Raw genomic sequence first — 55411 nt, 5'->3', positions numbered from 1 at the left:
TTTAGATCGACAGGGTCCAGTTCTCCGATACGGATAGACGCGTTCGGCATCGTCACCATTCCGGCAATTTTGGATATTTCCCAAAGCGACCAGATTACCCCTCGCTTACCCAGGCTCGTCCCCCAGATATAAATAAAACGACTGTTCTTCAGTGCCTCCCTCATAGAGCCCAAGTGCCGACGACTCAGATAAAGACTAAAAGTAATGCCAGCAACAGCTAGCAAAATTGGTCCTCCTGTAACCATCATTGCGATCCAGAGAGGCCAAGTATCAATACTGGTCATGGTTGTCTGGCCCCATAAATTTTTTCACCTATGTACTCACCCGTTTTACCACCGTAAGTCGTGCCCACCCACGTGCCCGCGCCTACAACAGCGGCGATACATATAACACCACCGGTCCCTGTTGTGACGCCAAGCGCAATGCAGATCGCAGTACTGGCATAACTCGCTGCCAACCCGCTTGCAGCACCTACTGCAGTAGACCCCGCGAATTTTCCTCCTTCGGTAAACTTAACCTTTTCACACGCTGCCCCAGTATCTCCATTACACACCTGCTGAATAGCCAAAAGTGAAGATATCCCGCCAAGAGCAATCCCGATGTACCCCCCAGCCTTCATATACTTCGTGGCACGACTGACCGCCTCAACATGAGCGGCATACCCCCGAATCTGCCCCGGCCCACCCGCCTTGTCCCAGTGATGCACCAGGCTACGGCTGGAAATACCCAGGGCTGCTTTCAACTTCGGGTGATCGCCCAGGGTTGTCTGGCCGCGCAGGCGCGTGGAGTTGAGCAAATGAGCATCCAACTGACTCATCAACCGCTGGCGATCAGCAAAGAACTGCGGCGACCTAAGGTGGCCGTGCTGCCGATAGTTTTCCTGATGCAACCGCTCCATGGCTTGGAGAGTATCGCGCAGATTGCTCAGATGCTTTTCCATCACCACAGCACTGACGCCAAGCCAGGTTGAGGTATGGCCGATGAAACCTGCGATCTCGGCACCGTGGCGATACAGAAAGTCGGCCTCGTCCGGCGTCAGTGAATCCAGAGATGCGCTGACTTGTTGTGCAGCATGCATCAGTTGCGCTTCCTGATAGGTGCAGGAGGTGTTGTTCGGATCGCTGAGCACGATCATCGAGCCGGCTTTGACGTTGCCGGTATTGGGATTCAGTGATTGAAACTTGCGCATTACAGCCGGGTCGAGCGTCGAAAAAAGTGTCGCCTCCAGCGCCTCGCGGGTCATGCTTTTGGGGACGATATAGAAACCTGGCTCCTCGCCTGAGAGAGCTTTAAATGCGCCAAATGCGGACCGGGGCGAATAACTTGGCGCGGTGGCAGTGCGTTGAGAAGGGGCTGACCATTGGGGCGCTGGCTGGACCGGCTCAACGGTTTGTCCGTTGGCGCGCGCAACGGAGCCACCTCTGCCGTGGTACTTGCCGAGTAACACCGAAGGAATCAGCTCGGCTTTACAGGGACAGCCGCTGTAGCTGTCCAACGTACCGGCAATAAGCCGGCCATTGCTTTGCATGAAGGAAATACCGCCAAGGATCTTATACGTTTGCCCATCCTTGCCACAGGTGACTGGGTCACCTTCGCACGCACGAAGACTGCCATGCATATGGGTCCTGTGATCTCCGTCCAGTACTTGGCCGCCGCAACTGGTTTTGTCACCTTGGCGGATGAAATAACCTACGCTCATTGTTTTGCCTCTTGCCCCTGCTTTTTGGCCGTACTTCCCTGCTCGTTTCGATAAGAAAACTGACGCGTGACGCATTTCAATCGAGATCAACGAGTAAGGGAAAGCCAGTAGAAAGCCAAACTTTGGAGAGGGATTTCCTTAGGGTAAAGTCAGACGATTCCGAGGTTTTCGTCGTATAAATCCGATAGATCGCTGACAGCCTCACTCAGTAACCACTTCCCATATCGGCATCGCCTGCTCGACATGCATTGTTAAAGGCCAGCAATCCATATCCCTTTAATTTGCAGGACGTTTCCTAGACAATCTTTCGGCCTTGCGCCTGCTCAACCCGCTGGCTAGCCTTCGCTTCGTCGCTGCCTATCAGCGATCGGGTGTGAGATCCCGTGTATCAGCAGGCGTCATGCGCTACAACCGTCTATGGCGGCTATGTGCGGGCAGACTTCGGTCTGGCCGGGTCCTGCTTTCCGGTATCTCACCCCGCACATAGCTGCCACCTTTTGACGTGTGAGATCGGCAAAAGAATGGCTCCCAATCCAAGCAGGAGCTTCACCCATGAGCAAAATCGTCCCTGATCCACCCTATCCCGTGTTTGTTGCCCACGAAGACCTGAGCTTCGAAGACGCCATCGCCAGCATTTCTTCGCTGCTGCGCTGCGCCGCCACCACCGCCACCGAAACCGCCGAGGGCCTCGAAGGCAGCCAACGTGACATGGCCTGCTCCACCGCCCACTTGATCGATATGGCCCGCACCCTCGCCGACCGCGCACTGGATTGCCTGCAACCCAAACCCACCAACACCCCATAACTCCTGCGAGAGAGCGCTCCCGATAGCGTTGGGTCAGTCAATCCATATCTGACCCACCGTCATCAAGGCATGGGTATCCACACAACTTTTGTAGCCACTGCCAACCGTAACCACGATGCGAAGCGAGCCGCTCTTGCTCTTGATCTGTTTTTGATCTTGATCTTAGGCGCCCCGTCAAACCACGCTGGCCGGAATTCGACAGGGATTTGGGGGGTAAACCGGCAGGGATGCCGGTTTAGCCGCCCCGCGCCATGGATGGCGCGTGGCGGCGGCCCCCCAAATCCATGGCGGATTACGGGCACACCGAGCCCAGGCGAGGTGCCGAGTGGTGGGGCAAGAGCGTTTTGCTTACTTTTGCGCTTTTCAAAAGTGACCCGCTGTAAAAGCGGAACCAATATCAGCCGCTACCTAAATAACGGATATGCACTCGATCAAAGTCCAGCATCCTGGTCGGCTGTCAGGCCGCCATCGGGGGCAAGCCCCCTCCCACAGGCCGATGCATTTGCTGCCCAAGTCGCTACAGACCTGGCAACCCAGGTAAACAAGACGGGCGGGAAGTGGTACAAAAGCAGTCCTTGCCACTTTCCTGGAGGCCGCCGCTCATGACATCCAAGCTCGAACAACTCAAGCAATTCACCACCGTGGTCTGCGACACCGGCGACCTCGACGCCATCAGCCGCCTGCGCCCGGTGGACGCCACCACCAACCCGTCGCTGCTGCTCAAGGCCGCCGCCATCCCGGAATACGCCGAGCTGCTGCGCAATGCCGTGTCCTTGTCCAAAGGGGATGTGGACCTGGCCTGCGACCACTTCGCTGTGGCGGTGGGTGCGGGCATTCTCAAGGTGATCCCGGGGCGTATTTCCACTGAAGTCGATGCGCGCCTGTCCTTCGACGAAGACGCGTTGTGGGCCAAGGCCAATCAGTTGATCGCCCTGTACGACCAGGCCGGTGTCAGCCGCGACCGCGTGCTGATCAAACTGGCCTCGACCTGGGAAGGCATCCGCACTGCCGAACGCCTGGAAAAATCCGGTATCCAGACCAACCTCACGCTGCTGTTCTCCTTCGCCCAGGCCGTGGCCTGCGCCGATGCCGGGGTGTTTTTGATCTCGCCCTTCGTGGGCCGCATTTACGACTGGTATCGCAAAAATACCGGCCTGGACTACACCGGCGTGGATGACCCGGGCGTGCAGTCGGTGACGCGAATCTACAACTACTACAAGACCAACCAGATCCCCACCGTGGTCATGGGCGCCAGCTTTCGCACCTTGAGCCAGATCGAACAACTGGCCGGCTGTGACCGCCTGACCATCAGCCCCGACCTCCTGCAAAAGCTCGCCGAAGACAACGGCCCGCTGGAGCGCAAGCTGGTGCCGGGCACCCATGGCGAAGCGCGCCAAAGCTTGACCGAAGCGCAATTTCGCTGGGCCTCGAACGAAGATGCGATGGCAACCGAAAAGCTGGCGGAAGGGATTCGGCAGTTCGCGCGGGATCAGGAAAAACTGGAAAAACTGCTGGCCGGCGCATGACCGCTATCAAACCGCTGGGCCAACCCCGCACGCTGGTGTTTCTGGCTTACCCACAAATGGGCTTGCTCGATCTGACCGGTGCGCAAACGGTGTTCTGGGCCGCGACCAAGGCCATGGCCGAACGCGGTTTACAAGGCTACGTGGTGCACAATGCCAGCCTGGCGGGTGGCCTGATGCCGACCGCTGAAGGCTTGAGCGTCGACACGGTGGCGCTGGCACAATTAGACCCTGGCGCCATCGATACGCTGGTGGTACCCGGCGCGCCCGCCATTGAGCAAGCCATGGCGGATAATACTGCGCTGGTGGCCTGGCTGCGCAACGCCTCCGGCCAGGCTCGACGTACCGCCTCGGTATGCAGCGGTACCTTTTTACTGGCGCAGGCAGGCTTGCTTGAGGGGCGCCGCGCGGCGACGCATTGGGCCATGTGCGAGCTGCTCAGACAACGCTTCCCGACCATCGAAGTGGATGTGGACGCGATATTCGTGCAGCAAGGCACGGTGTGGACCTCCGCCGGCGTGAGTGCCGGGATAGACCTGGCCCTCGCACTGGTGGAAGCCGATTGCGGCCGCGAGGTAGCGCTGCAAGTGGCGCGCGAATTGGTGGTGTTCCTCAAGCGACCCGGCGGCCAGGCGCAGTTCAGCCAGGTGCTGCAAGCGCAAACCGCCGACAGCGCCGGCTTCGATGCCCTGCACGTGTGGATCAGCGACAACCTGCGCGACAGCGACCTCAGCGTGGAACGCCTGGCCGCGCAGAGCCATATGAGCCCACGCAACTTTGCGCGGGTCTATAAACAAAAAACCGGTCGCACCCCGGCCAAGGCCATCGAATTGTTTCGCATGGAAGCGGCGCGGCGGATGCTTGAAGACTCCCAACGCAGCATCGACCAGATCGCCCGTCTGTGCGGGTTTGGCGACGAAGAGCGTATGCGCGGCACCTTCCACCGGCATCTGGCCATCGCACCACGCGACTACCGCGAGCGCTTTTCTCGCTAGGCCGATGAGAAGTGGCAGTGATTCAGGGTTTTCTGTCCTTTCTGACAAACAACAGTGCTTTTACAGTGATCCGGCAATGCCTTGCGGCTTATCTGGTCTCTGGAGCAACCCCATGAAACAACACATTCTGATCATTGGCGCCGGGTTCGGTGGCGTGTGGAGCGCCTTGAGCGCGGCTCGGCTACTGGATAAACACGACCGCAACGATGTGCGCATCAGCCTGCTCGCCCCCCAAGCGGAGCTGCGTATCCGCCCGCGGTTCTACGAGCCCGATGTGCATACCATGCTGGCCCCGCTTGATGCGCTGTTCGACGCAGTGGGCGTAACCTTTGTACAAGGCGCTGCCGACAGCATCGACACCAACGCCAGGCAAGTGACCTACCGCAACGCGGCGGGCACTCCGGCGACCCTCACCTACGACCGCTTGGTGCTTGCTGCCGGCAGCCGCTTGAATCGCCCAAGCATGGACGGTATCCAGCACGTATTCGACGTGGACCAGATCGAAGACGCCACGCGACTTGAAGCGCATATCAAGGCCCTGAAAAACCTGCCCGACAGCCCGGCGCGCAACACCGTGGTGGTTGCCGGCGGTGGTTTTACCGGGATCGAGACCGCCACCGAAATGCCCGCGCGACTGCGTGCGGCGCTGGGGGGTTCTGCCAATATCCGCGTGATTGTGGTGGACCGCGGCCCGCAGATAGCGGCGTCGATGGGGGATGGCATTCGCCCGGCGATCATCGAAGCCAGCCAGGCGCTCGGGCTTGAATGGGTACTGAACACCTCGGTTGCCTCAGTGGATGCCGGCGGTGTGACCCTGGCGGATGGGCAGCGGATTGAGTCCAGCACCGTGATCTGGACCATTGGTTTTCGCGCCAACCCGTTGACCGAGCAAGTCGATGGCACCCGCGATCCTCAGGGCCGCCTGCATGTGGACGCCAGCCTCAGAGTCAAAGGCCAACCTGCCGTTTACGCCGCCGGGGACGTGGCCTACGCCGCCACCGACGAGCTGGGCAACTTCGCTGCCATGTCCTGCCAGCACGCCATCGCCCTGGGCCGCTACGCTGGTAACAACGTCGCCGCCGATCTGATCGGCGTGGCCCCCATGACCTACAGCCAACCCAAATACGTCACCTGCCTCGACCTCGGCGCTTGGGGCGCGGTGTACACCGAAGGCTGGGACCGTCAGCTTAAGCTGGTGGGCCAGGAAGCCAAGGAACTCAAACAGCAGATCAATAGCGTGTGGATCTACCCACCGGCTGCGGATAGAAAGGTGGCGTTGGCGGCGGCGGATCCGTTGATCCCGGTGGCGTAGAACTTCGCGTTGCTCACTACAATGACAGGATGTGAACGATCCATTTTTTTGATGTCATCCACTTCCCGGTTGCGATGGAGCATCGCGCAGGCTACTCTTTCAACTCGCAGCAAGTGCTGCGATTGGACTTGGCGGTCCGACCAGATATAGGCGCAACGGCGCCCCCAACACGATTGCAGGCGCTTTTTTTGCGCCCGTGATTTCGTGCAATGGCGGGTTGCGCAGGGACTTCTTCGGAAGTGCCGGGTCCTATATCCCCGGTCCGCCAACCTTGCGTAATCCGCCACCCTAATTCTGCTTGGCGGCAGAAGGTGACGGCTCACTTAGATATAGGAGCAAGAACCATGACCTCATCTGATCGGTATATGCCCATAACGGGCCCCGATTGCACCATACCTACACTGCTAATCGATACTCAGGCGCCGCTTGATGCTTTGCATGACGCAGCAGTTTTTCGTATTCGGGCAGTCACTCAAGTTCTGGAAAACCTGGCACTTCGCGATGAAATCAGCAGCGATACCGTGGTGCTGCAGGACTTCGCGTTGCTGTTGAGTATTCCATTGCGGGACGGCTGCGATTTACTGGATGTGATCGGGCGTAGGCTAAGGGCAAGGATGTCGTAACCGAAAACAGGCGACCTTTGGTCGCCCTCTATAAACTCAGCAAATCAGCAAAGCCGCATTTATTCAGCGTACCTTGTGATAGTTGGCCAAAGCATTCATATATGCTGCTTTAACTGTCAGGCCTACAGTATCCAATACCTGCGCGTTAAGGGCAGCAAGCTTGTCACCTATCAAGCTTTGCCCCGCCTGCTTCAATTTGAGCCGGGAATGCCCGGCATATTTCGTGCCGGCAATATCCACCGTCAGGCTAACCTCACAGGCGTAATAGTCAGGAGAGTTCCAAGTCTTGACGAAGACTCTGTCGATCTCGACGCTGGTTTTGAGTGTCGAAGAGGGAGAAACGCCCACCGCACGCTTGGTGAAATCGGTCCAGTCGTCAACAGGAACGTTGGCGAACCCCTCGTAAAGGCCGACTTTGTAATTGGCAGCATGCCAAACAAGCTTGCTCGACTCCTTGCAGCGCGTACACTTTTCAGCGCCAGTCACTTGCACGATGTCGGCCTGTACAACACTACTTTTGATTGCCGCCAACTCGGCCTCCGTCGAGTACGCCGCGAAGTGCAACTGGTTGGTAACGCAACCACTGAGCCCTAACAGAACACATGCAACGATCAAGTACTTCATCAATCACCAATCCCTGTGAAATTCATTTGTTAAGCGGCACACCCTGCCCAAACCGCCGAATCGCCAGGCAATACCCCACCAAGGCCAACCCTGCCAGCAACCCACCCGCCGCGCCGATCCAGGCGAAGCCGAAGTGGCTGCCGACCCAACTGCCCATCAACGCACCACCGCCGATGCCGATGTTGTAGATCCCGGAAAACATCGCCATGGCCACATCGGTGGCGTCCGGTGCCAGCACCAGCACCTTGGACTGCATGGCCAGGCCAAAGCCCATGATCGCCATGCCCCAGAAAATGCTCAACACCACCAGGTAGGATTCGGCGCCGCTCAACGGCAGCATCAGCGCCAGGCACGCGGCGAGGATGAACACGGCGCCGATTACGAACAGGTGCGGGTTGAAGCGGTGCACCAGGCTGAACAACAGCGAGCCGATGATGCCGGCACCGCCGAACACCAACAGGATCAGGGTCACGGCACTGCCGCCCAGCCCGGCGACGCCTTCGACGAAGGGTTCGATGTAGCTGTAGGCGGTGAACTGCGCAGTGACGGTCATTGCGGTCAGCACGTAGAGCGCCACCAGCGCCGGGCGCTTGAACAGCAACGGCAGGCTGCGCAGGGAGCCGGAGTTCTGGCTGGGCAGCAGCGGCAAGGTGCGCCCCAGCCAGAACACCAGGGCGGCGGCGAAGGCGGCGATCACCAGAAAGGTGGTACGCCAGCCCATGGCCTCGCCCAACAGACGGCCCAAGGGAATGCCCAACACCATCGCCAGGGACGTGCCGGTGGCCAGCAAGCCAAGGGCCTGCACTTGCTTGCCCTCTGGCGCCAGGCGCACAGCCAGTGAAGCCGTGATCGACCAGAACAACGCATGGGCCAGGGCGATGCCGACCCGACTGACCATCAGCAGGCCGAAGCTGGTGGCGACGCTGGAGAGGATATGGCTGGCGATAAACAGACCGAACAATACGATCAGCAGCTTGCGGCGCTCGACGTTGCGGGTCAGCAGCATCACCGGCAGAGAGGTCAGCGACACGATCCACGCATAGATGGTGAGCATCAGGCCGACGCTGGCCACGGGCATGTCGAAGCTGGCGCCAATGGCGCTGAGCAGCCCGACGGGGACAAATTCGGTGGTATTGAACACAAACGCGGCCAGCGCAAGAGCGATGACCGGTTGCCAATTGGCTTGGGGGGTTGCGGCTGAAAGGCTCATTGACGGGCGCGGTACTCTGACGGTGATCAAACGGCCACCCAGGACAAGCGCCGCCGCCGAGCATTCTATAGGTTTCTCGGCCGGCTGTTGATGCGGATCGTCGGCTGAAGGTTTATGGCGACGTCATGGTAATGATGTAGTTGCCGGACTGAATAGCCTTGCCGGCGTTGTCTACCAGCAGATAGCGCTGGTCGTAATAGCGCCCCTCGCCGCTGTCTGCCACCAGCCGCACATGGGCCGCATTGACGCTGGCCACCGGCGCCACATTGCGCACCTCGAAGCGGCTGCCGCGACTGACGTTGGCACAGCCGCGCAGTTCCATCACCGAACCGCTGTGCGCATTTGTCGCACAGCCTGACTCGACAATGGCACCACTGAACCGGATGGTGCCCTGCCCCGCGGTCTCTGCAGCGCCGCAGGCGCTTGCCCATAGGCACAGGAGGCCAGTCATTACCGAAACACGACGAACGTTCATGCCGACACTCCTTCTTGGGTTAGTAAGAAGTGAATCGTCGGCGTGGTCGTTAACTTGAGTTTATTTGCCTGGGAATGAGAGGTGGATCACGGATCCACCTGCCCCATCAACTCGGGGATGGTTTCCGGGCGCTGGGCATAGCGCTGCGCCAATGCCGCGCACACCATCAACTGGATCTGATGAAACAGCATCAACGGCAAAATCAACACGCCCATGCTCGCCCCGGCGAACAGCACCTGCGCCATCGGCACGCCGGTGGCCAGGCTTTTCTTCGAGCCGCAGAACAGAATGGTGATGCGATCTTCCTGGTTAAAACCAAACGCCTTGCCCAGCAGCGTAGACGCCACCAACACCAGGGCCAGCAACACGCAGCACGCCACCACCAACCCGCCCAATTCCCACAGCGGGATTTGATGCCAGATGCCCTCATTGACCGCTTCGCTGAATGCGCCGTAGACCACCAGTAGAATCGAGCCCTGGTCGACAAATTTCAGCCAGGCTTTATTGCGTCCGACCCAGTCGCCGATCCAGCGCCGCGCAATTTGCCCGGCGATGAATGGCAGCAGCAACTGCACGCTGATCTTCAGGATCGCATCGACGGTGGAACCGCCCTCCCCATGTACGTTCAGCAGCAGCGTTACCAGCAGCGGGGTCAGGAAGATACCGAACAAGCTGGACGCCGCCGCACTGCAAATCGCCGCAGGAATATTGCCGCGAGCCAGGGACGTGAAGGCAATCGCCGATTGCACAGTGGCCGGCAACGCGCAGAGATAGAGCATGCCCATGTAAAGCTCTGTACCGATCAGCGGCGACAGCACCGGCTTGAGCGCCAGGCCCAACAATGGAAACAGTACGAAGGTCAGGCTGAATACCAGCAAGTGCAAACGCCAGTGGCCGGCGCCGGCGACGATAGCCTGGCGCGACAGCTTGGCGCCGTGCAGAAAAAACAGCAGCGCGATGGCCAGGTTGGTGACCCAACCAAAGGCCACGGCGGTCTGGCCGCTGGCCGGCAGCAATGAGGCGAGGATCACCGTGGCGATAAGGGTCAGGGTGAAGTTGTCGGGCAGAAAGCGCGGGCGGGTCATAAGCAAATCTTCCAGGGGTTGCCAAGAGCGTTCCGGCGACTCTAACGTAACGATCCTTTACCGACTAACGCCAATGAGCCACTAAATGCCGCCAAAAGGACATGAAAAAACCGTTCGGCGCAGTGTACCCGGGCTTTCCAGCCTGCCACGGCCGGTGTATGGGCGCACCGAATCCTTGCCCAATCGTGCGCTGACGCGACGCCACAGCCACCCTTGGGTGCAGTTGTCCTACGCGATTTCCGGGGTGCTGGAGATCCATACCAGCGTAGGGCGTTTCGTCGCGCCACCGCAGCGCGCTGTCTGGATTCCGGCAGGCATGCCCCATCGGGTATTCAGCTCGCCGCATACCGAAATGCGCAGCTTGTACCTTGATTGCAGCGTCACCGCCTGGGCGGCCGAGCGTTGCCAGGTGCTGGAGGTGAGCAGTTTGTTGCGTGAGTTGATCCGCAATTTCAGCCAGGTGCCGGTGGAATATGCAGAGGATGGCCCGGACGGGCGCCTGGCCCAGGTGTTGCTCGATCAACTCGCCGCAGCGCCCCAGGTGGATTTGATGTTGCCGTTACCCCATGAGCCACGGCTGCGGCAGATCTACCGCAGCCTGAACCTGCGCCCCGAGCAGCAGACCACCCTGGGAGAGTGGAGCACCAGGCTGGGCGTCAGCGAAAAGACCCTCAGCCGCTTGTTCCTCAAGGACACCGGGCTGACGTTCCGCGCATGGCGCCAGCGCCTGCGACTGCTCAGCGCCCTGCCCGCCCTGGAACGCGGCGAGCGGGTGACGGATGTGGCGTTGGGGTGTGGATATGAATCAACGTCGGCGTTCATTGTTGCGTTCCGTCAGCAGTTCGATGCAACGCCCGGTGAGTTCTTCCGCTGATATTCAGGCGCAACAAGAATCAACAGCCGGGAGGGAGCTTGCCGCAAATTGCCTTCTGTAGGAGCGAGCTTGCTCGCGAAAAACCTCAACGATAATGCGTGCGCCCTGAATGAACGCGGCGCCTGTGAGTTTTTCGCGAGCAAGCTCGCTCCTACAGGCAATAGAGCAAGCTCCCTCCCAGAGTTGACTGTATTTCATAGCCGCAGAGGGTTTAGCTACCCGCACCGCCGTGGGCTTCTTCGAAGAAATACTCTTTCCAGCTCGCCGCCTTGTTTTTCAACACCCCCAACTCCTGCAACTTCTCGGCATAGATAAAGGTGCGCTGGGGCACGATGGTGAAGTCGATTTCCGGGTCCTGGACGATTTTCTCCACCAGGTCCAACGGCAGCTTGGACTGTTCGACGCGGATATATGCCTTGGCGGCCGCAGGCTTGTCGGCTTTGATGATCTGCTCGGCCTCGGCCAGCGCGGCGTAGAACGCCTTGTAGGTCCGGGGGTTTTCGTCGTGGAATTTCTGAGTGGTGTACAGCACGTTGAACGTCGCCTGCCCGCCCAGGATGTCGTAGGAGCTGAGCACCTTGTGTACGTTGGGATTCAACAGTTCCTGATACTGGAACGGCGGGCTGGAGAAGTGCGAGTTGATCTCCGAACCACCGGCAATCAGCGCGGCGGTGGCATCAGGGTGCGCGAGGCTGATGGAGATGTTGTCGAATTTCTTGTAGTTGGCGTCGCCGAACTGCTTGGCGGTCTCGATCTGCAAGGTTCGGGACTGGAACCCCACACCGGCGGCGGGCACGGCAATGCGGTCGGTCTCGCTGAAGTCCTTGAGGCTCTTCACATTGGGGTTGTTGGTGAGCAGGTAATTGGGCATCGAGCCGAGGGAGGCAATGGCCTTGACGTTCTGCTTGCCCTTGGTGCGGTCCCACAGAGTCAGCATCGGCGGTACACCGGCCGAGACCACATCCAGCGCGCCGGCCAGCAACGATTCGTTCATGGCGGTAGCGCCGGAGATGCTGTTCCATTCCACCTGGATATCCAGGCCTTGCGCCTTGCCGTGCTTTTCGATCAGATGCTGGTCGCGCACCACGTCGAGGATCAGGTAACCAATGCCGAACTGCTGGGCGATGCTTATCTTGCCTTCGGCCTGGGCACCGGGGCTGAGCAAGGCGCTCGCGGCGGCCAGCGAGGCGGCCAGGAGGGGCAACGAGGAACGCTTGAAGGTCATGAAAGAGTCCGCTGCGATATCGAAAAGGTGATGGAGCGTAGCGACGTTTTTTAAGACACGAAAAGAATATCGGGATCTATTGTTATGCAAATAATCCCCAAACTGGCGCTCGGCTGGTATTGTGCCGCGCTTTGAAATACCGCCACCGATTGCGAGGAAATGGACGTTGAACACTGACGAAAAAATGACTGGAGACCTGTTTGAGGTTGATAAACGCCTGTCACTCAAGCCCGTGGTGGACTTCAACGCCTACCTGCGCAGCGCCTTCGGCGATGGCCCTTGCACCTGCGTACGTTGCGCTGCCAGTGGCGGTGATGAAACCGGCTATGAGTTCCAGCACACCTTTTCCTTTGATGCCAAGCCGATGCATCGGCGTTTCGCTTCGACGGCGGGCAGCGATGTGTTGATGGCGTTGAAGAAGGCATGGTTGTCGTACACCAAGGCCGAGTTGCCGCTCAGTGGTGTGCTGGTGCTGGACACGGTCAAGGAGTTTGTCGAGCCGCAGTTGCACAAGCGCCTGGCGCCGTTGTTTGTGGCCAGTGGGTTGGTCAAGGATGTGGACGGTGAGTTGCGCATTCAACCCCAAGCCATGGCCTGACAGCGTCTAATGGTGTATGCCGATCTTTAAAGGCTTTGTGTAGGAACGAGCTTGCTCGCGAAAAACTCACAGGCGCCATGTTTAATCAGGAAACACGCGTTATCGTTGACGTTTTTCGCGAGCGAGCTCGCTCCTACGGGTCTAGAAACCGGGGACACCCTGCACGCGCAGCTCTGGGGTCAGTTCCTCTTCAAGCGGCTCGGTCAGTGGCCGATCACTGATCCCCGGCAGCAGGATCACCTTGCGTCGCATCAATCACTCCGTCGACGCCACGCATACCGGCGGTCTGGCGGATGATGGTGTCGGCAGGGTCGTCATCTTCTTCGAAGTTGATCGGGATCACGCCGTACATCTGCTGTGCGTAAGCCAGCCGGTACGGATGGTCGTCGACCATGAAGATCTGCTCGGCCCCCAGCATCTGCGCGCACGCCGCACTCAGCAGCCCCACCGGGCCGGCGCCATAGATCGCCACGCTGGAACCCTGGCCGATGCCGGCATTGGTCACTGCCTGCCAGGCGGTGGGCAAAATATCCGAGAGGAACAGCACCTTTTCATCCGCCAGGGTACCGGGCACCTTGAACGGACCAGTGTTGGCCTTGGGCACCCGCACTAATTCCGCCTGGCCGCCCGGCACGCCACCATACAAGCGGCTGTAGCCGAACAGCGCCGCCCCCGGTGGGATCGCTTTTTTATTCAGAATGGCGCCGCGCCCGTCGTTGGTGGTTTCGCAGGCGGCGAACTGCTGCAACTGGCAGAAAAAGCAGTCACCGCAGGCAATCACAAATGGAATCACCACGCGGTCGCCACGTTGCACAGCCGTAACCGCTGGACCTGTGTCTTCGACGATACCCATGAACTCATGGCCGAAGATATCGCCGTGTTCCACGGTTGGGATTTTACCGCGGTACAAGTGCAGGTCCGAGCCGCAGATTGCGGTCGCGGTGACACGCAGAATGATGTCATCGGGTTGTTCAATGATCGGATCGGGCACCGTATCGACCTGCACCTTGTGTGCGCCCTGGTAAGTCATCGCTCGCATGATCTGCGCTCCTGCCGTTGAGGGGTTACTAGATAAGGGCCGCGCAGCACGCCGGTGTTCCCTCTACGAGGGGCGGCACCCGATCAATGGTCGCCGCGACTTTGGGCCAGCAGATGGTCGACTACGCTGCGCAGGCTGGCCACCTCATCGACACCCTCGGCGCGCGCCAGGGCGTACCAACGCAACTGCTCGGCCGCACTGTTGCCGCGCCGCAGCAGCGCTTGCAGCGTATCGAACAGACGCGGCTCGCCCATGGCATCCGCGGTCGCGCCGAATGTCTGGCGCGCGCAGTGCAACCATTGTTCGGCGCTGCCCATGGCGCCGGTGTCATCCAATGCAAAGTGGCCTCCCGCGCCGTAGCGTTTAGCCTGCCAGCGATTTTCCTTGAGCAGCCAGCGCGTCTGGGCAGTGAACCCGGCGCCGGGCCGCTCAAGGCCGCAGGCGTGGGTGACCATGACGCGAAACAGCGCGGCCAGGGCCAGGGCATCCGCCAGCCGCGGGCAGGCATCGGTCATGCGCAGTTCGAGGGTTGGGTAACGCGCCGCCGGGCGAATGCCCCACCAGCCATTGCCATCGGCCTTGATCGCGCCCATGCGTTGCAGCACCGCGAGGTAGTGCAGGTACTCGTTCCAGTCGGCGAAATGTTCCGGCACGCCCATGCGCGGCCATTCATCGCACGCGGCCTGGCGGTAGCTCATAAACCCGCTGGGTGCGCCGTCCCACAATGGCGAGGAGCAACTGAGCAGCAATAACAGGGGCAGCCAGGGTGATACCTGATTCATCACGGCGATGCGGTCATGGGTTTGCGGCACCTGCACGTGCACATGCAGCCCGCACAATAGGCTGCGCCGGGCTACGTATTGAATATCGTCGAACAACTGCTGGAAATGGGCCTGGTCGGTGGGCCGCTGTTCGCGCCAGTCGGCCAACGGATGGCTGCCGGCACATACCACGCCGAGGCCAAACTCACCCAGGCGCTGCGCCAGATTGCGGCGCACTGTAGCCAGGTAGTCCGCGGCTTCAGCGCTGGCACTGAATACCGGTGACGCAACTTCGATCTGGCCCTGGAACATCTCATAGGAGAAGCCCGCGCCGATCGCCTCGCGACACGCCGCCAGCACCGCTGCCGAAGGCTCGCCGAGCATCCGGCGCGTGTGCAGGTCGGTGATGAAGTATTCCTCTTCGATACCGAAAGTAAGCATCAAGGGTCAACGCAGTCGGGTGACCGTGAGCGCAACCACCGCGATGCGCTCCACGCGTTCATAACCAGGTTTCTCCAGTTCCTCACCGAAGACATCAGGGTCCAGTTCGCGGTAGGTCCAGCCATAGGCATCACTGCCCAGCAACGGTTTGACCGCATCAAGGAAAGGATCGCCACCCGCCACCATGGCTACCCCGGTGTACAGCAGCAGGCTGCCACCCAGGGCCAGACGCCCCAGGGATTCGCTGACGATGCGCACCGACAACTGCTCGCCCAACGCTCCCCCGCCATGGCGATAGGTACGCTGGCGGTCGTCGTTCATGTACGGCGGGTTGGCAACGATCAGGCCGAATTGCCCCTCAACGCTGGCCAGCACGTCACTGTGGTACACACTGACGTTACTCAACCCGGCCAGTTCGGCGTTCACAGCAGTCAGGCGCAGGGCGCGGGGGTTGATGTCCACCGCCAGCACCTGGGCGTCATGCCGGGCACGGGCAACCACCAATGCGCCCACACCGGCGCCGCAGCCAATATCTACAGCGCGCTTGAGCGGTTCAAAACGCTGCTGCAAATGGGCTTCGATCACCTGGGCAAAACGGTAGCTGTCGGGGCCGAAGAACACCGCGTCCGCTTGCACCGTAGGGTAAGGTGAATGGGCGAACAGCAGGTCGTCGAGGCTCGACCAACGTACCGTGCTGCGCCATAAGGCGTCGTGCTTTTCGATCACATCGGCTTGCTGCAACTCTTCGCGAAACGCCTCGGGCAACAGGTCGTGGTCGAACGGCATCGACCAGCCGAATACGTCGCGCAGGGTCATCGCCAACGGCGTCGCCAAACGCCGGTAGACACGCTCGTGGGTCAAGGGCGTCGGCGTAATGAAGCGGTAACCGCTTTCCTTCAACCCTCGGCCCAGGTTCAGCAAGGCGCGATCAGCGAGTTGTTGGGCAGACATAGATACATTCCTTAGCGCAAACGCGCGCGCAGTTGGATAAAGCGGCGAGTGGCATACAAGCCTGCGGGGCTGCTGTGGCGGCGTGCCGACAGCCATGGAATCAGCGCGTTGAGCTGCTGCTCGTCAGGCAGGTTCCACAGCGAATCGGCCAGGGCCTGGGTGTCGGGGTCTGCCGGGCGGTGATGGTCGCGGGCAAGCCGGCTGCCGCGCCCCGGCCGCACCGGCGGCACACGCTGACCGCTGGCCCAGTCAGCAGCGATCCAGTCATGCAGCAGCTGTTTTTCCGCTGCGCTGAACACCCCGAACATCGCCGCACCCGCCCCCTCGATCAACTGCCAGAAACGGCTCTCGGCCGGGTCCTGGTTGCGCTTGATCCAGCCCTTGTCTTGCAAGGCACTGAGGAAGTCGCCGATCTGCCCTGGCTTGGCCAACCATTGGTTAACGGTCTGGCCTTCGAAGCGGCAGTAGTCCGAGTGCATGTGCTGGCCGAAGGTACGCTTGCGCTCAAGCATCGCGACCACCTCATCTTGCAGGTTGAACTGCTGGATTACAGCCGTCGTACCCGGGCCAAGATCATTAAGGCGATAGCCAGCGGCGACACGGCGATAAAACTCTGCCCTGCCCTCGCCCAGCGGCAGCAGGCCCAGCACCGCTTGTGCAGCCTTGCAGGCGTGGCCGCTGCTGGCGTTGTCGATGGTCACATGGAGGGTGAAGTAATAGGGGTCAATGCCCAGTTCGCTGAGTTCGTAAGCGGTGATCAGCAGGTGCAGCGGCAGTTGTTCGTAGCCCAGGTTATAGCCGATAACTTCCGGCAAAAACTCCTCGGCGCACAAGCCCAGGGCCAGTTGCAGCGCACCTTGCAGGTAGTGCTCGTCCTCAAGGCCGGCTTCGCTGTCGGCGTCGTGATCACTGAGCAGCTTGCGATAGATCACCACATGGTTCTGCGCGGCTTCACCATCGCCCAACTCTTCCAGATAGGTGGTGAGCAAGCCGTCAAAGCGCTGGTCTTGCCAGTAGCGCAGCAGGCCGTAGAGCCAGGCGCCATCTACCTGTTTGGTCGGCGCCACGCGTTGCAGCACGTACAACGCGTGGGCTTTGTTGTGGAAATAGCGTCGTGGCCGCCCTTGCTGGCGCTGTTCAAGATAATCGGCATAGGCCTGAGCCACGGCGGCGCAGCGCTGCTCGACCCAGGCCGTGAGTTGTTCGGGCGCCTCAGGCAAGTCGCAATCGGTTTGCTCTACCTGGGCCAATTGGTCCTGCAGGTATTCACGCGCCAGCTCGGCGGCGTCTGGCGTTTCGCCGTACAGCTGTTGATACACCCGTTGATGGCGGCCCAGGGCCGAGTCGGTGAGAGAGGCCGGCTGGCCTGACAGCGCTGTAAGGAGTGTCATGATGGCAGTTTCCGCAAAGTCCGTTACAACGGGCCTCCCACAAGGTGGCCCCGCAAGAGCGCTCAACATCACGCGCTTCTAAAATGCAGAGCGTCGGGGCGTGCGGAAAATTCAAACGGGGTTGGATTGGGAGGGATAAGCGGTCGTTTTTCAGGGCTCACAAAACCAAAATGCATGTAGGAGCGAGCTTGCTCGCGAAAAACTCACAGACGCCACGTTTATTCAGGAAACACGCGTTATCGTTGACGTTTTTCGCGAGCAAGCTCGCTCCTACAGGGGTTGAGATGGCGCTATTACTTGCGCGCTGCCTCCCACTGCTTGAGCAGGTCGTTGTAGTTCACGGTTTCACCCTTGGGCTTCTCGTTGGCCAGTTTCGGCTTCGGTGCGCCCGGCTGGTCGAACCAGTATTGTGCGTCACGCTCTGGGTTCATTTTCGGGCCGCATACCGGTTGCACCTTGGAGCGTTCCAGGCGCGTCATGATCGCATCCTGCTCCTTGGCCAGGTTGTCCAGCGCCTGTTGCGGGGTTTTCTCGCCGCTGGCTGCGGCGGCGATGTTGCTCCACCATAGTTGCGCCAGGCGTGGGTAGTCGGGCACGTTGGTGCCGGTCGGCGACCACTCGGTGCGCGCCGGGCTGCGGTAGAACTCCACCAGGCCGCCGAGTTTGGGCGCCATGTCGGTCATGGCCTGGGAGTTGATATCAGACTCTCGAATCGGTGTCAGGCCGACGATGGTCTTCTTCAGCGATACGGTTTTGGAAGTCACGAACTGCGCGTAGAGCCAGGCCGCGAGTTTCTGCTTCTCGGGCGTGGACTTGAGGAAGGTCCAGGAGCCTACGTCCTGATAGCCCTTCTTCATGCCCTTTTCCCAGTACGGCCCGACCGGCGACGGCGCCATGCGCCATTTCGGCGTACCGTCGGCATTCACTACCGGCAGGCCCGGTTTGACCATGTCGGCGGTAAACGCGGTGTACCAGAAGATCTGCTGGGCAATGTTGCCCTGGGACGGCACCGGGCCGGACTCGGAGAAGGTCATGCCCGCCGCTTCCGGTGGCGCGTAGGCTTTCATCCAATCCACGTATTTCTGCGTGGCGAATACCGCCGCCGGGCCGTTGGTGTCGCCGCCACGGGTGACGCTGGAGCCCACCGGGTGGCAGTCCTCTACACGAATGCCCCACTCGTCCACCGGCAAGCCGTTGGGCAAGCCCTTGTCGCCGCCGCCGGCCATGGAGAACCAGGCATCGGTGAAACGCCAGCCCAGGGACGGGTCTTTCTTGCCGTAGTCCATGTGCCCATAAATGCGTTTGCCGTCGATTTCCTTGACGTCTTCGCTGAAGAACTTGGCGATGTCTTCATAAGCCGACCAGTTCACCGGTACGCCGAGGTCGTAGCCGTATTTTTCCTTGAACTTGGCCTTCAGCTCCGGGCGCTCGAACCAGTCGGCGCGGAACCAGTAGAGGTTGGCGAACTGCTGGTCGGGCAACTGGTAGATCTTGCCGTCCGGCGCGGTGGTAAACGACAGGCCGATAAAGTCCTTGAGGTCCAGGGTGGGCGAAGTGAAGTCCTTGCCTTCGTTGGCCATCAGATCGGTGATGGACTCGGTCTTGCCGTAGCGAAAGTGCGTACCGATCAGGTCCGAGTCGTTGACCCAGCCGTCATAGATATTCTTGTCGGACTGCATCTGGGTTTGCAGCTTCTCCACCACGTCGCCTTCCTGCAGCAGGTCATGGGTAAGCTTGATGCCGGTGATTTCACTGAAGGCCTTGGCCAGCACCTTGGACTCGTACTCGTGGGTGGTGAGGGTTTCCGACACCACGTTGATCTTCATCCCACGGAACGGCTCCGACGCCTTGATAAACCACTTCAACTCTTCAAGCTGTTGGGCTTCGCTGAGGGTTGAGGGTTTGAACTCGCTGCCGATCCATTTTTTTGCGGCATCTTCATACGCATCGGCCCAGGCCGAAGCGCTCAAACCACTGAGGGCCAGTACGGCGGCCAATGAAATGCTATGTCGCAGCTTATTGTTTTTATTCAACATAGAGACCTCCAGGTTAGTTTCAAACGGGCTATCTGCAACCACCTCCCTTGTAGGAGCGAGCTTGCTCGCGAAGCACTCAAAGACACCGCGGGCTACCAGGAACACTGCGTTATCGTTGACGATTTTCGCGAGCAAGCTCGCTCCTACAGGGTCGTGTAGGCCTAGCCCCAACGCATCACACTCAACAGCCATACCAGGGAGAGCGCGGACGCCACCCAAATGCTCCAGTCGGTAACGCCGATCACCAGCAAATGCAGGTAGGCGCTGCCGAGAAGACCGATAAACAAGCGATCACCACGGGTGGTGCTGATCGGCAGCAGCCCGCGCCGGGGGATGCTCGGCGAGCGCAGCTCCCAGGTGGTCATGCCCGCCAGAATCAGGGCGATGCCGCCAAAGAACAACGCAGTGGGGGTGGTCCAGGCCATCCATTCCATCATCGACTCCTCTAGACCCGGCCCAGGGCAAAGCCCTTGGCCACGTGGTTGCGAACAAACCAGATCACCAACATGCCAGGGAGGATAGTCAACACGCCCGCTGCCGCCAGGACGCCCCAATCAATCCCCGATGCTGACACCGTGCGGGTCATCACCGCCGCGATGGGCTTGGCGTTGACCGAAGTCAGGGTGCGCGCCAGCAGCAGTTCGACCCAGGAAAACATAAAGCAGAAAAACGCCGTAACGCCGATGCCGGAGCCGATCAACGGAATAAAAATCTTCACAAAGAACTTGGGAAAACTATAGCCATCGATGTAGGCGGTTTCGTCGATTTCCTTGGGCACCCCAGACATGAAACCTTCCAGGATCCACACCGCCAACGGCACATTGAACAGGCAATGGGCCAGGGCCACGGCAATGTGCGTGTCGAATAACCCGATGGAGGAATACAGCTGAAAAAACGGCAGCAAAAACACCGCAGGCGGCGCCATGCGGTTGGTCAGCAGCCAGAAAAACAAGTGCTTATCACCCAGGAAGCGGTAGCGCGAGAACGCATAGGCCGCCGGCAACGCCACACTCAGGGAGATCACCGTGTTCAGACTCACGTAGTACAGCGAGTTGAGGTAGCCGGTGTACCAGCTTGGGTCGGTGAAGATCACCTTGTAGTTGGCCAAGGTGAAATCCTGCGGAAACAGGGTCAAGCCGCCGAGGATTTCGGTGTTGCTCTTGAAGGACATGTTCAGCAGCCAGTAAATCGGCACCAGCAGGAACAGGATGTAGATCAGTAATGGAATAAGCTTGCGCTTGCTCATGTTGGCGGCCTCAGCGGTTGGCGTCGGAATGGGTCATGGCGGTGTAGAACAGCCAGGACACCAACAGAATGATCAGGAAGTACACCAGGGAAAACGCCGCCGCCGGGCCCAGGTCGAATTGGCCGACGGCCATCTGGGTAAGCGTCTGACTCAAGAAAGTGGTGGCGTTCCCCGGCCCGCCGCCGGTGAGCACGAAGGGTTCGGTGTAGATCATGAAGCTGTCCATAAACCGCAGCATTACCGCGATCAGCAGCACGCTTTTCATCTTCGGCAACTGGATATGTCGGAACACCGCCCAGGCCGATGCACGATCAATCCGTGCGGCCTGGTAGTACACGTCCGGAATGGCCCGCAAGCCGGAGTAGCACAGCAGGGCCACCAATGAGGTCCAGTGCCACACATCCATCACCAGCACGGTGACCCAGGCGTCCATGGTGTTCGCCGCGTAGTTGTAGCTGATGCCCAGGGCGTTGAGGGTCGAGCCCAGCAGGCCGATGTCGGCGCGGCCAAAGATCTGCCAGATGGTGCCGACCACGTTCCACGGAATCAGCAAGGGAATGGCGAGGATGATCAGCACCAGCGAGGACCAGCGGCCCTTGGTGGGCATGGTCAGGGCGATGGCGATGCCCAGCGGGATCTCGATCAACAGCACGCAGGCCGAGTAGATGAACTGGCGCAGCAGCGAGTCGTGCAGGCGTGGGTCGAGCAACACCTGCTTGTACCAGTCGGCCCCGACGAAATAGCGGCTGGACTGGTCGAAAATGTCCTGCACCGAATAGTTGACCACGGTCATCATCGGGATCACCGCACTGAACGCCACCAGCAGGAACACCGGCAACACCAGCCACCAGGCCTTGTTGTTCTGCACCTTGTTCATGGCGCCACCTCCAGCAGGTAATCGTCGGCGTAGAGCATCAGCCATTGAGCGGGGAAGCTGATGGACGCCCTGCCTTCCGGCACCGGTTTGTCTTCGGCCAGGCGCACTTTAAGCGTGGCGCCGTCAAGGTTGAGGGTCATGATTTTGTAGGTGCCCAGGTCTTCGACATGCAGGACCTCGGCTTGCAGGGCGTCAGGGTTGTGCTCATCCCATACGTGGATAAACTCCGGGCGGATGCCGACCTGGAGTTTTTTGCAGTCGGTGACGTTGAGCCGTTGCTGCAACGCCTCCGACAGCGGCAGGAAGGTGTTGGCAAACCCTATACCGCCAGGCTTGGCCTGCACCTCAATCAGATTCATCCCCGGGCTGCCGATGAAATAGCCGACAAAGGTATGGCTCGGCCGCTCGAACAGTTCCCGCGGCGTGCCGAACTGCACGATCTGCCCGCCGTACATCACCGCGATCTTGTCGGCGAAGGTGGAGGCTTCCAGTTGGTCGTGGGTAACGTAGACCATGGTGATGTTGAACTGCTCATGGATCTGCTTGAGCTTGCGCCGCAGTTTCCACTTCAGGTGCGGGTCGATCACCGTCAGCGGCTCGTCGAACAGGATCGCCGACACGTCATCGCGTACCAGGCCACGGCCCATGGAGACTTTCTGTTTTTCGTCGGCGGTGAGGTTGCGGGCTTTTTTGCTCAGCAGGGTTTGCAGGTCAAGAACTTCGGCAATTTCCTGCACCTTGCTGTGAATTTTCGCCTCGGCCATGCCCTGGTTTCGCAGCGGGAAGGCCAGGTTATCGAACACCGTCATGGTGTCGTACACCACCGGGAACTGGAACACCTGGGCGATGTTGCGCTTTTCCGGGGTCAGGTCGTTGACCACTTGGGTGTCGAACAGCACCTGGCCTTCGGACGGGCTAAGCAGGCCGGAAATGATATTAAGCAGCGTGGACTTGCCGCAGCCTGACGGCCCGAGCAAGGCGTAGGCACCGCCCTGCTCCCAAACATGGTTCATTTCCCGAATGGCGTAGTCCTCAGGCCCTTTTGGCGTGGGGCTGTAGCTATGGGCCAGGTTACGCAAATGGATCTCGGCCATCAGGCAACCCTCGCGACACGGCGCCCGGGGGCCTGGACCAAACGGCCCTGGCCATCGAACACAAACAGTTTATGGGTGGGGATATACACGCGGATCGGCGCGTCCACGTCGTACTCATGCACCCCCGGCAGGTGCAGCACCAGCAGGAAGTGCTCGCTGCGCACATGCAGGAAGGTTTCCGAGCCGCTGATTTCAGCGACCTCCACGGTCACCGCCAGCTCCAGGTCATCGTCATTGCTCGGCACCAGGCTGATATGGCTTGGGCGCACGCCGAAACGGAACTCGCCCTCGCCGATGGGGCGCAGGTCGACGTTGAGTGGGAAATGCACGAAGTTGGCGAAACTCACTTCATTACCGCTGATACGCCCTGGCATCAGGTTGATCGGCGGCTCGGAGAACAGCTCAGCGGCCAGCACGGTCTGCGGCTGGTGGTAGACCTCGGCAGCCTTACCGCTCTGGATCACCCGGCCTTCATGAAGAATGGTGGTGGTGCCACCCAGGGCCAAAGCCTCGTTGGGCTCGGTGGTGGCATAAATGGCGATGGTGTGGCGCGCCTTGAACAGTTCGCGCATTTCCTGACGCAGCTCTTCGCGCAGTTTGTAGTCCAGGTTGACCAGCGGCTCATCGAACAGAATCAGTTCGGCGTCTTTGACCAGGGCGCGGGCCATGGCGGTGCGTTGCTGCTGGCCACCGGACAGTTCCAGCGGGTGGCGTTGCAGGAACTTTTCGATGCGCAGCATTCTGGCGGTTTCCAGCACCTTGCTCTGGATCAGTTCGTTGGATACACCGGCCTGACGCAACGGCGAGGCGATGTTCTCGAAGACGGTCATGGTGGGATAGTTGATGAACTGCTGGTAGACCATCGACACATTGCGCAGGCGTACCGGCTTTTGCGTGACGTCCACGCCGTTCATCAGGATGCGACCGCTGTCGGGCTTGTCCAGGCCGGCCATCAGGCGCATCAGGCTGGTCTTGCCGGACAGGGTGCGACCGAGCAGCACGTTGAAGGAGCCGGCTTCGAACCGCAGGTTGGCGTCGTCGATCCAGGTTTGGCCGTCGACAACGCGGGAGACATGTTCCAGGGTCAATGACATGACACGACCTTTTTTATTATTGGAATGAATCTGGTCCGTTGTCAGAGCGAGTTTCGTGCCAAAACCGCAAGCGCTTGATGTGTAAGGAAATGGGTGAACCATGATGTTCAGGAGTGAACAATCCGGCTGAACAACTGAACACTGTCGGGGTTGACAATGAACAGTTGTGAACAACACTTTATGCGCGACGAAGATCAAATGTGGGAGCGGGCTTGCCCCCGATGGCGGTGCATCAGTTTGTAGATGCTGTGCCTGACCCTCTGCCATCGCGGGCAAGCCCGCTCCCACATTGTTCGATGTCTGACGTTAGATGGCGCAAGACCCGACAACAATAATAATGAAGGTCGCACGATGGCCGAACCCTTGACCCACGACACCCTTATCCAGGAATCCTGGCGCCGTTGCCGCGCCTATGGCCTGGATCACCAGAGCCCCCCCAGCTTTGACCAACTGCCCGCCGACGGCATCAGTCAACTGCTGGAAAGCCAGCATTCACTGGTGCAGACCACGCATCAGGAAGTGCTGCCCTACTACGAAAACATCCTCAGCAACTCCAACTGCCTGATCATGCTGGCCGACAATCAGGGCCAGGTCCTGACGTCGTGGGGCACCCAACGGTTTATCGAACCCAGGCTGGCCCGTGGCTTCAGCCCCGGCGCGAGCTGGATGGAGCGTGCCAGCGGCACTAACGCCATCGGCACCGCACTGGCCTGCGCCCAGGCCGTGCATATCGAACACGACGAACATTTCCTCAAGGCCAACCGCTTCATGACCGGCTCGGCGGCGCCTATCTTCGATGCCCAACGGGAAATCATCGCGGTGCTGGATGTGTCCAGCGACAGCTACCTGCCGCCCTCCCACACCCTGGGCATGGTCAAGATGATGAGCCAGACCGTGGAAAATCGGCTGATCCTCAACCTCTTTCGTGGCGAACATTTTCAACTGACCTTCAACACCGGCTTGAGCAACCTCGACAGCCAGTGGGCGGGCCTGCTGATCTTTGATGAAAGCGGCCAAGTGCTGTCGGCCAATCGGCGTGCGGACAACCTGCTGGGCATAAGCCTGTCGCGGGTGATGATCGACAGTCTGTTCAAGGTGTCACTGCTGGAGTTGCTCAACCAGCCCGAAGGGTTGCCGTTTGCGTTGCAGGCGGCGGGACGCAATCGCTTCCAGTGCCTGTTGAAACGGCCCAGGCAGATGCCGGTACAGGCGCGGGTGTTCAGCCAACCGCCGCCGCCAGCACCGACCTCGATCAACCTCAAGACCCTGCATTTTGGCGATGCGCGCGTGGAGAAAGCCGTGCGCCAGGCCGAGCGCCTGTTGGAAAAGGACATTCCACTGCTGATTCATGGCGAAACCGGCGTGGGCAAAGAGGTGTTCGTCAAAGCCCTGCACCAGGCCAGTTCCCGCAGCCGACAGGCGTTGATCGCGGTGAACTGTGCGGCGATTCCCGCAGAGCTGGTGGAATCGGAACTGTTTGGCTACGAAAAAGGCGCGTTTACCGGCGCCAATCAGAAAGGCAGCATCGGCCTGATCCGCAAGGCCGACAAGGGCACGTTGTTTCTCGATGAGATCGGCGATATGCCGTTGCCAACCCAGGCCCGCCTGTTGCGGGTGTTGCAGGAGCGCTGTGTGCAGCCGGTGGGCAGCAGCGAGGTGTTCCCGGTGGATTTGCGCATTATCTCGGCGACCAACCGTGCATTGCGCGAGCTGGTGCAAGCCGGACGTTTTCGCGAGGATTTGTACTACCGCATCGGCGGCCTGACCCTGGAATTGCCGCCGTTGCGCGAGCGCACCGACAAGCAGGCGTTGTTTCAGCAACTGTGGCAGCAACACCGCGAGCCGAACCAGTGGGCCGGGCTGAGTGCCGAGGTGCTGAGGTTATTTGAGCAACATCCGTGGCCGGGCAATTTGCGTCAGGTGAGCAGCGTGCTGCAGGTGGCGTTGGCGATGGCCGAGGACCAGCCGATTCGCGCAGAACATCTGCCGGATGATTTTTTTACCGATTTGAAGCAAGCGCCGCCGCTGCCCACCCGCGAGCGTCTGGATGAAAACCTTGACCTCAAACAACGCCTGCAAGCCATGGGCGGCAATATTTCCCACCTGGCTCGGGAGTTGGGCGTAAGCCGCAATACCCTGTACAAGCGCCTGCGCGAACATGAGGGTTGATTTAGCGCCAGCTCCACGACACGCCGGTGTAAATGCCACGCCCATCGGCAGGGGTTGAACGTGCTGCGTCCATGCCGTTGTCGTCGTACCCCGGCGTAACGGTGTTGGCATAACGGCGGTTGGTCAGGTTGCGCAGGTCGACCCAGGCTTGCCAGTCTTGCTGGGGTGCGTCATAGCCGAACGTGGCACCGAGGGTGGTGTAAGCCGCGGCGTAGTAGGAATTGGCGTAGTCCACCGCTACCCGCGAGGCGTGCTCGGTGTTGAGGCTGGTGTAGAAACCCGTCGGGTGGCTGTAGCGCACCTGCGCCTGATAGTAATGCTTGGGGATGCCGGGCAAGGTGTTGTCGCCGAAACGGTCATCGTCGCGGTAGTGGAAGTCGCTGTAGGTATATGCCTGGCGCAGGTCGAGCCTGCCATTGCGGCCACTGTCCCATAGCGGGCTGAGCAGGCTCAGCTCCACGCCCTGGTGCACGGTGGGGCTGGCGTTGGATTCGGCAATGATCGCGCTGCTGTTGGCGGTTTGAGCCTGGGTTTCCACGGAAAGCAATTCGTGGCGTACTTCGGAGCGGTAGAGGGCCAGGTCCCATTGGCCGAGCCATGCTTCACCGCGACCGCCGACTTCCAGGGTGGTGGCGGTCTGGTTCTTCAGGCTGACACCTTCGCGTGCCAACCCATTGGCAGGGCCGGCGTCGAAATATTTGTTGGACCCCCAGATCATCGACCAGGCGTGCGGCGGCTCTACCGACCGGCTCAGGTTGGCGTATACCTGCAATTGCGGGGTGAAGTCGTAACGCAGGCCGATGCGCGGTGCGTAGTCCCAGTCATGCTGACTGAGCGGCGCCTGGCCGTCGGGGTAGGTCACCTGGGTTTCGCGGCGGGTGTAGATCGCGGCGAGGCCAGTGGTCAGCCACAGATCCTCCACCAGCTCCAGCTCGTTGCCGACATGCAGCACGGTGTCGGAGCCCAGGTAGCTGTAATCGCGGGTTTTGGTGCCGGGCGCGTAGATTGCGGTCTTGCCCGCCGGGATGCGCACATATTCCGAGGCGCCATTATTGGGCATCGCCTGGGTGGTGCGCAGGCCGACGGTGGTTTTGCTGGCATGGCCGAACAGGTTGTCCTGACGGATGTAGTTCAGGGTGCCGCTGATATCGGTGTAGGCAACCTTGAGGCGGTTGGTGCCCTCGCGCAGATCCATCGGGTAATCGTGATAGGCCAGCCCGACTTCGATTCTTGATGCGTCATCGAGTTGCAAGGTGGTCTTGTTGGCGATCCAGGTAGAGCCCGGTTGCAGGCGTTTTGAATCGCGGGTGGCGTTCAGGCTGTTGGCGGCACGCGGGTCATGGCTGATCTGGTAACGCGTAAGCTTGCCGGGCGAGTCGTTGGTGGTTTCGCGGTAGCGCAGGTAGAAGCGCGTTTCCAGGTCCGGGTTGAAGCGGTAGCCGAAGTTGGCGGCGATGCCCTTGCCGGTCCCGGCGCTCTGGTGCTGGTAGCCGTCGGACTCGGAATCGGTGAGGCTGATGTAGTAATCGGCCTCCCCCAGCACCTGGCCGGAACTGATCTCACGCTGGGCATAGCCGCGGCTACCGACTTCATAGCGCACTTGCAGCTTGGGCGCGTCATAGCCAGTGCGGGTCACGTAATTGACCGAACCGCCCAAAGCCAACGCGCCCTGATCGAACCCATTGGCGCCCCGCAGCACTTCCACGCGGCTTTGCCAAAGCGGGTCCTTGAGCTCATACGGCGTACCGCCCGGGCCCGTGAGCGGCAGACCGTCGAACATTTCATATAGGCCGGAGCCATGGGCACCCGGGCTGCGGTTCAGCCCCGAACCACGAATGGACAGCTTCACGCCTTCGTTATTCGCCGCCTTGGCGTACACCCCGGCCTGGTACTTGAACACATCCTCGTTACTGCTCACCCGCCCCTGTTGCACGCTGCCCATATCGATGTAATTGGTGCCGCCGGGCACGCTTTTGAGCTGGCCTTGGGCGATTTCCCCGGCACTGGCCTCGGTGGTGGTGACTTCGACTGGCGCCAATTGCAGGCCTTCGGCCTGTACCAGCGAACTGAGGGTCAGGGCGGCGAAAAGAAACGGCGGTTGGCGCAGCAACATTGGGGCAAGTCCTTGGAATGCGGGGGCGTGGCAGGCCGGGCCCACCACGCGAACAGTGATGGGAAGGCAAGTACACCCGTCAGGTCACGCCTTAAAGACGAACCATGGCGCCGGCAAACCAGCACCGAGCAGGTTTCAGCCGTCCGGCTCCGCCAATTCCCGCATCAGATCGTCCGCATCCGAACCCGGCGGAAAGCGAAAACCGTACATTTCATCGGTAGCCAGGATGTCGCCCAGTGCATCGCGCAACTGCGCCTCCGAAGGCGAGTTGCGCAGCAGCGTATGCGCCGGCAACAGCAACTCGGCAGAGACGCCCTGGACAGTCGCGGCGTCGATCACCGCGAACAGGATAAACCGCAAACGTATTTCGCGATCCGTGGGCCAAACCGTTTTTCGTTTACCCAAGGGAGGGCCTCGTGTTTAAGAAAAATCCGAGGCTATTGCCCACAGGCAAGCGTTTCAAGCAGCGGGAGGCAAGATAGGCCGCTTCCTACAGCGGAAAGAGAAACACCGTACCGATTGGTCGATGGATAAGCCTCACTGCACCGGCAGGAAGTTCATCAGCAACAAACTTTGCGCGTAATTGAGGCCAATGCGTCGGTAACGCTCATCGAGGATTTGGGTGAGCAAGTCCAGACGCGCCACGATCTTGCCGAACTCAACGGCAAAACTGAGGTTACTGCCCTCCTCCGATATTTCATTGGAAAACAACAGCAGCACACCGTTGGCATCCTGGCGCTGGCTGAGCAACCAGGTGGCCTTCTCGATATTGCGCGCCGCATTGCTGACAAACTGCGGGTTGATCGAGTCGGTCACATAGAACTGCGTACGCCCGCCGTGGGCGGTCACGAGCATACTGCCAATCGCGTAGATAAACGCGCCGACGCGGTCGCCGCGAAAGTCAGGGCTCAGGGAGTAACTCAGGGCGGCCAGATCACGCCGGTCCCCCAATGCAGGCAAGGGTTGACGATTTTCGATGGCCTGGCGAATGACCCGAGCGGCGCTCACCGCATCCGGGTAGCCCGACTGACGCCACTGGCTGGGGTTGCGCAGGTACAGCTTGCTCATCAGCAGGTAGAGGCTTTGCAGGTTGTCGCGCATCCCCAGGGTGGCCATGCGGTCGACACTGGTCTGGAAGAACTCATCGGGCTTGCCATCGCTGAATTGCCTGGCGATATCGCGGCCCTGTTGTTGGCTGCAGCCTGTTGCGCAGAGCGCGAAAACCGCAGCAAGCAACAGCGGCCATCTGGAGGTAAAAACAGTTGACGTTCGATCCATCGGCACCGGGTCTGATTCTGTGGGCCACACACGGGAATCGGGTGACCGGGACAGGGGTAGATCAGCAAAATGCAAAAAAGTGCAGCGGTGCGGGTCGGATCAGCATAGGACTACAGGCGCTGATCTGACCCGGCACTTGCTGGCCGGATGCGCTAAAGCACTATCGTGGCAAGCATCCCCAGGGCGCCCAGGCAAAACCCGACCAACGCGCCGCGCCCAGGCGCTTCATGAAACAGCGACCAAACCACCACAGGCTCAAGCAGCAACAAGGACGTGACCGAGACCACGGTGACAATCCAGATATCACCCACCGCCTTGTACCCCAGCCAATAAGCGCCCAGCAGGCAAAGCCCGGCAAAACACATCACCACGACGGGCAGCACAAACGCCGTCCAGGAGCCGCTACCAGTGTGGGCCAGCCTGGCGGTCACCACCTCACTGTAGATCGCACAAAACTCACCAATCACCATCAGCCCTAAAGCAAAAACTCCGAGTAATTCTTTGGACATATCAAAAACTCCTTCGTATTCAGCGCAGTGTTTTTCAGCTCCCAGCCAGCGACGCTGACATCTAGGGAGGCGTTGGCTTGATACGAAATGCTTTTGAAAAGACCTGAATTATCGAAGTACTTATCCACGCTCATATCCTTCAAAGGGGGTCGAGGCTCAGCGCCTCTTTGGTGAGTGCGAGCTGATCATAGAGGTACCGTGCCGCCATTCACAATGATCGAATGCCGATATTGAACGGTAAAAGCCGAGCCCCTCCCGGTTAGTGAGAGAAAAATTAAATAAGGATTTTCGCTGGAAAACTAAGAAAAGTCTTACATCTTTAGCGCTGATTTCATGCAATTAATCCCATATATTCAAGGAGCTAACCAGAAGGGATACCCCATTGCTAGTTGTCACCAGAACACCCAATAAACGCCTATACATCGGCGGCGACATCCGAATCAAAGTGATCAAGGCTGAAGGCGACACTGTGTCCCTAGGAATCACTGCACCAAAACACATCTTGATTATTCGATCAGAGCAAGACGAAAGAGCCTTGGATGACGCGCCTATACGTTCCGACGCACTGGAATAGGCAAGGTGCCCATAAGCATGATCGTAGTCATGGGCTGGTAATTGATAGCGAGTGCTGCCATGAGATTTTCTCTGGAGAAAAATCCCGCCGAAACGAGCCTTGAGTAAATGGAGGATCGTTTAAAGACAGCTTTGCAGTGCCGCCAGTCTTTTGTTGGCGATCCAGTTGCCAACCACCACATAATATTTGGCCACCGAGCCGGCCCCTTGAGGCTGAATATCGACGAAATATTGGGAGCCTTCTGTAAAGACCGTATATCCATTATCGCGTCCAGGCTGAAGCGTTGCGCCAGGAGTACCCCCGAAGATGGGCTGGTTCTGCCATTCGTAATGAACACATTTAGCCAGCGCTGCGTCGGACTTCTTCGAGGTCAAGACTTTGTATGGTCCCTCTTGGCGAGCCTCGTTCATCGTTGGCGCCATACACCCCGCTAGCATCGCCACCGCGGCGGCCACTATCAAAATCCGCATGTCATTCCCTTTTTAGTTTGGCGGGACTGTAGCATTGAGAGGGCTGGATGCAAAAAACCCAGCTCGGGACTGGACTGGCAAAGGTCTATGCCTGCGCACTCCAGACCGCCAACTCATAACCATCCGGGTCAATGAAGTGAAACCTTTTGCCTCCAGGAAAAGAGAGAATCTCCCGGCTTAATAGGCATCCAGCATGGATGGAGTACCAGTAAAGTGGGAGCGGCTCGGCGGGATCTGTGCGCCCCGGCTGCAAGACTGATTGAGCAATTGCGTTGTCGAACTGTTTGAAGCAGCGACGATCTACCGACGTAGCGGTTTACCGTCGTTCCGAGGAGAGTGTGAAGCCTACGCGCTTACCGCGGTGAGCAATAGGTTGCGGAAACCGCCAGAAATGATGCGGAAACGATCAGGCTTTACAGCTTTTGCCTATCCAAACCCCGAAAACGCAAAAGCCCCACTTTCGCGAGGCTTTTGTGTAAATCTTGGCGGGAAACCAGGGATTCGAACCCTGGGAACGCTATTAACGTTCGCCGGTTTTCAAGACCGGTGCATTCAACCACTCTGCCAATTTCCCTTGTGCATCACAGGATTATAGTCGCTCATCCCGTGTCAGCGGGCGCCATAATACCCGAATGAAACACACTGTCAAACTCTCTGCATCGCTTGTTACAGGGCGTCTGTTATGATCTTTGCGACTGAACGTTTCAAAACTGAAGGAGTGTCGCCATGCGCGAACAGAATTACGCAGTGAATGGCAACGCGCAGGCTGAGCAGCTTGAAGTCAGCCGCGTGTTGCGCAATACGTACGGCTTGCTCGCCTTGACGCTCGCATTCAGCGGCGTGATGGCGTATGTGGCCCAACAGATGCGCGTTGGTTATCCGAATATCTTTGTCGTGCTGATTGGCTTCTACGGTCTGTTCTTCCTGACCAACAAGCTGCGCGATTCGGCCTGGGGCCTGGTGTCGGCGTTTGCCTTGACCGGTTTCATGGGCTTTATCTTAGGCCCTATCCTCAACCGTTACCTGGGCATGGCCGGCGGTGCGGAAGTGGTCAGTTCGGCGTTTGCCATGACGGCCCTGGTGTTCGGTGGCCTGTCGGCCTACGTGCTGATCAGCCGTAAGGACATGAGCTTCCTGGGTGGTTTTATCACCGCAGGTTTCTTCGTGTTGCTGGCAGCGGTAGTGGCCAGCATGTTCTTCCAGATCAGCGGTCTGCAGCTGGCGATCAGCGCGGGTTTTGTGCTGTTTTCCTCGGTGTGCATCCTGTTCCAGACCAGCGCCATCATCCACGGCGGTGAGCGTAACTACATCATGGCCACCATCAGCCTGTATGTGTCGATCTACAACCTGTTTATCAGCCTGTTGCAGATCTTCGGCATCATGAGCCGCGACGACTGATCAGCAAGCGCTATAAAAAATGCCCCGTATCCCGAGATACGGGGCATTTTCATTTCCAGGCTTGAAGGTCAGTACTGGTTGGGCTCCATCTCCAGCTCGACCTTGAAACGCTTGAAGATATCCTGCTGGATACGTAGCGCCAGGTTGGCAATCTCACGCCCTGTGGCTGCGCCGTAATTGACCAGGACCAACGCTTGCATCCTGTGCACACCCGCATCGCCGTCTCGAAAGCCCTTCCACCCAGCCTTGTCGATCAGCCAGCCGGCGGCGAGTTTCATTTGCCCATCGGCTTGAGGGTATGCGACCAAGTCGGGGTAGTGGCTTTGCAGTTCGGCAGCAAGGGCGTGGGTTACCAGTGGGTTCTTGAAGAAGCTGCCGGCATTGCCCAGTTCTGCGGGGTCCGGCAGTTTCTCGCGGCGAATGCTGCAAATCGCCCGGCTCACGTCGCTTGGCGTAGCGTGGGTGATGCCTTGCGCGGTCAGGCGCTGTTGAACAGGGCCGTAGTCGAGTTTCAGGTGAGTGGCGCGGCTGAGGGCAAAGCGTACCCGCAGGATCAACCACCGCCCGACCTCATGCTTGAACAGACTGTCACGGTAAGCAAAGTTGCATTCGTCCAGGCTGAAATCCCGCAGCTCGCCCGTCTGGCGATCCAGCGCAGTGAGGCCGGTGAAGACATCCTTGATCTCTACGCCGTAGGCACCGATGTTCTGCATCGGCGCGGCACCGACGGTGCCGGGGATGAGGCTAAGGTTTTCCAGGCCGCAGAAGCCGTGCTCAAGGGTCCAGAGGACGAACGGATGCCAGGCTTCGCCCGCTTCGGCTTCGATCACGACATGCATGCCGTCGTCGTGCAGCACGCGAATGCCTTGGGTTGCCATGCGCAACACCAGCGCCGGGATATCCTGGGTCAGCAGCAAATTGCTGCCGCCGCCGATCACCAGCAGCGGCACCGCGTGCGCAGCGGCATAGGCGACAGCCTCGCGAACCTCGGCATCGCTGTGGGCCTCGGCGAATAATTGAGCGCGCACATCAATGCCGAAGCTGTTGAATGGCTTAAGCGATACCTGAGCACGCACTTGCAAGGTCATAACCGCCCCTTCAATTCGATCACCAATAAATCACAGGCGCGCTCGATCAGGTCCAGGACCCGCTCGAAACCTTGTTCACCTTCGTAGTAAGGGTCTGGCACTTCGTCCACTTCGCCGTCAAAGCGGCGCAGGAACAAATCCAGTTCCGCCTTGCCCTGCCCCGGCTGCATGGCCTTGAGGTTGCGCAGGTTACTGTCGTCCATGGCCAGGATCAGGTCATAGCGCGCAAAGTCGGCGCGGCTGACCTGCTGGGCACGCTGGCTCGACAAGTCATAGCCACGCGCCAGTGCCGCACGCTGGCTGCGCTGGTCCGGCGGGTTGCCGACATGCCATTCCCCGGTGCCGGCAGACGCCACCTCGATCTGGCCGGCCAGGCCCGCCTCACGCAATTTATGGCGCAGCACGCCTTCAGCGGTGGGCGAGCGGCAGATATTGCCCAGGCATACAAACAGAACTTCCATCAGGCGCCCAGCAGGCGACGGACGCGTTCGAGGTCTTCCGGAGTGTCGACACCCGCCGGCGGCGCTTCCAACGCATCGCCCACATGGATGCGTACGCCGTGCCATAAGGCGCGCAGCTGTTCGAGGGATTCGGTATTCTCCAGCCAGCAGGGGCCCCAGCTGACAAAATCATGCAGGAAACCGGCGCGGTAGGCGTAGATGCCGATATGGCGGCGATATGGCACGCCCTCCGGCAACACGTCGCGATTCTTGGCAAAGGCATCCCGCGCCCACGGCAAGGTGGAGCGACTGAACGTCAGTGCCAGGCCATTGATGTCGCTGACCACTTTCACCACGTTCGGGTTGAACAGCGTCTCGATGTCTTCGATCGGTTCGGCCAGGGTCGCCATACGCGCCTCGCCATGGGCCGCGAGGTTGGCGGCGACCTGGTCGATGACACCCGGAGGGATCAATGGCTCGTCGCCTTGCACGTTGACCACAATGGCGTCGGGCGCCAGGCCAAGCTTTGTCGCCACTTCGGCCAGACGATCAGTGCCGGAGTTATGGTCTTCGCGGGTCAGGACCGCTTCGGCTCCAAAACCTTTGCACGCCTCGATGATACGCGGGTCGTCGGTAGCCACCACCACCCGCTCGGCGCTGCTTTTGCACGCTTGTTCCCATACCAGCTGGATCATCGGCTTGGTGCCGATCAGTTGCAGCGGCTTGCCCGGCAGGCGCGTCGAGGCATAACGCGAGGGAATGACAACGGTAAAGGCGGTGGTCATTTATCCAGGCGCTCATCAGTGGTCAGGGTGCGGGCTTCGCTTTCGAGCATGACCGGGATGCCATCACGGATCGGGTAAGCCAGGCCGGCACCTTTGCTGATCAGCTCGGTTTTGTCGGCGCTGAGCTTGAGCGGGCCTTTGCAGATCGGGCAAGCGAGGATATCGAGCAGTTTGGTGTCCATGAGTGATTCCTGGAAAGAAGCGTTAAGGCAATAGACGATTGGGCAGCAGACGCATCAGCTGCGTGTCGAACCAAGCGACGAACGCCGGCGAAGGTACCGCATCCACCGCAAGGTACCACCAGTCGGGCTGGGCAAAGGCGCGGCACTTCACCGCGTCCTTTTCGGTCATGACCAGCGGCAATGACGGGGTAAAATTCAAGACCTCGGAGCTGTAGGGCGCGTGGTCGGCAAAAGCATGGGGCAGCGGCTGCCAGTGTAGCGTTTCAAGGGTATTGAAGAAACGTTGCGGATTGCCGATACCGGCGACCGCATGCACCTGTTGGGCCGGCGCAAAGTGCGTGACGGGCTGGCGCTCGCCACTGTGCAGGTTGACCAGCGCGGTGGGCTGCAGCCGGAAGGCAAAACCATCCTCACGGTCCGAACCGGCACCGTTATAGAGCAATGCATCCACACTCTGCAGGCGTTCTACCGGCTCGCGCAACGGCCCGGCAGGCAGGCAGCGACGATTGCCGAGGCCGCGGGCGGCATCGATCAGCACCAGTTCAAGATCGCGGGCCAGGCGATAATGCTGCAGGCCGTCGTCGGAGAGGATCAGGTCCAGGGGTTCACTAGCCAGCAGGGCCTTTACTGCGCGACTGCGGTCGGGGTCGATCATCAGTGCTACGCCGCTGCGTTGCACGATCAGCAAGGGCTCGTCGCCGGCCACCTCGGCGCTGTGGCTGGCCTCGACCCGCCACGGCAACTGCGGCGGCTTGGCGCCGTAGCCACGGCTGACCACGCCCACGCGTAAACCGCTACGACGGCAATGCTCGATCAACCACAGGATCAGCGGCGTTTTGCCGGTGCCACCCACGGTGATATTGCCGACTACCACCACCGGCACCGGTGATTGATAAATCTCGCCCTCGCCTGCCACGAAGCGCGCACGCTTGCGTTCCACCACCCGGCGATACAGTGACTCCAGCGGCCGCAACAGCACCAATGCCGGATGGCCCTCGTACCAGGCCTTGAGCAAACGATCGGACATGGCCATCAGGGCGGGCTCGCCGCCTCGACGGTGGTCATGCGCAAATGGCTGAAGCCCAGCTTGCCGGCCGCGTCCATGGCAGTGATCACCGCTTGGTGTTGGGTCTTGCCATCAGCACTGATCGACAGCGGTAGCTGGGTGTCGCCACCGGATTCCTTCTGCAAGGCCTCCATCAGGCTGGCGAGGTCGTTTTTCGGCAGCAATTGGTTATTCACTGAAAAAACGCCGTCTGCGCTGATGGCGATATCCAATTGCTTGACCTGCTGGTCTTCGGCGGATGAACCGCTCACCGCCTCCGGCAGATCGACACGCAGCTGGGTTTCTCGGGTAAAGGTGGTGGTCACGACAAAAAACAGCAGCAGGATGAACACCACGTCGATCAATGACGCGAGGTTGATATCGACATTTTCCCGTTGCTTGCGGCGAAATTTCACGCTTTGCCCTCGACCAGGTCTACGTCACGGTCGCCCTGCACCACTTCCACCAGCTTGATGGCTTCCTGTTCCATGCCAACCACCAGCTCGTCGATGCGACGTTGCAGGAAGCGGTGAAAGAACACCGCCGGAATCCCCACCATCAGGCCCGCTGCCGTGGTGATCAGGGCCTTGGAAATACCACCGGCGAGAACCGCCGCATTGGTCGCCATGCCAGCGCCCATAAACGAGCTGAAGATATCGATCATGCCCAGCACCGTACCGAGCAAGCCCAGCAGCGGTGCCATAGCGGCAATGGTACCGAGAGCGTTGATGTAGCGCTCCAGTTCATGGATAACCCGGGCAGCGGCTTCTTCAATGCACTCTTTCATGATCTCGCGGCCATGCTTGGAGTTGGCCAGGCCGGCGGCAAGGATTTCACCCAGCGGCGAATTGGCGCGCAGCTCCTTGAGCTTTTGCTTGTCGAGCTGTTTGTTCTTGATCCAGCCCCAGACCTGCCCCAGCAGGTGCTCGGGGGTCACGCGACTGGCGCGCAGGGTCCACAGGCGTTCGGCGACGATGCCGAGTGCGGCGATGGAGCTCAGAATAATCGGCAACATCATCCAGCCGCCGGATTTGACCAATTCCCACACAGTGAATGTCCCCTCGAAAAAGTGCGCCACTTTACCATATAGGTTCAGCGGCGGGGTTCGTCGGCAACAGGCCCGCCCGTTGCGGCCCTGAGTCTTTGGTAACGCCGGGTTACGGTAACGGTTCGCGCCAGAAACGACGTTGACTGCGCGCAACCGTCGGTGGCGTGAATGCTCCCAGGCGCAACCGTACAGCGCCTTGCTCGGCACTGTCATAGACCCGGCTGCCCAATGCCTGATAGCGCTCCAGCACCTGCGAATGCGGGTGCCCGAACGCATTGCCGCGCCCCCGGGAAATCAGCACCGCTGTTGGCGCCAGCCGCTGCAGGAAAGACCAGGATGAAGAGCTGCGGCTGCCATGGTGCGGCGCTTGCAGCCAGTTGGTCGGAACCGCCAGCGGCGAGGCCAGGAATGCTTGTTCGGCGGCGCGGTCGATATCACCGGTGAGCAGCAAGCGCTCGCCATTGGCCTGGACCTGCAATACGCAGGATTTCGGATTACCCTCAATCGCGTCAGACCATTGCCACAGTTCAAATGCCACGCCGTCCCACTCCCACTGCTCGCCACTGCTACAGGGTTGTGTAGCGAGGAACGCTGGCAGCCCTTCGGTTTCACCGCCCACCACACGCTTGACGGGCAGGCCAAGAGCCACCGCCGCCGCACCGCCGGCATGATCAGCATCGGCATGACTGAGCAGCATCATGTCCAACTGCCCTACCCCGAGCTTTTTCAGCGACGGCAAGACCACCCGCGCGCCCAGATCGACAGGCCCCGAGCGTGGGCCGGCATCGTAGAGCAAGGTGTGATGGCGGGTACGCAGAATCAGTGCCTGGCCCTGACCGACATCCAGTTGCAACACCTCCACCTGGCCATTGGGCACCCCATCCCTGGGCGGAAACACTGCCACCAACAGCATCGGCCAACCCAGCACTCGAAACGGCAGCCCCTTGGGCAACAGCACGATCACTGCGCCCGCCAGGCTCACCAACCAATACATCCACGGCACTTCAGCCGGTACCCAGGCCGGCAGTTGTGCAGCCAGCAGCGCCAGGCCCTTGAACAACCCATCCAGCGCGCCACCAGCCAGCCACAAAAGGCCCTCGCCGATCAACGGCACCCATAGCAGCGCCGTGCCCAGCAGCGCCAACGGCAGTACCACCAGACTGATCCAGGGCACGGCGAAGAGATTGGCCACCGGGGCACTGAGGCTGATGGGCAACCCCAACACCAGCAGTACCGGAAACAAGCCAATTGCGATCAACCACTGGGGGCGGGTCCAGATCTGCCAGACGTTCCAGGGCCCCAGGCGCCCGCTGAACGCCAGCACCAACACCGCGACCGCCGCAAACGACAACCAGAACCCCGGCTGTAAACTGGCCAGGGGCTCAATGAGCAGCACGCCATTCAACGCCAGCAACAACGGCCACCAGACCCCCAAATGGCGAAAACGCATACGCCACAGCAGCACCAGGCCGACCATCACACACGCCCGCTGCACCGGCACTCCGAACCCCGCCAGCAGGCCGTAGCCCAACGCCGCGGCAAACGCCAAGCCGCACGCCCACGGCAGCCACGGCCAGCCTCGCGGCCAGCAACCATAGCGCGCCAACATGGCGACCAAGCCGTAGATCAACCCCGCCAGCAAGCCGATGTGCTGTCCGGAAATCACCAGCAGATGCACCGTGCCGGTGTTCTGCAACGCTTGCCAATCCTCAGGTGCAAGCCCGGAACCGTCGCCCAACACCAACGCCGCCAGGCCCGCCTCACGGCCGTGGGCCTCCACGGCCATCAGGCGCTGGCGAACCGCATCGCGCCAGGCATGGCGCGCCGGCGCCAGGCGCTCACCGTCCTTCACCGTCGCACTGGCGCCGATGCGCTGGGCCAGCAGCCAGGCTTCGTGGTCAAAGCCATGGAAATTGAGCAGGCCGGCAGGCCGCTTGAGGGTCAATGCCAGACGCCAGTACTCGCCGCTGTTTACGGTCGGCCCGCCGTGCCAGGACACGCGGATACGTTGGGGTAGCCGTGCATTACGGGACCGACTGTCGGCCAGCTCGAAACGCACGCCCGTGCGTGTGTGCTGCGGCAAGCCGATGACACGCCCTTGCACCCAGCGTGTCTGACCGTCCAGCGTCGGTTGCAATCGATCATCCAGTGCCCACTGTGCGCTGATGCAGGCCCAACTCAAGCCAACCAGAAAGAACGCCACGGGATAGGTGCGAAAAGGCAGCAGTATCAAGGCCAGTATCAGCATGGCCAGCAGCCCGGCGCCAGACGGCAGCGCGGGTAACCAGCGCAACGCCAGCAACCCCAGCGCCAGCGCGAACATCCCTGTTTTCATGGATCATCCTTTTCCAGTGATCCACTTAAGTCTTAGCCGACTGACCGGGAGCGCCTATGATGTTTTGTCACAAAGTCTGAATTTTCTGTTTATAGAATCCGGGCATACTTGCCCTTCAAATTGACCTGGACCCCTTATGCCCCGGCGCTTATTCAAACGGTACATGCCCGATCCCAGCAGCATCAGGGAACACAAGTCATTACAGTTTCTTGGCACCCTGCTGCATGACCCGAACCTCTGGCACCTGAACCGGCATTCAGTCGCGCGCGCGATGGCGGTGGGTTTATTTGCGGCGTTTATACCGATTCCGTTGCAGATGCTGCTTGCAGCGATCCTGGCGATCACCGTGCGCGGCAATATGCCGATAGCGGTCAGCCTGGTATGGCTGACCAATCCGGTCACCATGCCGGTGGTATTCGTCTGTACCTACCTGACCGGCGCCTGGCTGATGAATGTACCGCCGCGCAGCCTGCCCGACGACCTGACCTGGGAATGGATCAGCGGCCAGTTGAGCACGCTCTGGCAGCCGTTTTTGCTGGGCTCGGTGGTATTGGGGCTGGTGCTGGGTGCGCTGGCCTATTGCTTGACCATGGCCTACTGGCGCTGGTGGGTCGCCCACCAGTGGAAGAAACGCAAGCTGCGTCGCCGTTGACGGTTAACGGGCCGGCAAGCGCATATGCACACGCAAACCCGGCCCGCAGTTCTGCGCCCACAGGCGCCCGCCCTGACGCTGCACAGCGTTGCGGGCAATGCTCAAGCCCAGGCCGAACCCACCATCGCCAGGTCGCGAGCCGTCCAAGCGGGTAAAGGGCGCGAAGATACGTTCCAAATCCTGCTCATCAATGCCGCCGCCCTGGTCCTGCAGCCAGATATGCCAATAATCTCCCTCGCGGCAGCCGTCGAGTAGCACGGCGCCATCGGCTGGCGAGTGACGTATGGCGTTGCGCAGGATATTTTCCAGGGCCTGGGCCAGTGCATTCAGGTTGCCGCGCACCCAGCTGTCGGCCGGCAACAGGCATGGTAAGCGTGATGCCGGCCAATGGCTTTCGAAACAGGCGTTTTCCCGCAACATGTCCCACAACGCCTGGAGCTGAATATCTTCCTGGGGCAGCGGCGCTGTTTCGCTGTCGAGCCAGGCCAGTTGCAGGCTGTCTTCCACCAGGCGTTGCATGGCGTCGATCTCCCGGCCCAGGCGCTCGCGCAAACGGGTCGGATCCTGCTCACTGTCGCAGGCCACCCGCAGGCGGCTCAAGGGCGTGCGCAATTCATGGGACATATCGCGCAGCAACTGCTGCTGCAAGCGCACCGTGCCCTGCAAGCGTTCAGACATATGGTCAAAGGCGCGGCCCAACTCCCCCAGTTCGTCCTGACGACTGGTGGCATCGCGGGACATCCGCGTATTCAATTGATCCGCACGCCAGGCATTGGCCTGCTCACGCAGTTGATTGAGGGGCATGATCAGCAGCCGATAGAGGCCAATGCACAGCAACAAGGTAAACAGGCCCGGGATGACGCCATTGGTCACCACCCGCCAGAACAGCTGATAGCGGCCCGGCATAAAGCGCTGCGGCAATTCGATCACCAGCGAGCCCATCCCGGGGTCAACCGGAAACGGTACCTTCATCCACGGCAGGCCGATGACATGCCGGCTGACCGGCCAATCCAGGCCGCGCAAAAAGGTCAGGCGCTGACTTTCCTTGTCGTTGAGAGGCGTACTGCCGAGCGATTGCAAATCGTTGCCGATCACTCCCACCCAGGTAGTTTCGCGCTTGGCCATCAGCTGCAACCAGGCATCCACACCAGCGCTGCCTTGCGTACTCCACGCCAGTTCGGCACCTGCGGCGTAACCGTTGAGGATCTCCCGCGATTTGTCGGACAGGTAAGCACTCTGCTGTTCCATGTAGCGGCCCCACGACCAACTGAGCCAAATCATCAGCAAACAGAAGGCGATCAACAGGCAGGCCAGTTTCCAAAACAGTGAGTGCTTGCCAGGCAGCCGCTCAAAGCCCTTCATCATGACCGCTCAGCACATAGCCTTTGCCCCACACCGTGCGCACTTCACGCTCGGCGTAGCCGATGGCCTTGAGTTTGCGGCGAATCTGACTGACGTGCATATCGAGGCTGCGGTCATGGGGCGCATAACCACGCTGCAGCACGTGCTGATACAGGAAGGCTTTACTGAGTACTTCTTCAACATTGCGCTGCAGGGTTTCCAGCAGACGGTATTCACTGCGCGTCAACCCGGCCCACTGTGCCTGGCAGGCCACATCACAGCGCTCATCATCGAACTGCAGTACCCGGGCATCCTCGCGCACCACCGGGCGCGGCGGCTCGGGTCGGCGGTCCAGGGCCACGCGGCGCAGGATGGCTTCAATGCGCACACGCAGCTCAACCATGCTGAACGGTTTGGGCAGGTAGTCGTCCGCCCCCAGGCGAAAGCCGCTGATGCGGTCGGCTTCAGCGCCCAGGGCCGACATCAGGATCACCGGCATGGTATGGCTCCTGCGCAAATGGGTGAGGATCGACAAACCGTCGAGCCCCGGCAGCAGGATATCCATCAACACCAGGTCGAACGCCTGCTCGCAAGCCATTTGCAGGCCCTGCTGGCCGTTGCGGCACCACGTCACCTGGAAACCACTGCGACCAAGCTGCTCATGCACGTAGGCACCCAGCACAGGGTCATCTTCGATGGTCAGGATTGTGGGTAAGCCAACTGCTGCGGGATTCATTAGCGTCTGCAAGTCATTCTCAATCACTGATTATTCAAGATTAAACGTTCACAGGCAATCGCCACCCGGCGCCGAATGGCCCGAAGATTGCCGCATGTCATTAATTTGCGAGATTCCAGACCGTGCAAATGGCTACACTGCGCAGGTGGCGCGGGCCGGATGCCTGTGTGGATAATGGATAACAACGTGGTAGCAGGAGAGTGGCGTGCTTAGAAGAATGGGGATAAAAGGCCGCGTACTGTTGCTGACCTTATTACCGACCAGCCTGATGGCCCTGTTGTTGGGAGGCTACTTCACCTGGATGCAACTGTCGGAGTTGCAGAGCCAATTGCTGCAACGCGGCGAAATGATCGCCGAGCAATTGGCGCCCTTGGTAGCGCCCGCCCTGGGCCACAAGAACACCGAGCTGCTGGAGCGCATCGCCACCCAGTCCCTGGAGCAACCGGACGTGCGCGCCGTGTCGTTCCTGGCGCCGGACCGCTCACCCATGGCCCACGCCGGCCCGACCATGCTCAACCTGCCGCCCACCGGCAACAGTTCGCGCCTGTTGCAGCGCACCGGCAACGATGCCACCCGCTATCTGCTGCCGGTATTCGGCCGTCATCGCAACCTCGCCGGCGACGTGATACCTGATGAGGCCGACCGCCTGCTGGGCTGGGTCGAAGTGGAACTCTCACACAATGGCATGTTGCTGCGCGGCTACCGCAGCCTGTTCGCCAGCCTGCTGTTGATCGCCATCGGGCTGATGTTTACCGCAGCGCTCGCACTGCGGATCAGCCGCACCATCAATTCGCCGATTGGCCAGATCAAGCAAGCCGTGGCCCAGCTCAAGGACGGCAACCTGGAAACGCGACTGCCACCCCTGGGTAGCCAGGAACTGGACCAGCTCGCATCGGGCATCAACCGCATGGCCGAAACCCTGCAAAACGCCCAGGAAGAACTGCAACACAGCATCGATCAGGCCACCGAAGACGTGCGTCAGAACCTGGAGACCATCGAGATCCAGAACATCGAGCTGGACCTGGCACGCAAGGAGGCCCTGGAGGCCAGCCGCATCAAGTCCGAGTTCCTGGCCAATATGAGCCATGAAATCCGCACGCCGCTCAACGGTATCCTCGGCTTTACCCACCTGCTGCAAAAAAGCGAGCTGTCGCCGCGCCAGCTGGATTACCTGGGCACGATTGAAAAGTCCGCCGACAACCTGCTGGGCATCATCAACGAAATCCTCGATTTCTCCAAGATTGAAGCCGGCAAGCTGGTGCTCGACAGCGTGCCGTTCAACCTGCGGGACTTGCTGCAAGACACCCTGACCATCCTCGCTCCCGCCGCCCATGCCAAGCAGCTCGAACTGGTCAGCCTGGTGTACCGCGACACGCCGCTGGCGCTGGTGGGCGACCCGCTGCGCCTCAAGCAAATCCTGACCAACCTGATCAGCAACGCCATCAAGTTCACCCGCGAAGGCACCATCGTCGCCCGGGCGATGGTCGAGGACGAACAGGAAGACAGCGTGCAGTTGCGCATCAGCGTGCAAGACACCGGCATCGGCCTGTCCAACCAGGATGTACGCGCGCTGTTCCAGGCGTTCAGCCAGGCCGACAACTCGCTGTCGCGCCAGCCTGGCGGCACCGGCCTGGGCCTGGTGATTTCCAAGCGATTGATCGAGCAGATGGGCGGCGAAATCGGCGTCGACAGCACACCAGGTGAAGGCTCGGAGTTCTGGATCAGCCTGAACCTGCCCAAGACCCGCGACGACGTCGAAGACCTGCCCGCCCCACCGCTGCTGGGACGCCGCGTGGCCGTGCTGGAAAACCACGAACTGGCGCGCCAGGCTCTGCAACATCAATTGGAAGACTGCGGCCTGGAAGTCACACCGTTCAATACCCTGGAAAGCCTGACCAATGGCATTACCAGTGCGCACCAGACCGAACAGGCCATCAGCCTGGCCGTGCTTGGCGTCACCGCCAATGACATTCCGCCCGAGCGTCTCAACCAACATTTGTGGGACCTTGAACACCTGGGTTGCAAGGTACTGGTGCTGTGCCCGACCACCGAGCAGATGCTGTTCAACCAATCGGTGCCCAACCCCAACAGCCAATTGCAGGCCAAGCCCGCCTGTACACGCAAGCTGCGCCGGTCCCTGGCCGACCTGATCAGCCCTCGCCCGTCACGCAGCGAGCCGGGAGAGCCGTTGTCCAGCCGTGCGCCACGTGTGCTGTGCGTGGACGACAACCCGGCGAACCTGCTGCTGGTACAAACCCTGCTGGAAGACATGGGCGCCAAGGTACTGGCGGTGGAAAGCGGTTACGCGGCCATTGATGCGGTGAAACAGGAAACCTTCGACCTGGTATTGATGGATGTACAAATGCCCGGCATGGACGGTCGCCAAAGCACCGAGGCGATTCGCCAGTGGGAAAGCGAGCGACACGGCACGCCGCTGCCGGTGGTGGCCCTCACGGCTCACGCCATGGCCAATGAAAAACGCGCCCTGCTGCAAAGCGGCATGGACGACTACCTGACCAAACCCATCAGCGAGCGGCAACTGGCCCAGGTGGTGTTGAAGTGGACCGGCCTGGCCCTGCGTAACCAAGGCCCGGAACGCGTCAACGAAGGCCTGGCTCAAGGCGTGCAACTGCTGGTGCTCGACCACGAGGAAGGCCTGCGCCTGGCGGCCAACAAGGCCGACCTGGCCGCCGATATGCTCGCCATGCTGCTGGCCTCCCTGGAAGCCGACCGCCTGGCGATTACCGTCGCCCGCGAAGCCAATGACAACCATGCCCTGATCGAACGCGTGCACCGTTTGCACGGCGCCACACGCTACTGTGGCGTGCCACAACTGCGCGCGGCCTGCCAACGCGCTGAAACCCTGCTCAAACAGGATGATGCCAAGGCCATGGCCGCGCTGGATGAACTGGACATGGCGATTGCGCGGCTGGCCAGCGAAGCCAGAGTGAGTGCCTGACCCTGTTTTCATGGGCAACGAATCAACAATGTGGGAGGGGGCTTGCCCCCGATAGCAGTTTGTCAGTCGAAATATCTGTAACCGATGCACCGCAATCGGGGGCAAGCCCCCTCCCACATTCAGTCAGCACTCCAATATGTAAATTGCAGGGAGCCTTCTTAATGCGCGTCATTCTCTTCAGCAGCCAAACCTACGACCGCGAGAGCTTCCTTGGCGAACCGCTGCCGGCCGGCCTGGAACTGCAATTCCAACCCGCCCGCCTCAACCTCGACACCGTGGCCCTGGCCGAACACCATCAGGTGGTCTGCGCCTTTATCAACGACGACCTCAGTGCCCCGGTGCTGGAGCAACTGGCCAAGGGCGGTACACGCCTGATTGCTCTGCGCTCCGCCGGTTACAACCATGTCGACCTGGTCGCCGCCAAACGCCTGGGCCTGAGCATCGTACGCGTGCCGGCCTATTCACCCCACGCCGTGGCCGAACACGCCGTGGCGCTGATCCTGGCCCTTAACCGCCGCCTGCACCGTGCCTACAACCGCACGCGCGATGGCGACTTCAGCCTGCATGGGCTCACCGGTTTTGATCTGGTCGGCAAAACCGTTGGTGTGGTCGGCACCGGGCAGATCGGCGCAACCTTCGCCAAGATCATGGCCGGTTTCGGCTGCCAGTTACTGGCGTATGACCCCTTCCCCAATCCACACGTCCAGGCCCTGGGCGCCCGCTACGTGAGCCTGCCCGACTTGCTGGCCGAGGCGCAGATCATCAGCCTGCACTGCCCGTTGACTGCCGACAGCAAACACCTGATCAATGCCCGCTCCCTGGCGCATATGCAGCCCGGCGCAATGCTGATCAACACCGGCCGCGGTGGCCTGGTCGATACGCCCGCGCTGATCGAAGCCCTCAAGGAGGGCCAATTGGGCTACCTGGGGCTGGACGTTTATGAAGAAGAAGCCCAGCTGTTTTTTGAGGACCGCTCGGACCTGCCCCTGCAAGACGACGTACTCGCGCGCCTGCTGACCTTCCCCAACGTGATCATCACTGCACACCAGGCATTCCTCACCCGTGAAGCCCTGGCGGCGATCGCCGGCACCACGCTGGCCAACATTGTGGCGTGGGCCGATGGCCGGGCGCAGAACCTGGTCGAGGGTTGATCAGCGGTCACATACCAGGCTCATGATGGGCCTGCACCCGTGATAGGATGCCGCGCCTATTTGGAGGATCCATGGCCGAACACGATTTCCGCTTCAGCTTGCTGAGCCCGCAACACACCCTGATCGAATGCCGCGCCCTGGTGCCGGGCCGTTACCAGGTCACCGGCAACGGTGGTTCGATCAAACACGGCGACGTCCTGATCGTCACCCTTCGCGGCAGTAAAACCCTGTCGATGCGCCTGACGGTCGAAGGGGACGCGCGCTACTCCATCCGCCCGGCGGGCCAATGGGTCGCCATGGCCCAGGGGCCGAAGTTCGGCGAACTGGAGATTCACACCTGGAAGGTCAACTGCGACAGCTGCGAGGCCGTACTGGAGTTTGAATTCGCGGTGGAAACCAAGCTGACCAAAGAGCCGCTGCAACCGGCCGCCAACGCACGCATCAAAGAACTCGGCTGGGCCGGCGAAGGCGACAAACACCGCTGCCCGAAATGCCAGCAGGCCGCCCAATGAAGGGCCCGCTGCTGCTCGCCGCAATCGGCGTGGGGCTGACGGGCTGCGCCGCTGATAGCGCGAAGCTCGAACGCGACCATAGCTACGTGGTGGAATGGATCGGTGAGCGGCCGTTGATGGACTACGCGCACCTGACCGTCACCCTGGGCGCCGATGGCCGTGCCTACGGCAACGGCGGCTGCAACCACTGGTTTGCGCCGTACACCGTCGAGGGTGACAAGCTGAGCTTCGGAGCTATCGGCAGCACCCGCAAAATGTGCGCCGAGGCGTTGATGGAGCAGGAGCACCGCTTCTTCCAGGCCCTGCAAGGCGTTCAGCGCTGGGACATCTCGCCGATCGAACAGACGCGCTTCTGGCCGGCCGAAGGCAAGCCGATTCGTTTGTGGCTCGAAGAAGGCTGACCTGGGCGCACGCTCCTGTATTAACGCGGTGTCCTCTGGTTCTGTGGGCGCTGGCTTGCCTGCGATGCGGACCACGCGGTGTATCAGGTACACCGCAGCGATGCCATCGCAGCATAGGTATCTACACAACTTTGTGGGTTGTAACAGCAGACGGTAACCACGATGCGAAGCGAGTCGCTCTTGCTCTTGCTCTGTTTTTGATCTTGATCTCAGGCGCCCCGTCAAACCACGCTGGCCGGAATTCGACAGGGATTTGGGGGGTAAACCGGCAGGGATGCCGGTTTAGCCGCCCCGCGCCATGGATGGCGCGTGGCGGCGGCGCCCCAAATCACTGGCGGATTACGGGCACACCGAGCCTAAGCGAGGTGCCGAGTGGTGGGGCAAGAGCGTTTTGCTTACTTTTGCGCTTTTCAAAAGTGAGTCGCTGTCAGAGCGGAACCATCGATGGCCGTTACCTAAATAATGGATATGTACTCGGTCAAATCCAATATCCCGGTCGGCTGGCAGGCCGCCTTCGCAGGCAAGCCAGCTCCCACATTTGGATCACCGTGCCTCAGTTAGATCAGCGTCGGCTGTCAAGCCGTCACGGGAGCAAGCTCCCTCGCCACAGGTCCAGCGTCACTCCAAAATTGTGTAGATACCCATGGCCATCGCAGACAAGCCAGCTCCCACAGTTTTAGCCTTTCAAGGCCTTGAGCTTGGCCAACACCCCTTCCGCTGTCTGCTCCCCCATCAACTGCTCCCGCACCTTGCCCTTGTCGTCGATGATGTAAGTCACCGGCAACGCCTCACTGCGCGGAATCTCGAAGATCCCGTCCGGGTTCTGGGCCAGGACCGTGAACTTGATCCCCAGCTTGTCGCTGGCGGCCTTCAGTTCCTCGCCCTGCACGTTGTCGAAGTTAACCCCGAACACGCCCACGCCCTGCCCCTTCAGTTGTTCGGCCAAGGCATTGAGCTCGGGGATTTCCGTGCGGCACGGCCCACACCATTCGGCCCAGTAATTGACCACCAGCCACTGTTTGTCCAAGCGTTCGGCCGCCACTTTCTGGCCATATTGGTCAACGCCGTAATCGTTACCGCAGCCGCTGAGCAGCAGGGTTGTGATGATCGCCAATGCACCGATCAGTCGCCTTGTCATGGGGTATTCCTTCGCAAAAATGAACGTTGGCTGCGGCCTATCGCCTCTTACGGTTTAAGGACAGGCGCCAGCGCAGGTAGAATACCCGCCACCTTACGCAAGATGCGACCCGCACATGACCGATCTGACGCTTTATCACAACCCGCGCTGCTCGAAATCCCGCGGTGCGCTCGAACTGCTTGAAGCCCGCGGCCTCACCCCCACCGTAGTGCGCTACCTGGAAACCCCGCTGGACGCCGCGCAGATCAAGGCCCTGCTCAAAAAGCTGGGGATCAGCGCACGCCAACTGCTGCGCACCGGCGAAGACGAATACAAAGCCCTCAACCTGGCCGATGCCGGCTTTAGCGAAGCGCAATTGATCGCCGCCATCGCCGAGCACCCCAAGCTGATGGAGCGCCCGATCCTGGCAACCGCCGACAAAGCCATCATTGGCCGACCGCCCGAGAACGTACTGGAGATTCTGCCGTGACCACGCCCTATGTGCTGGTGCTGTATTACAGCCGCAATGGCTCGGTCAGCGAAATGGCCCGGCAAATTGCCCGAGGTATCGAACAAGGCGGCATGGAAGCACGTCTGCGCACGGTGCCGGCGATTTCCACCGAATGTGAAGCCGTGGCGCCGAGCATTCCCGATGAAGGCGCGCTGTATGCCAGCCTGGACGACCTGAAGCACTGTTCAGGCCTGGCCTTGGGCAGCCCGACCCGTTTCGGCAACATGGCGGCACCGCTCAAGTACTTCCTCGACGGCACCAGCAACCTGTGGCTCACCGGCGCTCTGGTCGGCAAGCCCGCCGGCGTGTTCACCTCCACCGCCAGCCTGCACGGCGGCCAGGAAACCACGTTGATGTCGATGCTGCTGCCGCTGCTGCACCATGGCATGTTGATCACCGGCCTGCCCTACAGCGAACAGGCACTGCTCGATACCCAGGGCGGGGGCACGCCGTACGGCGCCAGCCACCATTCCGGGCCTGACGGCAAGCGTATGCTCGATCAACATGAAATCACCCTGTGCCGGGCCCTGGGCCTGCGCCTGGCCAAGACCGCCACGCTGTTGGAGAACGGCCGTGGCCAGGAAGCCTAAAGTCCTGCCGCCCCAGGCGTGGCTGGAACCACGGGTCAAAATTGCACGCGCATTGAGCCTGCTGGCGTTTTTCGCCCTGGTAGGCCTGTTGTGCGTGTATTACCTGTTGATTGCCGACCTGCACGGCGCGCGGCCCTGGGTGATCCTGCTGATCGAGCTGGTGCCGCTGCTGGTGCTGGCGCCAGGAATGATGATCGGCAGCGCGCGCGGGCATTCGTGGATGTGCTTTGTGGTGAACCTGTATTTCATCAAGGGCGCGCTGGCGGCGTACGACCCGAACCGTCAGTGGTTCGGGGTGTTGGAGATGCTGGCGAGCCTGGCGGTGTTTTGTACGGCGCTGTTGTATGTGCGTTGGCGGCATCAGTTGAACCGTAGACTGGCCGATTGACCCACTCCCTGTAGGAGCGAGCTTGCTCGCGAAGATCGTCAACGATAACGCGCTCATGCAGGTTTTACGCGTTGTCCTCAGGTTCTTCGCGAGCAAGCTCGCTCCTACAGTGATCAATGGTTGACGGTATAGGCCAACATCATCGACAGCTGGCACATCGGCCGCCCACTTTCGGCATGCCACTGGTTGAAGGCACCCTGCACCGTCGCCAGGTCCCGCAGGCTGGTCGGCGCCTTGTCGACGATCTTCTGCGCATTCAACGCTGCCACCACGTCATAGCTCGGCACGAACGTATCCTTGCCCACCATGCGCAGGAAACGCGGGGCCGACAGCCCACCCAGTTGATGGCCGTGTTTGCTCAGGTATTTCCATAGCCCGACGATATCGGTGACCGGCCAATCGGCGACAAACGCGCCAAAGCTGCCCTTTTCCTGCTCGATATCCAGAATCATCTGCGCATTGCGCGGCACACTCTTGAGCTTGCCCAGGTGGCGGATGATGCGGGTGTCCTGCATCAGCCGCTCCAGGTGCTCGGCGCCCATCAGCACGACTTTCTCCGGATCGAAGCCGAAAAACACCTGCTCAAACGCCGGCCATTTCGCGTCGACCACACTGTGCTTCAAGCCCGCACGGAAGACGCGCAGTGCCAGAGTCGACAGATAGCGGTCATCACTGATCTTGCGCAATTGCGCCGGGGTTTTGGGCACAGGCAGATGGGCTTCCAGCTCGGCCGCCGAACCGAAGCGGTTCAGACAATATTCGTGCAGCCACTTGTAATCGCGCATGCCCTCTCCTGGCAGTTGAATTGAAAACGGCGCCCGCAAGCGCCGTTTACTAGAGCCTCGATGCGGCTCAGAGGTTCACTACATTGACGAAACGCGAGGCTGCCGTCTCATCGATTTTCAAGCTGGTGAAGTCGAACAGGTTGCGATCGGCCAGTTGCGACGGGATCACATTCTGCAGGCTGCGGAAGATACTTTCGGTACGCCCGGGGGTTTTGCGCTCCCAGTCCACCAGCATCTCCTTGACCACCTGGCGCTGCAGGTTTTCCTGGGAGCCGCACAGGTTGCAGGGAATGATCGGGAACTGCTTGAAGTCGGAATACGCCTGGATGTCCTTCTCGTTGCAATACGCCAGCGGCCGGATCACTACGTTGCGTCCGTCGTCGGCGCGCAGCTTGGGCGGCATGGCCTTGAGCGAGCCGTTGAAGAACATATTGAGGAAGAAGGTTTCGACGATGTCATCGCGGTGATGACCCAGGGCCATCTTGGTCGCGCCGATCTCATCGGCAAAGGTATACAGCGTGCCACGGCGCAGGCGTGAGCACAGCGAGCAGGTGGTCTTGCCTTCCGGGATCAGTTCCTTGACCACCGAGTAGGTGTCTTTTTCGACGATGTGGTACTCGACGCCCAGTTCTTTCAGGTAGGCCGGCAGCACATGCTCGGGGAAACCGGGTTGCTTCTGGTCCATGTTGACCGCCACGATCTCGAATTTGATCGGTGCGACCTTTTGCAGGTGCAGCAACACGTCGAGCATGGTGTAGCTGTCTTTGCCGCCGGAAAGGCAGACCATGACCTTGTCGCCGTCCTCGATCATGTTGAAATCGGCGACCGCTTCACCGGCCAGGCGACGCAGGCGTTTTTGCAGCTTGTTCTGGTTGACTGTAAGAGTGCCCATGGCGCTTGGATCCGCAAAGGTGTGTGACGAAAAGCGCAGCATTTTACCGGCAAGACTGACGAAGTTCCAATGTGGGAGCTGGCTTGCCTGCGATAGCGGTGTGCCAGTCCACACCTGCGGTCCTGACAGGCCGCCATCGCAGGCAAGCCAGCTCCCCCACTGGATCGCATGAATCCTTACAGACCCCTCCGCGATTAGCCCGCCTGTTTACAGCGCAATTTGCTCTAAAGGCCCTACGGTTATTCCGGTCATCCCTTCCTATACTGCGACTTGAGGTCGCACATCTATCCAGACCTTTCAGGCCATTTGGCCCGTGGGCGCTCCGATGGGGGGCGATGGTAATAACGACAGGAGTGACTGGCATGATCCATCACGTCGTGGGGCTGTTTACCCATCCCGACCAGGAATGGCGGGAAATCCGTGGCGATAAAGAAGAAAGCATCGGCCACATGTACCTCACTCATACCCTGATTCTCGCGGCGATCCCCGCCATTTCCGCCTTTATTGGCACCACTCAGGTTGGCTGGGTCATCGGCAACCGCGCACCGGTGATGCTGACTCAGGAAAGCGCATTGTGGATGACACTCATGTCCTACGCGGCCATGCTTGGCGGCGTGGCAGTGATGGGCGCGTTCATTCACTGGATGGCGCGCACCTACGACGCCAGCCCCAGCATGGCACGCTGTGTGGCGTTTGCCACTTATACCGCCACACCCTTGTTTATCGGCGGGCTGGCGGCGCTCTACCCGCATATGTGGCTGGGCATGGTCGTGGGCACGGCGGCGATTTGCTACACGGTGTATCTGCTGTATGTGGGGCTGCCGACCTTCATGAGTATCGACCCGGACGAAGGCTTCCTGTTTTCCAGTTCGGTATTGGCCGTGGGCCTGGTGGTACTGGTGGCGATCATGGCGTTTACCGTAATCGTCTGGGGCCTGGGCGTCGGGCCGATTTACACCAGCTAAGCCACTCAACTCGCAGACAAAGCCACCGCAAGGTGGCTTTGTGCGTTATGCATGACCATTCGGCGCCTGACAGATTCGGAAACACCCTGCTTTGCGGCATACTGGGCGCCTCTGGAGATTTGTACAGCATGCCCGAGCAACTCAATACCCGCGTCGAAGATTGTTTCCTGCAAGCCGAATCCTTTTTCAAACGAAGCTTCAAACGCCCCCAGGTCAGCCTCAAGCTGCGGGGCCAGAAAGCCGGTGTCGCGCATTTGCACGAGAACCTGCTGCGCTTCAACCCTCAGTTGTACCGTGAAAACAGCCAACACTTTCTCAAGCAAACCGTGGCCCACGAAGTGGCGCACCTGATTGCCCACCAACTGTTTGGCGAGCGTATCCAGCCCCATGGCGAGGAATGGCAACTGATCATGCGCGGGGTTTATGAACTGCCGCCGGATCGTTGCCATACCTATGAAGTCAAGCGCCGCCAGGTGACCCGTTATATCTATCGGTGCCCCTGTGCGGACAGCGATTTTCCGTTTTCGGCGCAACGCCATGGCCTGGTGAACCAGGGGCGGCGGTATTTGTGTCGGCGGTGTCGGCAGACCTTGGTGTTCACTGGAGAAACGCGGGTGGAATAAGGGCCTCATCGCAGGCAAGCCAGCTCCCACATTTGGATCTGTGAACACAATCAAAATGTGGCTTGCCTGCGAAAGCGTCGGCTCAGTCAACCTACAACCTTGGCCTGCCGCAATTGCTCTATCCGCTCAATACCGAACCCCAACTCCGCCAGCACCTCATCACTGTGCGCCCCCACCGCCACTCCAATATGCCTGGGCGCCGGCAACCCCTCTGAGAACTTCAGCGGGCAGGCCAATTGCGCTTGTGTCGAGCCATCACCCCGGGGCACCTGGCTGACCAGCTCCCGCGCCTTCAACTGTGGATGCTCCACCGCTTCGCTCAAACTCAACACCGGCTCAACACAGGCATCCACCCCGGCAAACAACTCACACAACTGGTCAAAACTGCGCTTCTCGAACTCCACCTGCAACGCCTGTTTGAGCACGGCCTGGCGTTCGGGCGTCACGCTGTATGCCGCCAGTTCCGGCCGCCCCAAGGCCGCGCACAGCCGCTGCATGAACCCCGGTTCCAAACTGCCCACCGACATCCAGCGCCCATCGCGTGTGCGGTAGTAGTCATAGAAACTCCCGCCATTGAGCACATGGTTCTCCCACCCAGGCTCGACCCCGCAAGCCAGGTAACCGGCCCCAGCCATGGCGTTCAGGCTGAACGAGCAATCGGTCATGCTCACATCCAGGTATTGGCCCACCCCACTCTGCTGCCGGGCAATCACCGCCGCCAGCAAGCCCACCACGGCGTGCAGCGAACCGCCAGCCAAATCCGCCAGCTGTACGCCCAGAGGCAACGGGCCGGTGTCCTGGCGCCCGGTATGGCTGGCCACGCCGGCCAACGCCAGGTAGTTGATATCGTGCCCGGCGCGATCCTTATAAGGGCCGGTCTGGCCGTAGCCGGTAATCGACACATAAATCAACCCGGGATTGATCGCCTTCAACGCCTCATAACCCAGCCCCAGGCGCTCCATGACCCCTGGGCGAAACTGTTCGAGCAGGATGTCATGGCCCTTGATCAGCTCACGCACGATCTCCACCGCCTCGGCCTGCTTGAGGTCCAGGGCCAGGCTGCGCTTGTTGCGGTTCAGATACGCATGGCTGGCCGAAGTACCCCGGTCATGGGGCGGCAATACCCGCAACAGGTCCATACGCGTGGGCGATTCGATACGCAGCACCTCGGCGCCCATGTCCGCCAGCATCAGGGAGGCAAACGGGCCGGGCAGCAAGGTGGAAAAATCCAGCACTTTAAGGGACGCCAAGGGACCAGACATAAAGACTCCATTCGGGTTGCGATCACCACAGACTAGGCAGCCGGGCGCCTACCGGCAATCGTCAGAACGATCAACCACAGTGACCGTTTTGATCACGGCGGGCTTTTTCGCGGCGGCGGCTTTATCATTGGCCGACGTTTGTTGGCAGAGTCTTCCATGAAGTTCGCGATTGCACTGTATAGCGCCGCCCACGCGCCCTCCTCGCGCCGCGCCCTGTTGTTCGCGCAGGCAGCGTTGGCCGGCGGGCATGAGATTGTGCGGCTGTTTTTTTATCAGGATGGCGTGTACAGCGCGTCCAGTAACGTCGTTGCGCCCCAGGACGAGCCAGACATTGCGCGCCAATGGCGCGAGTTCGTCAGCCAGCACCAGCTCGACGGTGTGGTGTGCATCGCCGCCGCCTTGCGCCGTGGTGTGCTGAATGCCGAAGAGGCTACGCGCTATCAACGCAGCGCCGTGAATCTGGAGGCACCCTGGGCGTTATCAGGCCTTGGGCAGTTGCATGACGCGATCCAGGATGCCGACCGCCTGATCTGTTTTGGAGGGCCGTGACATGTCCAAATCCCTATTGGTGATCAGCCGCCAGGCCCCGTGGTCCGGGCCGAGTGCGCGGGAAGCGCTGGATATCGTGCTGGCCGGTGGTGCGTTTGACCTGCCCATCGGTCTGCTGTTTCTGGATGACGGTGTGTTCCAACTGGCGCCGCATCAGGCTGCCAAGGCCGTGCAACAAAAAGACCTGAGTGCCAACCTGCAGGCATTGGGCCTGTTCGGCGTTGATGACGTATTCGCGTGCGGCCACAGCCTGTCCGCACGCGGGTTGCTGCCGCCCGCCAACGCGCAGACGCTGGACAGCCAAACCATTGGCGAGCTGATTGATCGTTACGACCAGGTGATTACCCTCTGATGTCGACTTTACATGTGGTATCTCACTCCCCCTTTACCGACAGCCGCCTCGACAGCTGCCTGCGCATCTGCGGCGCTCAGGACGCTATCCTGCTGTGTGGCGACGGTGCCTACGCGCTGCACACACCCGCCCTGCCAAGCAAAGGCGTAAAGGTGTTTGTACTGGCCGAAGACATGCTGGCGCGCAACCTGCCGCTTCCCGACTGGGCGGACAG

General features: G+C 60.4%; 58 protein-coding genes, 1 tRNA gene and 2 pseudogenes (2 of these 61 only partly in view). 23 read left to right on the top strand and 38 right to left on the bottom strand.

Translation table 11 applies throughout. From position 1 onward, the window contains the following. Positions 1–284, bottom strand: partial view of a hypothetical protein gene (locus TX23_RS16815; protein ID WP_057703166.1) — the 5' portion only. It extends 106 nt beyond the left edge of the window; 284 of the gene's 390 nt are visible here — the first part of the coding sequence; it begins with the start codon at positions 282–284; the stop codon falls past the left edge of the window. Then, positions 281–1699, bottom strand: coding sequence for a PAAR domain-containing protein (locus tag TX23_RS16810; RefSeq protein WP_057703165.1), 1419 nt, complete (start codon positions 1697–1699; stop codon positions 281–283). The genes TX23_RS16815 and TX23_RS16810 overlap by 4 nt, the downstream gene beginning before the upstream one ends. A 552-nt stretch (positions 1700–2251) precedes the next feature. On the opposite strand from TX23_RS16810, the gene TX23_RS16805 reads away from it, so the two are divergent. From TX23_RS16805 to TX23_RS16785, 5 genes are all read left to right on the top strand, one after another. Continuing rightward, positions 2252–2503, top strand: a complete 252-nt coding sequence (locus TX23_RS16805) for a DUF6124 family protein (RefSeq protein ID WP_057703164.1) — start codon at positions 2252–2254, stop codon at positions 2501–2503. 602 nt (positions 2504–3105) lie between these two features. After that, positions 3106–4029 carry a transaldolase gene (gene tal, locus TX23_RS16800; protein ID WP_057703163.1) on the top strand — a complete coding sequence of 308 codons (924 nt, stop codon included), beginning with the start codon at positions 3106–3108 and terminating at the stop codon, positions 4027–4029. Further along, on the top strand, positions 4026–5021 hold the full coding sequence (locus TX23_RS16795) for a GlxA family transcriptional regulator (protein WP_057703162.1): 996 nt from the start codon (positions 4026–4028) through the stop codon (positions 5019–5021). Before tal ends, TX23_RS16795 begins: the two co-directional genes overlap by 4 nt. A gap of 112 nt (positions 5022–5133) precedes the next feature. Then, positions 5134–6333, top strand: a complete 1200-nt coding sequence (locus TX23_RS16790) for an NAD(P)/FAD-dependent oxidoreductase (protein WP_057703161.1) — start codon at positions 5134–5136, stop codon at positions 6331–6333. Positions 6334–6698: 365 nt separating this feature from the next. Beyond that, complete coding sequence (locus TX23_RS16785) at positions 6699–6956, top strand: hypothetical protein (protein ID WP_032897892.1); 258 nt, start codon at positions 6699–6701, stop codon at positions 6954–6956. 63 nt (positions 6957–7019) lie between these two features. Here TX23_RS16785 and TX23_RS16780 read toward each other — a convergent pair whose 3' ends face one another. The 4 genes from TX23_RS16780 to TX23_RS16765 form a co-directional block, all read right to left on the bottom strand. Continuing rightward, positions 7020–7580: a hypothetical protein gene (locus TX23_RS16780; RefSeq protein ID WP_057703160.1), complete on the bottom strand. Its 561-nt coding sequence runs from the start codon at positions 7578–7580 to the stop codon at positions 7020–7022. A gap of 22 nt (positions 7581–7602) precedes the next feature. Next, positions 7603–8790 carry a sugar transporter gene (locus TX23_RS16775; RefSeq protein ID WP_057703159.1) on the bottom strand — a complete coding sequence of 396 codons (1188 nt, stop codon included), beginning with the start codon at positions 8788–8790 and terminating at the stop codon, positions 7603–7605. Between the two features lie 112 nt (positions 8791–8902). Beyond that, complete coding sequence (locus tag TX23_RS16770; RefSeq protein WP_057703158.1) at positions 8903–9265, bottom strand: type 1 fimbrial protein; 363 nt, start codon at positions 9263–9265, stop codon at positions 8903–8905. Positions 9266–9351: 86 nt separating this feature from the next. Then, the gene (locus tag TX23_RS16765; protein ID WP_057703157.1) at positions 9352–10350 is read right to left on the bottom strand and encodes a bile acid:sodium symporter family protein; all 999 of its coding nucleotides are present in this window, start codon (positions 10348–10350) and stop codon (positions 9352–9354) included. Positions 10351–10435: 85 nt separating this feature from the next. Between TX23_RS16765 and TX23_RS16760 the strand changes: the two genes are divergently transcribed. After that, positions 10436–11224, top strand: coding sequence for an AraC family transcriptional regulator (locus TX23_RS16760; protein ID WP_057703156.1), 789 nt, complete (start codon positions 10436–10438; stop codon positions 11222–11224). A 211-nt stretch (positions 11225–11435) separates the two neighbouring features. On the opposite strand, the gene TX23_RS16755 is transcribed toward TX23_RS16760, so the two are convergent. Beyond that, complete coding sequence (locus tag TX23_RS16755; protein WP_057703155.1) at positions 11436–12449, bottom strand: ABC transporter substrate-binding protein; 1014 nt, start codon at positions 12447–12449, stop codon at positions 11436–11438. A 166-nt stretch (positions 12450–12615) separates the two neighbouring features. On the opposite strand from TX23_RS16755, the gene TX23_RS16750 reads away from it, so the two are divergent. Next, positions 12616–13047 (top strand): hypothetical protein, encoded by a 432-nt coding sequence (locus TX23_RS16750; protein WP_057703154.1) that lies wholly within the window; start codon positions 12616–12618, stop codon positions 13045–13047. A 247-nt stretch (positions 13048–13294) separates the two neighbouring features. Here TX23_RS16750 and TX23_RS16745 read toward each other — a convergent pair. The 10 genes and pseudogenes from TX23_RS16745 to TX23_RS16700 form a co-directional block, all read right to left on the bottom strand. After that, a pseudogene (locus TX23_RS16745) lies at positions 13295–14086 on the bottom strand (alcohol dehydrogenase catalytic domain-containing protein); the annotation flags it as partial. Between the two features lie 83 nt (positions 14087–14169). Further along, positions 14170–15288 carry a carboxylate-amine ligase gene (locus TX23_RS16740; RefSeq protein WP_057703153.1) on the bottom strand — a complete coding sequence of 373 codons (1119 nt, stop codon included), beginning with the start codon at positions 15286–15288 and terminating at the stop codon, positions 14170–14172. A gap of 6 nt (positions 15289–15294) precedes the next feature. After that, positions 15295–16239, bottom strand: a complete 945-nt coding sequence (locus TX23_RS16735) for a methyltransferase (RefSeq protein ID WP_057703152.1) — start codon at positions 16237–16239, stop codon at positions 15295–15297. 11 nt (positions 16240–16250) lie between these two features. After that, on the bottom strand, positions 16251–17630 hold the full coding sequence (locus TX23_RS16730; protein WP_057703151.1) for an iron-containing redox enzyme family protein: 1380 nt from the start codon (positions 17628–17630) through the stop codon (positions 16251–16253). 293 nt (positions 17631–17923) lie between these two features. Then, the gene (locus TX23_RS16725) at positions 17924–19666 is read right to left on the bottom strand and encodes an ABC transporter substrate-binding protein (protein ID WP_044273975.1); all 1743 of its coding nucleotides are present in this window, start codon (positions 19664–19666) and stop codon (positions 17924–17926) included. 161 nt (positions 19667–19827) lie between these two features. Further along, the gene (locus TX23_RS16720; RefSeq protein ID WP_014718862.1) at positions 19828–20100 is read right to left on the bottom strand and encodes a DUF2160 domain-containing protein; all 273 of its coding nucleotides are present in this window, start codon (positions 20098–20100) and stop codon (positions 19828–19830) included. Between the two features lie 11 nt (positions 20101–20111). Next, entirely contained in the window at positions 20112–20912 is an 801-nt protein-coding gene (locus TX23_RS16715) for a carbohydrate ABC transporter permease (RefSeq protein WP_003232361.1), read from the bottom strand. 10 nt (positions 20913–20922) lie between these two features. Beyond that, a complete protein-coding gene (locus TX23_RS16710; RefSeq protein WP_003192014.1) occupies positions 20923–21789 on the bottom strand; it encodes a carbohydrate ABC transporter permease in 867 nt (288 codons plus the stop codon). Next, a complete protein-coding gene (locus tag TX23_RS16705; protein WP_057703150.1) occupies positions 21786–22883 on the bottom strand; it encodes an ABC transporter ATP-binding protein in 1098 nt (365 codons plus the stop codon). The genes TX23_RS16710 and TX23_RS16705 overlap by 4 nt, the downstream gene beginning before the upstream one ends. Next, the gene (locus TX23_RS16700; RefSeq protein WP_057703149.1) at positions 22883–23977 is read right to left on the bottom strand and encodes an ABC transporter ATP-binding protein; all 1095 of its coding nucleotides are present in this window, start codon (positions 23975–23977) and stop codon (positions 22883–22885) included. The genes TX23_RS16705 and TX23_RS16700 overlap by 1 nt, the downstream gene beginning before the upstream one ends. A 351-nt stretch (positions 23978–24328) precedes the next feature. Here TX23_RS16700 and TX23_RS16695 point away from each other — a divergent pair, with 351 nt between their 5' ends. Continuing rightward, a complete protein-coding gene (locus TX23_RS16695; RefSeq protein ID WP_057703148.1) occupies positions 24329–26146 on the top strand; it encodes a sigma-54-dependent Fis family transcriptional regulator in 1818 nt (605 codons plus the stop codon). 1 nt (position 26147) lies between these two features. On the opposite strand, the gene TX23_RS16690 is transcribed toward TX23_RS16695, so the two are convergent. The 4 genes from TX23_RS16690 to TX23_RS16675 form a co-directional block, all read right to left on the bottom strand. Continuing rightward, entirely contained in the window at positions 26148–28259 is a 2112-nt protein-coding gene (locus tag TX23_RS16690) for a TonB-dependent receptor family protein (protein ID WP_057703147.1), read from the bottom strand. Positions 28260–28394: 135 nt separating this feature from the next. Then, positions 28395–28664, bottom strand: a complete 270-nt coding sequence (locus TX23_RS16685) for a hypothetical protein (protein WP_057703146.1) — start codon at positions 28662–28664, stop codon at positions 28395–28397. A 132-nt stretch (positions 28665–28796) separates the two neighbouring features. Then, positions 28797–29537, bottom strand: a complete 741-nt coding sequence (locus TX23_RS16680) for a hypothetical protein (RefSeq protein ID WP_057703145.1) — start codon at positions 29535–29537, stop codon at positions 28797–28799. Between the two features lie 152 nt (positions 29538–29689). Next, positions 29690–30007, bottom strand: coding sequence for a hypothetical protein (locus TX23_RS16675; protein ID WP_057703144.1), 318 nt, complete (start codon positions 30005–30007; stop codon positions 29690–29692). Between the two features lie 421 nt (positions 30008–30428). On the opposite strand from TX23_RS16675, the gene TX23_RS28805 reads away from it, so the two are divergent. Continuing rightward, positions 30429–30620, top strand: a complete 192-nt coding sequence (locus TX23_RS28805) for a carbon storage regulator (protein WP_157243924.1) — start codon at positions 30429–30431, stop codon at positions 30618–30620. 119 nt (positions 30621–30739) lie between these two features. On the opposite strand, the gene TX23_RS16670 is transcribed toward TX23_RS28805, so the two are convergent. The 3 genes and pseudogenes from TX23_RS16670 to TX23_RS16665 form a co-directional block, all read right to left on the bottom strand. Further along, complete coding sequence (locus TX23_RS16670) at positions 30740–31030, bottom strand: hypothetical protein (RefSeq protein WP_238346551.1); 291 nt, start codon at positions 31028–31030, stop codon at positions 30740–30742. 145 nt (positions 31031–31175) lie between these two features. Further along, a pseudogene (locus TX23_RS28480) lies at positions 31176–31283 on the bottom strand (VOC family protein); the annotation flags it as partial. Between the two features lie 290 nt (positions 31284–31573). Next, a tRNA-Ser gene (locus tag TX23_RS16665) sits at positions 31574–31664 on the bottom strand. 152 nt (positions 31665–31816) lie between these two features. Here TX23_RS16665 and TX23_RS16660 point away from each other — a divergent pair. Further along, positions 31817–32488 carry a Bax inhibitor-1/YccA family protein gene (locus TX23_RS16660; RefSeq protein ID WP_003192030.1) on the top strand — a complete coding sequence of 224 codons (672 nt, stop codon included), beginning with the start codon at positions 31817–31819 and terminating at the stop codon, positions 32486–32488. A 68-nt stretch (positions 32489–32556) separates the two neighbouring features. Here TX23_RS16660 and murB read toward each other — a convergent pair whose 3' ends face one another. From murB to TX23_RS16620, 8 genes are all read right to left on the bottom strand, one after another. Continuing rightward, entirely contained in the window at positions 32557–33576 is a 1020-nt protein-coding gene (gene murB, locus TX23_RS16655) for a UDP-N-acetylmuramate dehydrogenase (RefSeq protein ID WP_057703142.1), read from the bottom strand. Further along, positions 33573–34037, bottom strand: a complete 465-nt coding sequence (locus TX23_RS16650; RefSeq protein ID WP_057703141.1) for a low molecular weight protein-tyrosine-phosphatase — start codon at positions 34035–34037, stop codon at positions 33573–33575. Before TX23_RS16650 ends, murB begins: the two co-directional genes overlap by 4 nt. Continuing rightward, positions 34037–34801 carry a 3-deoxy-manno-octulosonate cytidylyltransferase gene (gene kdsB / locus TX23_RS16645; RefSeq protein WP_057703140.1) on the bottom strand — a complete coding sequence of 255 codons (765 nt, stop codon included), beginning with the start codon at positions 34799–34801 and terminating at the stop codon, positions 34037–34039. Before kdsB ends, TX23_RS16650 begins: the two co-directional genes overlap by 1 nt. Further along, complete coding sequence (locus TX23_RS16640) at positions 34798–34983, bottom strand: Trm112 family protein (RefSeq protein WP_003174668.1); 186 nt, start codon at positions 34981–34983, stop codon at positions 34798–34800. Before TX23_RS16640 ends, kdsB begins: the two co-directional genes overlap by 4 nt. A gap of 22 nt (positions 34984–35005) precedes the next feature. Then, the gene (lpxK, locus tag TX23_RS16635; RefSeq protein WP_057703139.1) at positions 35006–36016 is read right to left on the bottom strand and encodes a tetraacyldisaccharide 4'-kinase; all 1011 of its coding nucleotides are present in this window, start codon (positions 36014–36016) and stop codon (positions 35006–35008) included. After that, positions 36016–36444 (bottom strand): ExbD/TolR family protein, encoded by a 429-nt coding sequence (locus TX23_RS16630; protein WP_057703138.1) that lies wholly within the window; start codon positions 36442–36444, stop codon positions 36016–36018. The genes lpxK and TX23_RS16630 overlap by 1 nt, the downstream gene beginning before the upstream one ends. Beyond that, positions 36441–37076: a MotA/TolQ/ExbB proton channel family protein gene (locus tag TX23_RS16625; RefSeq protein WP_046068614.1), complete on the bottom strand. Its 636-nt coding sequence runs from the start codon at positions 37074–37076 to the stop codon at positions 36441–36443. Before TX23_RS16625 ends, TX23_RS16630 begins: the two co-directional genes overlap by 4 nt. Before the next feature lie 109 nt (positions 37077–37185). Continuing rightward, entirely contained in the window at positions 37186–39411 is a 2226-nt protein-coding gene (locus TX23_RS16620) for a DNA internalization-related competence protein ComEC/Rec2 (RefSeq protein ID WP_082629642.1), read from the bottom strand. 136 nt (positions 39412–39547) lie between these two features. Between TX23_RS16620 and TX23_RS16615 the strand changes: the two genes are divergently transcribed. Further along, on the top strand, positions 39548–40063 hold the full coding sequence (locus TX23_RS16615) for a DUF2062 domain-containing protein (RefSeq protein ID WP_005789057.1): 516 nt from the start codon (positions 39548–39550) through the stop codon (positions 40061–40063). A gap of 3 nt (positions 40064–40066) precedes the next feature. Here TX23_RS16615 and TX23_RS16610 read toward each other — a convergent pair whose 3' ends face one another. Together TX23_RS16610 and TX23_RS16605 are read right to left on the bottom strand one after the other, a co-directional pair. Further along, positions 40067–41425: a sensor histidine kinase gene (locus TX23_RS16610; protein WP_057703136.1), complete on the bottom strand. Its 1359-nt coding sequence runs from the start codon at positions 41423–41425 to the stop codon at positions 40067–40069. Then, positions 41412–42140 carry a response regulator transcription factor gene (locus TX23_RS16605; protein ID WP_057703135.1) on the bottom strand — a complete coding sequence of 243 codons (729 nt, stop codon included), beginning with the start codon at positions 42138–42140 and terminating at the stop codon, positions 41412–41414. The genes TX23_RS16610 and TX23_RS16605 overlap by 14 nt, the downstream gene beginning before the upstream one ends. Positions 42141–42345: 205 nt before the next feature. On the opposite strand from TX23_RS16605, the gene TX23_RS16600 reads away from it, so the two are divergent. The 4 genes from TX23_RS16600 to TX23_RS16585 all read left to right on the top strand — a co-directional run bounded on the left by TX23_RS16600 (position 42346) and on the right by TX23_RS16585 (position 47163). After that, a complete protein-coding gene (locus tag TX23_RS16600; protein ID WP_057703134.1) occupies positions 42346–45099 on the top strand; it encodes a response regulator in 2754 nt (917 codons plus the stop codon). Positions 45100–45260: 161 nt separating this feature from the next. Further along, the gene (locus tag TX23_RS16595; RefSeq protein ID WP_057703133.1) at positions 45261–46250 is read left to right on the top strand and encodes a 2-hydroxyacid dehydrogenase; all 990 of its coding nucleotides are present in this window, start codon (positions 45261–45263) and stop codon (positions 46248–46250) included. A gap of 71 nt (positions 46251–46321) precedes the next feature. Then, entirely contained in the window at positions 46322–46762 is a 441-nt protein-coding gene (locus TX23_RS16590; protein ID WP_057703132.1) for a hypothetical protein, read from the top strand. Then, on the top strand, positions 46759–47163 hold the full coding sequence (locus tag TX23_RS16585) for an META domain-containing protein (RefSeq protein WP_057703131.1): 405 nt from the start codon (positions 46759–46761) through the stop codon (positions 47161–47163). The genes TX23_RS16590 and TX23_RS16585 overlap by 4 nt, the downstream gene beginning before the upstream one ends. A gap of 676 nt (positions 47164–47839) precedes the next feature. Here the strand turns inward: TX23_RS16585 and TX23_RS16580 are convergent. Next, positions 47840–48301 carry a TlpA disulfide reductase family protein gene (locus TX23_RS16580; RefSeq protein WP_057703130.1) on the bottom strand — a complete coding sequence of 154 codons (462 nt, stop codon included), beginning with the start codon at positions 48299–48301 and terminating at the stop codon, positions 47840–47842. Between the two features lie 115 nt (positions 48302–48416). On the opposite strand from TX23_RS16580, the gene arsC reads away from it, so the two are divergent. Genes arsC through TX23_RS16565 form a run of 3 tightly spaced genes read left to right on the top strand, consistent with a single transcriptional unit; the run spans position 48417 to position 49769 of the window. Then, positions 48417–48770: an arsenate reductase (glutaredoxin) gene (gene arsC, locus TX23_RS16575; RefSeq protein WP_057703129.1), complete on the top strand. Its 354-nt coding sequence runs from the start codon at positions 48417–48419 to the stop codon at positions 48768–48770. Next, positions 48767–49381: an NAD(P)H:quinone oxidoreductase gene (wrbA, locus tag TX23_RS16570; protein ID WP_014718885.1), complete on the top strand. Its 615-nt coding sequence runs from the start codon at positions 48767–48769 to the stop codon at positions 49379–49381. Before arsC ends, wrbA begins: the two co-directional genes overlap by 4 nt. After that, positions 49365–49769, top strand: a complete 405-nt coding sequence (locus TX23_RS16565; protein ID WP_057703128.1) for a DUF2069 domain-containing protein — start codon at positions 49365–49367, stop codon at positions 49767–49769. The genes wrbA and TX23_RS16565 overlap by 17 nt, the downstream gene beginning before the upstream one ends. Positions 49770–49882: 113 nt before the next feature. Here TX23_RS16565 and TX23_RS16560 read toward each other — a convergent pair whose 3' ends face one another. Together TX23_RS16560 and ttcA are read right to left on the bottom strand one after the other, a co-directional pair. Next, positions 49883–50554, bottom strand: coding sequence for a DNA-3-methyladenine glycosylase I (locus TX23_RS16560; protein WP_010209632.1), 672 nt, complete (start codon positions 50552–50554; stop codon positions 49883–49885). A 67-nt stretch (positions 50555–50621) separates the two neighbouring features. Further along, the gene (ttcA, locus tag TX23_RS16555; protein ID WP_014718888.1) at positions 50622–51446 is read right to left on the bottom strand and encodes a tRNA 2-thiocytidine(32) synthetase TtcA; all 825 of its coding nucleotides are present in this window, start codon (positions 51444–51446) and stop codon (positions 50622–50624) included. A gap of 362 nt (positions 51447–51808) precedes the next feature. Between ttcA and TX23_RS16550 the strand changes: the two genes are divergently transcribed. Together TX23_RS16550 and TX23_RS16545 are read left to right on the top strand one after the other, a co-directional pair. Next, positions 51809–52411, top strand: coding sequence for a Yip1 family protein (locus tag TX23_RS16550; RefSeq protein ID WP_057703127.1), 603 nt, complete (start codon positions 51809–51811; stop codon positions 52409–52411). Positions 52412–52539: 128 nt separating this feature from the next. Next, positions 52540–53034, top strand: coding sequence for a SprT family zinc-dependent metalloprotease (locus TX23_RS16545; RefSeq protein WP_057703126.1), 495 nt, complete (start codon positions 52540–52542; stop codon positions 53032–53034). Between the two features lie 86 nt (positions 53035–53120). Here TX23_RS16545 and TX23_RS16540 read toward each other — a convergent pair whose 3' ends face one another. Beyond that, positions 53121–54296, bottom strand: a complete 1176-nt coding sequence (locus TX23_RS16540; protein ID WP_057703125.1) for a CaiB/BaiF CoA transferase family protein — start codon at positions 54294–54296, stop codon at positions 53121–53123. Between the two features lie 156 nt (positions 54297–54452). On the opposite strand from TX23_RS16540, the gene tusD reads away from it, so the two are divergent. The 3 genes in view from tusD to tusB are tightly spaced (at most 1 nt apart) and all read left to right on the top strand, a layout consistent with a single transcriptional unit that may run on beyond the window. Further along, positions 54453–54845, top strand: coding sequence for a sulfurtransferase complex subunit TusD (gene tusD, locus TX23_RS16535; protein ID WP_057703124.1), 393 nt, complete (start codon positions 54453–54455; stop codon positions 54843–54845). A gap of 1 nt (position 54846) precedes the next feature. After that, positions 54847–55197, top strand: a complete 351-nt coding sequence (tusC, locus tag TX23_RS16530) for a sulfurtransferase complex subunit TusC (RefSeq protein ID WP_057703123.1) — start codon at positions 54847–54849, stop codon at positions 55195–55197. Then, positions 55197–55411, top strand: the 5' portion of a protein-coding gene (tusB, locus tag TX23_RS16525; RefSeq protein WP_057703122.1) for a sulfurtransferase complex subunit TusB. 64 nt of this gene lie beyond the right edge of the window; only the first 215 of its 279 coding nucleotides appear in the window; the start codon lies at positions 55197–55199; its stop codon lies beyond the right edge, outside the window. The genes tusC and tusB overlap by 1 nt, the downstream gene beginning before the upstream one ends.

Source organism: Pseudomonas paralactis, from assembly GCF_001439735.1.
GTDB classification, from domain to species: domain Bacteria; phylum Pseudomonadota; class Gammaproteobacteria; order Pseudomonadales; family Pseudomonadaceae; genus Aquipseudomonas; species Aquipseudomonas paralactis.
Note: the sequence above shows the minus strand (reverse complement) of the source record. Positions and strands in the feature narration are given on the sequence as shown.

What these genes read in the sequence shown, in the direction of transcription:
- TX23_RS16810 (WP_057703165.1), bottom strand. Translation starts at nt 1,699, where the DNA reads ATGAGCGTAGGTTATTTCATCCGCCAAGGTGACAAAACCAGTTGCGGC.
- TX23_RS16805 (WP_057703164.1), top strand. Translation starts at nt 2,252, where the DNA reads ATGAGCAAAATCGTCCCTGATCCACCCTATCCCGTGTTTGTTGCCCAC.
- tal (WP_057703163.1), top strand. Translation starts at nt 3,106, where the DNA reads ATGACATCCAAGCTCGAACAACTCAAGCAATTCACCACCGTGGTCTGC.
- TX23_RS16795 (WP_057703162.1), top strand. Translation starts at nt 4,026, where the DNA reads ATGACCGCTATCAAACCGCTGGGCCAACCCCGCACGCTGGTGTTTCTG.
- TX23_RS16790 (WP_057703161.1), top strand. Translation starts at nt 5,134, where the DNA reads ATGAAACAACACATTCTGATCATTGGCGCCGGGTTCGGTGGCGTGTGG.
- TX23_RS16785 (WP_032897892.1), top strand. Translation starts at nt 6,699, where the DNA reads ATGCCCATAACGGGCCCCGATTGCACCATACCTACACTGCTAATCGAT.
- TX23_RS16780 (WP_057703160.1), bottom strand. Translation starts at nt 7,580, where the DNA reads ATGAAGTACTTGATCGTTGCATGTGTTCTGTTAGGGCTCAGTGGTTGC.
- TX23_RS16775 (WP_057703159.1), bottom strand. Translation starts at nt 8,790, where the DNA reads ATGAGCCTTTCAGCCGCAACCCCCCAAGCCAATTGGCAACCGGTCATC.
- TX23_RS16770 (WP_057703158.1), bottom strand. Translation starts at nt 9,265, where the DNA reads ATGAACGTTCGTCGTGTTTCGGTAATGACTGGCCTCCTGTGCCTATGG.
- TX23_RS16765 (WP_057703157.1), bottom strand. Translation starts at nt 10,350, where the DNA reads ATGACCCGCCCGCGCTTTCTGCCCGACAACTTCACCCTGACCCTTATC.
- TX23_RS16760 (WP_057703156.1), top strand. Translation starts at nt 10,436, where the DNA reads ATGCCGCCAAAAGGACATGAAAAAACCGTTCGGCGCAGTGTACCCGGG.
- TX23_RS16755 (WP_057703155.1), bottom strand. Translation starts at nt 12,449, where the DNA reads ATGACCTTCAAGCGTTCCTCGTTGCCCCTCCTGGCCGCCTCGCTGGCC.
- TX23_RS16740 (WP_057703153.1), bottom strand. Translation starts at nt 15,288, where the DNA reads ATGCTTACTTTCGGTATCGAAGAGGAATACTTCATCACCGACCTGCAC.
- TX23_RS16735 (WP_057703152.1), bottom strand. Translation starts at nt 16,239, where the DNA reads ATGTCTGCCCAACAACTCGCTGATCGCGCCTTGCTGAACCTGGGCCGA.
- TX23_RS16730 (WP_057703151.1), bottom strand. Translation starts at nt 17,630, where the DNA reads ATGACACTCCTTACAGCGCTGTCAGGCCAGCCGGCCTCTCTCACCGAC.
- TX23_RS16725 (WP_044273975.1), bottom strand. Translation starts at nt 19,666, where the DNA reads ATGTTGAATAAAAACAATAAGCTGCGACATAGCATTTCATTGGCCGCC.
- TX23_RS16720 (WP_014718862.1), bottom strand. Translation starts at nt 20,100, where the DNA reads ATGGAATGGATGGCCTGGACCACCCCCACTGCGTTGTTCTTTGGCGGC.
- TX23_RS16715 (WP_003232361.1), bottom strand. Translation starts at nt 20,912, where the DNA reads ATGAGCAAGCGCAAGCTTATTCCATTACTGATCTACATCCTGTTCCTG.
- TX23_RS16710 (WP_003192014.1), bottom strand. Translation starts at nt 21,789, where the DNA reads ATGAACAAGGTGCAGAACAACAAGGCCTGGTGGCTGGTGTTGCCGGTG.
- TX23_RS16705 (WP_057703150.1), bottom strand. Translation starts at nt 22,883, where the DNA reads ATGGCCGAGATCCATTTGCGTAACCTGGCCCATAGCTACAGCCCCACG.
- TX23_RS16700 (WP_057703149.1), bottom strand. Translation starts at nt 23,977, where the DNA reads ATGTCATTGACCCTGGAACATGTCTCCCGCGTTGTCGACGGCCAAACC.
- TX23_RS16695 (WP_057703148.1), top strand. Translation starts at nt 24,329, where the DNA reads ATGGCCGAACCCTTGACCCACGACACCCTTATCCAGGAATCCTGGCGC.
- TX23_RS16690 (WP_057703147.1), bottom strand. Translation starts at nt 28,259, where the DNA reads ATGTTGCTGCGCCAACCGCCGTTTCTTTTCGCCGCCCTGACCCTCAGT.
- TX23_RS16680 (WP_057703145.1), bottom strand. Translation starts at nt 29,537, where the DNA reads ATGGATCGAACGTCAACTGTTTTTACCTCCAGATGGCCGCTGTTGCTT.
- TX23_RS16675 (WP_057703144.1), bottom strand. Translation starts at nt 30,007, where the DNA reads ATGGTGATTGGTGAGTTTTGTGCGATCTACAGTGAGGTGGTGACCGCC.
- TX23_RS16670 (WP_238346551.1), bottom strand. Translation starts at nt 31,030, where the DNA reads ATGAACGAGGCTCGCCAAGAGGGACCATACAAAGTCTTGACCTCGAAG.
- TX23_RS16660 (WP_003192030.1), top strand. Translation starts at nt 31,817, where the DNA reads ATGCGCGAACAGAATTACGCAGTGAATGGCAACGCGCAGGCTGAGCAG.
- murB (WP_057703142.1), bottom strand. Translation starts at nt 33,576, where the DNA reads ATGACCTTGCAAGTGCGTGCTCAGGTATCGCTTAAGCCATTCAACAGC.
- TX23_RS16650 (WP_057703141.1), bottom strand. Translation starts at nt 34,037, where the DNA reads ATGGAAGTTCTGTTTGTATGCCTGGGCAATATCTGCCGCTCGCCCACC.
- kdsB (WP_057703140.1), bottom strand. Translation starts at nt 34,801, where the DNA reads ATGACCACCGCCTTTACCGTTGTCATTCCCTCGCGTTATGCCTCGACG.
- TX23_RS16640 (WP_003174668.1), bottom strand. Translation starts at nt 34,983, where the DNA reads ATGGACACCAAACTGCTCGATATCCTCGCTTGCCCGATCTGCAAAGGC.
- lpxK (WP_057703139.1), bottom strand. Translation starts at nt 36,016, where the DNA reads ATGGCCATGTCCGATCGTTTGCTCAAGGCCTGGTACGAGGGCCATCCG.
- TX23_RS16620 (WP_082629642.1), bottom strand. Translation starts at nt 39,411, where the DNA reads ATGAAAACAGGGATGTTCGCGCTGGCGCTGGGGTTGCTGGCGTTGCGC.
- TX23_RS16615 (WP_005789057.1), top strand. Translation starts at nt 39,548, where the DNA reads ATGCCCCGGCGCTTATTCAAACGGTACATGCCCGATCCCAGCAGCATC.
- TX23_RS16610 (WP_057703136.1), bottom strand. Translation starts at nt 41,425, where the DNA reads ATGAAGGGCTTTGAGCGGCTGCCTGGCAAGCACTCACTGTTTTGGAAA.
- TX23_RS16605 (WP_057703135.1), bottom strand. Translation starts at nt 42,140, where the DNA reads ATGAATCCCGCAGCAGTTGGCTTACCCACAATCCTGACCATCGAAGAT.
- TX23_RS16595 (WP_057703133.1), top strand. Translation starts at nt 45,261, where the DNA reads ATGCGCGTCATTCTCTTCAGCAGCCAAACCTACGACCGCGAGAGCTTC.
- TX23_RS16590 (WP_057703132.1), top strand. Translation starts at nt 46,322, where the DNA reads ATGGCCGAACACGATTTCCGCTTCAGCTTGCTGAGCCCGCAACACACC.
- TX23_RS16585 (WP_057703131.1), top strand. Translation starts at nt 46,759, where the DNA reads ATGAAGGGCCCGCTGCTGCTCGCCGCAATCGGCGTGGGGCTGACGGGC.
- TX23_RS16580 (WP_057703130.1), bottom strand. Translation starts at nt 48,301, where the DNA reads ATGACAAGGCGACTGATCGGTGCATTGGCGATCATCACAACCCTGCTG.
- arsC (WP_057703129.1), top strand. Translation starts at nt 48,417, where the DNA reads ATGACCGATCTGACGCTTTATCACAACCCGCGCTGCTCGAAATCCCGC.
- TX23_RS16560 (WP_010209632.1), bottom strand. Translation starts at nt 50,554, where the DNA reads ATGCGCGATTACAAGTGGCTGCACGAATATTGTCTGAACCGCTTCGGT.
- ttcA (WP_014718888.1), bottom strand. Translation starts at nt 51,446, where the DNA reads ATGGGCACTCTTACAGTCAACCAGAACAAGCTGCAAAAACGCCTGCGT.
- TX23_RS16550 (WP_057703127.1), top strand. Translation starts at nt 51,809, where the DNA reads ATGATCCATCACGTCGTGGGGCTGTTTACCCATCCCGACCAGGAATGG.
- TX23_RS16545 (WP_057703126.1), top strand. Translation starts at nt 52,540, where the DNA reads ATGCCCGAGCAACTCAATACCCGCGTCGAAGATTGTTTCCTGCAAGCC.
- TX23_RS16540 (WP_057703125.1), bottom strand. Translation starts at nt 54,296, where the DNA reads ATGTCTGGTCCCTTGGCGTCCCTTAAAGTGCTGGATTTTTCCACCTTG.
- tusD (WP_057703124.1), top strand. Translation starts at nt 54,453, where the DNA reads ATGAAGTTCGCGATTGCACTGTATAGCGCCGCCCACGCGCCCTCCTCG.
- tusC (WP_057703123.1), top strand. Translation starts at nt 54,847, where the DNA reads ATGTCCAAATCCCTATTGGTGATCAGCCGCCAGGCCCCGTGGTCCGGG.